Source organism: Dickeya dadantii NCPPB 898 (assembly GCF_000406145.1).
GTDB classification, from domain to species: domain Bacteria; phylum Pseudomonadota; class Gammaproteobacteria; order Enterobacterales; family Enterobacteriaceae; genus Dickeya; species Dickeya dadantii.
The window spans coordinates 2711337-2769007 of sequence record NZ_CM001976.1 but is presented as its reverse complement, the minus strand read 5'-3'; the positions used below and the strand labels follow the sequence as shown (position 1 = coordinate 2769007).

Sequence of the window (57671 nt, the reverse complement as noted above, 5' to 3'; positions counted from 1 at the left end):
CCGTTCGACCGCCGATCAATTAACGGATTTCCAGTACGTTCAGTCGCTCCAGCGGGCGAGCGTTGTCTTCTTCATCTTCATCCGGCTGCCAGCCTGCTGGCTGTAATGGCATCTCTTCGCGGTCGAACGCCAGATCGCCGCCGTCCACCACCTCGCTGCCCTGACGAATCGATTTGAAATCGAACAGATTGGTGTCGCACAGATGCGACGGCACCGCATTCTGCATGGCGCTGAACATGGTTTCGATGCGGCCGGGGTAGCGTTTGTCCCAGTCGCGCAGCATGTCCTTGATCACCTGACGTTGCAGGTTGGGCTGCGAACCGCACAGATTACACGGGATGATCGGGAACTGGCGCGCCTCGGCAAAACGTTCAATGTCTTTTTCACGGCAGTATGCCAGCGGGCGGATCACCACATGCTTGCCGTCGTCGCTCACCAGTTTCGGCGGCATGCCTTTCAGTTTGCCGCCGTAGAACATGTTCAGAAATAGCGTTTGCAGGATATCGTCACGGTGATGGCCGAGCGCAATTTTAGTCGCACCCAGCTCGGTGGCGGTACGGTACAGAATGCCGCGGCGCAGACGCGAGCACAGCGAGCAAGTAGTCTTACCTTCCGGAATCTTCTCTTTAACGATGCCGTAGGTATTCTCTTCCACAATCTTGTATTCAACGCCAATGCTGTCCAGATACTGCGGCAGCACATGTTCCGGGAACCCCGGCTGTTTTTGGTCAAGATTCACCGCCACCAGCGAGAAATTCACCGGCGCGCTTTGCTGCAGATTGCGCAGAATCTCCAGCATGGTGTAGCTGTCTTTGCCACCGGACAGACACACCATGATCCGATCGCCGTCTTCGATCATATTGAAATCGACGATCGCTTCGCCCACGTGTCGGCGCAGGCGTTTTTGAAGTTTGTTAAGGTTGTACTGCTCTTTGGGTGTAACAGATTGATTTTCTGACATTTAACGGTAACTCGTGTTCATGGGGCCGGTGGTCCAGCGTTGCTGGGGGCTAAGTGTACCATTAAGTGCGTGTCAGGGGAGTCTGGCGGCACATAAACACGAGGGTGACAAAAATGGCTTACGGCATTCCAGGCTCGCTGTTTAGCGTTTCTATCCGACGATAGTTTTCTGCCGCCTCACAGGTAGCCAGCCATTCATAGTATACTCTGCTTTCTGGAATGACATGTAGGCCACGAAAACGGCATCTACTGCCTGACACAAGAATGTTTCAGATATATATTGCGGAGAGTCTTGTTCTAAATTTGTCACCCGCAATTTGCAACGCTTATTACGGTGACGCTCCCATTGCAACTGATCTTCCTTGAAGTATTTTATCAACTCTTTATGTTCATCATCATCGCTTAACCTACTGAGTACCTGATTAATCTCGTTGGTACGTGTGGTGAGTTTTGCGTCGGCATCTTTTTTCATTAATGTCGCACACTGATAGATTCCCATCTCGCTGTCTTTGTTAGTAAGGTTGTTACAAATATTACCTGCCATTTTGGCATAATACTGCTGATAGATATCGGCGTGATTTGTATTAGTGGCGGATGTCATTTCCGTCAGTGGAAATAAAAGTAGTAATAGTGAAATTTTTTCTTCATAAAAAATCCTCGCCAAAACGAGGATGATTAACTGTTTTTAAAAAGGTGTAAATTTTATATTGATGGTGGTTTGCTTGTTAATTATATACTTCATATTTTAATTTTTAGATCTGTCGGTTTTCCTTGCGTACCCCGATTACTTACTTGAGTGAGCCCACGGGGATTAGCTATGTTATTGCCTTCTTGCAATCCAGATTATCTGGGTACATAGGCTGGAACAATAATTACCCCCTATTTCTTATATTCTGGTATTTCAAATTTTAATTTTGCGCCAGGGATTTTCTCTATTAATTCCCTTATCTTTCCAGCTTGTGATTTTGCCCATTTTATATCTGTTGCATATTGGTGAGTTGCTGGGTTGGAGGGGTTCCATCTCATTTTATATAGAGTGTTTTGTTCGCTTTTATTGTGAATGTAAGAGTTAGCAATCCATCTTGCACCACCATCAATTGCTTCATCTACTGAAAACCATCCTTGATCATAAGCACGTTTTATGCCATTCTCCGGTTTATTAGTATCAACATTTATTCCGAACATGTTGTAAATTTTTCTGCCATTGTATGAGTGAAGTCCTTTGGCAAAAGCTGAATTGCCATGTCCTGATTCTAATATTGCATGAGCGACAAGATATGCTTCATTTATTCCATATTTCTTGGCAGCTTTAATAAATATTGCTGCTTTTCCTGATAATACCCCTTGTCCCTCTAGGGTCTTCTCTATGGCACTTTCAGATAAACCCGCTGGTGCAGATAAATCCAGAAATTGATATATTTCATCATTACCCATGTTTTTTTGTGGGTTCATATAATCTCTTACCTCATCTCTAGTGGCAATTTTTTTATTCCCTATGGTAAGTTTAAATTTTTCTTCCTTGCTGACGGCTATTTGTTTTTCAAAAGCATCATCTAGTGTGTAATTGTATTTTTTTTGTTTAAACTCTTTTTGTGGAATGGTGTCTTTATTTGAAAGTGAGTTGATGTTATCTTTTTTTATTGGTGTTTCTGACTGGTAGCTCTCAATAAACACATTACCAGCTGCTAAATCATTCTTATACTTCAGTGCTGAAGTACCATTAGCATCTTTGGCTCCTTCGATACCCTTAGCTGCTTTTCTGGCTCCGCCAATTCCTCCAATATGCCGTGCTTTGAGAATGCCAGCGATTTCGTCCTGGCTCATATTCGGCTTAATAGTTCCTTCTTTAAGCAATTGTTTATATGCTTTGTCTGAGTTGGTCTTAAATGCGGTATCCTGTACTTCGGCACTGGATAGGTATTTGTCATAGTCCAGTCCATTCTTCCAGTTATTTTTATTCTTCAGAAAGCGAGTCATACCGCCGGATTTTCCCCATTTATACTCATTGGTGAATCCGTCCGCTTTCATGGCGGCGATAACGGCATTTGCACCGCCTGCAATCAACCCGGCGTCAGCTAGCCAACTCGCACCAGCCTGATAACGACCGAGATATCCGGCGGAGTTGCGTATATCTAATTTACCACCAGCACTTTCTGTGGCTGCGGTAGAGGCCACCAATGCTCGGGTGTGGGCATCGTCTAAACCGGCAATATCACCTTGTTTATACGCAGCACCTGTTGCGAGAGCTCGCTGAACTGTCCCTGTTTTACCTGCTGGAACCGGCACACTGATTTTCTGGGCGGGTGCGGTTGGTAACGATATAGGTTTTGCTGGGGTGGGCGTAGGTGTAACAGGTTTAGGTTCTGTTTTAGGCGCAACAGATTGGGCTGGATTCAGTAGTGCTTGATTTGTGGCATGAGCAAAACTCTGAAAGCTTCCCGCCAGCCGCGACAGCGGCGCCGCCATGCCGGACATCAGCTTGCTTAGCTGATTTCCAACTGCTGCATAGTCAGGTGCAAACGGCGGCGTGGCCGGTTCCTGGGTTGCCGGGGGTTCCGCTGCGGGAGCGGCGGCAACTGGTGCCGGTGCCGGAGACGGCAGGCTGGGTTGCGGCGCGCTGGATGTTGATGGTTGTGCCGGCGGCGCGGACGGCGGTGTGGTCGTTTCAGCGCGCGGCGGGTTAAATTTTGGCAGTGGCGGAACGGTTGTCACCGGCGGTGCGGCCGGTGGCGTCGGCTGGCTGGCGGCAGTCGCAGGCGCGCCGGACTGGCCGGGTTCCGGTGCGGAAAAACGGATATTATCCAACCCGGCTGACGACGGGGCGTTGGGGTAATTCGCTGCCGTGTTGTTGGCGGCTGTGGTATTTTGACGGGATTGGGTCGTTATTTCTGTTTTCTTCGCAAAAGAGCGTGTTTTTTTTATCACGACGACGAGTTGTTTCCGGGTGGTGTTATTTTTTTTCATAGGCGTTTAATAACAATATTAGTTGACGTCAATCATGAAAATTAACGCCAACGGGATGAATGGGAGGCCGCTTCAGCGTTATTACGAACTGAAGTCGGGTATATTTCAGCGTCATGCAGAAGAACGATGGCGTTATATTATCGTGCGTGGCTGATTAAACTATTCAGGCGTGTTGGGTGATGGCTCAGCAAACAGGCTGATGGATTTCAGGCACCGGCCGGTGGTGGTCGATGCGGATAAATATCCCTCCACTTGCCCCTTTTTCACTCCATCAACCCGCAGGATCACTGCTATTCTGTGGGCGCAATCCGTTGCCTGCGTGTGCGCTGTCCGGCAGGTCATGACAGGAAAACTGGCCCGGCCCCTGTTTGGGGTGAAACTGTTGGCAAAAAGAGAAAAATACCGATGAAGAAACTGTTCCTGGCCGTGGCGGCCACGGCGATGCTGTCAGGATGTTCTGTGTTCAGCACCAAAACAACGAGCCTGAACAGTACGTTTGTCTCGCCTTATTACTTTTCCTACACCACCGCCCATGTGCTGCAGAACAATACCAACTGGGTGGATTCCGTCTATCTGACGGGTAACCCGGCGCGCTGGGATGAGATTCGCGGCACCTATAAAGCGGCGCTGCCCAAGATCACCTTAAATTACCGGGTTGAGTCGTCCGGCAGTGATTATCAGATTACCTATAACGGCATGGTGAATTACCTGCTGTCGGCGCGGCACGGCGTTGCAAACGGCAAAGATATGATTGAGGGCGAGAGCGTGCGCCAGTTCATCATTCCGCAGCGTACTGCGGTGGTAGGCCCGGATAAGAAGGCGATGCTGACCCTGACGGATGATATTAAGGTTGAAGTGTCGCTGACGGAGAAAGTCGAGACGCATTCGATCGAGGATCGCTAACCGAACAATTGTGGCAACGTATAAAGACTGTAGCGATTGACGATGATTCCCATCATTAAACCGGCATCCTTGCCGGTTTTCTTTTAATCGCGGGTTATCAGAAACTTTCCCAATCCTGCTGGCTCTGGCGGTTTTTACCGTCGAGGGTTAGCCTGGCCTGGCTCAACGCGGGAACGGGGGGACGGTTGGCGGGCAGCGCCGCGTGCCGGGACAGCAACGGCTGATTATCCTGCGCCAGCCGGAAATGACTTACCAGCGTTTCCAGTTGTATCGATTGTTCTTCCAGCGAACTGGCGGACGAGGCGGATGCCGTCACCAGCGACGCGTTTTGCTGGGTGGTGGAATCCAGTTCGCCGACCGCGCTGGCGATCTGCTCGATGCCGCGACGCTGTTCATCGGACGCCGAGGCGATTTCACCGATGATGTCGTTGACGCGAGAAACCGAGAGCAGGATTTTCTGCATGGCGTCGCCGGCTTCCGCCGCCAGTACGGAGCCGGCATTAATGCGGGTAACGGACTCGGCGATCAGGCTGGCGATTTCACGGGCGGCCTGAGCGCTGCGCTGCGCCAGATTACGTACCTCTCCGGCCACCACCGCGAAACCACGCCCTTGTTCGCCGGCGCGTGCCGCTTCCACTGCGGCGTTAAGTGCCAGAATGTTGGTTTGAAAGGCGATGCTGTTGATCACGTCGGTGATATCGGAGATTTTTTTCGAACTGACGGCGATGTCATTCATGGTATTGACCACGTTTTGCACCACGCCGCCGCCCGTGTGTGCGTCTCTGGATGCCTCCGCCGCGATCTGACTGGCATGGCGGGCGTTGTCGGCGTTGTTTTTCACCGTTGAGGTCAGCTGTTCCATGCTGGCGGCGGTCTGAACGACGGCGGCGGACTGCTGCTCGGTGCGCGACGACAGTTCATGGTTGCCGTGGGCGATTTGCGCCGCGGATGCCGCCACGCTGCCAACGCTGTCGCGGATATTGCCGATCATCTGGCGTAACCGTTCATTCATGCCCGCCATGGCGGCGGTCAACTGGCCCAGTTCATCGTGACGGTTGGTTTCGATGCTGGCGGTCAGGTCACCGCTGGCGATACGTTCCGCCAGCGCCAGGTTGTGGGACACCGGGGTGGTAATCTGGCGGGTGATATAGCGTGATACCAGCAGGCCGAACACCAGCGCCAGCAAGGCGAACGCGGTGGCGCCGGTGATGGCGTTGTTGGTGAGCGTGGTGTTGATTTCGCTCAGACGACGGATGACCTCTTTGGCGATATCGCTGACGTTATCGCCGTCGGTTTTCACCGCCGCTTCTGCGCTCGATAACGCCTTGTAAGCGTTCAGGTAGCCTTCCGCGCCGGTTTTCAGGTTGACGATGCTTGCCCAGAATTCATCCAGTGCTGTTTTCTGATCGGCCGGGAGCAGGGCGGACAGGTCGCGGTAACTTCTCTCAATATCGCTGAAGCGGCTTTGCAGGGTGCTAAGTGCGGCGGGAGTGCGTTCAATCACCACGGCGTCGGCGGTCGCTTTGTAAGACGCCAGCGCCAGGGTTAACGCGGTCGCTTTTTCCCGGTCGCTGTCGGATGTAAACGCAGTGGCCGCCAGGCTGCTACGAAAGCGGGAGATAGCGCCGTCGACCGAAAGGCGGCTAAACCGGGCGCTGGCGTCGATAAACGCCTGCTTAGCACGAGCCATTTCGTTGATGGATTGCTGTAGTGCGGCCTGGTGCTTCTGCATGCGGGCCAGCGGATCCCTGAATTCGCTTTCGGTATAGAGCTGGCTGCCTTGTTCAAGATTTTTAGCCAGATCATTGTTGTAGCTGAGCATGGTGTCGTAAGGCTCATTGTCATTGCTGACCAAATATTTTGTTCTGGCGATTTTGACCTGAAAAATATCCATGATGACGGTGTGCATCAGGTCGGTTTTGCCGTAGTAGGTCTTGATGGTCGAAAAACGGTGGATACTCAGCGCTGAGGAAAGCACCACTAAAAACAAAATCATTGCAAAACCCAGGTACAGCTTGGTTGCGACATTCATGTCAAAAAAACGTTTTCTTGCAGGTGCCATTATCTACTCCCGTTGGCGATGGCGCTGATTGCTTATCAGCCTAACCATTAATCGACCAACGACCCACTGCCTTTAGTGGCTGAAAAATAAGGACATATAATTTATCTCCCTGACAACAATTGTATTTGTTACTTACCGTGCGTAAAAACATGAGAGGTGAAAACCGGTGGTGAGCCGTTGCTGCTCGCACCGCAAAAATGTGGTAAAGAAGTGGGGTAAAGAAGTAGGGTAAATAGGATTAGGCCGAGTTATGCCGCGTGGCGGCAAAATTGGCTGATGGTTTCTTATAATCACGACGCAGGAGTCGACAAGAACATGACTATGCCGCAATGGCTGGTGGTGGGCGCCACCCTGATGCTGGTGGCTTGCAGTGGCGGACAAACGGAGTCGGCGCAGGTTCAGGAATCGGTAGCGCCGCAGCGCGCGACGTGGCAAGGGCAGGGCACGCCGGCGGAGGTGAACTGTACGCTGGCGGGTGGGCGCATGGGGGTTTCGCGTCAACTGAGCGGGGCGAGCATCGGCACCTGTTTGCTGGCTAATGGCAAGCGTTGCTCCGAAGCGGCGCTGATGAGCGGCAGCTGCCCGGCGGGTTAAGCCGGGTTAGCTGGTAACCGGCGGCATGGCGCCACCGGCAGAACGATCAGGGATTGACCAGATTAGCGCAGGGCGTGCCTTCGCGAAGCTGTTTAATATTGTGCAGCGTGGTTTCGGAGATGCTGGTCAGCGCTTCTTCCGTCAAAAAGGCCTGATGGCCGGTAAACAGCACGTTATGACAGGCGGAAAGCCGGCGGAACACATCGTCCTGAATCACGTCGTTGGATTTGTCGCTAAAGAACAGATCGCGTTCGTTTTCATAAACATCCATGCCCAATGAACCGATTTTTTGCTGTTTCAGCGCGTCGATCGCCGCCTGAGAGTCAATCAGCCCTCCGCGGCTGGTATTGATGATCATCACCCCGTTTTTCATGCGCGAAAACGCGTCGCGGTCGAGCAGGTGGTGATTCTCCTGCGTCAGCGGGCAGTGCAGCGAAATCACGTCCGACCTGGCGTACAGGGTATCGAGATCGACATACTCCGCGCCCAGTTCCAGCGCCTGCGGATTCGGGTAAGGGTCGTGCGCCAACAGCGTCATGCCGAATCCTTTGAGGATGCGCAGGGTGGCGATACCGATTTTGCCGGTGCCTATCACCCCGGCGGTGCGCTGATACATGTTGAAGCCAATCAGTCCTTCCAGCGAGAAATTGGCGTCGCGGGTGCGTTGATAGGCGCGGTGAATGCGGCGGTTCAGGCTCATCATCATCCCTACCGCGTGTTCCGCCACCGCTTCCGGCGAGTAGGCCGGCACGCGCACCACCTGGATCCCCAGTTCGCGGGCGGCGTCCAGATCGACGTTGTTAAAACCGGCGCAGCGCAGTGCCAGTATGTTGATGCCGGTGTTCGCCAGCTCCGTCAGCACCTCGCGACCGGCTTCGTCGTTGACAAAGATGCAGACAGCATCGCAGCCGGCAGCCATTTTGACGGTGCGCGGGCTGAGCATGAAATCGAAAAACTCCAGCTCATACCCAAACTGCTGATTCACCTGCTCAAGGTATTTGCGGTCATACTGTTTGGTACTGTAAATCGCCAGCTTCATGATTGTTTCTCCACAGGGTATTGTCAGCCGCGCCGTCATACGTGGTGACGGAGGCAGCCAGAGTAAGCTAGCAGAAAACCATGAACAGACAAACTGTTGCCCTTGTTATGATAACAGCCTGAAAAGGTCTTGACGGTGAACCGGCGGGAGAGGTGATGCGGGAGAAATAAAGGAGGGGCGAGCCCCTCCTGAATCGATGGCGTCGCTTATTTTGACGCGCCGAATACGGACACCGCCTGCGCCATGCTGGCGATCTGCTGTTGCAGGTGGCCGGTAGCGGAGTTGGACTGGCTGGCCAGCGCCGTATTCTGATGGGTCAGTTCATCAATACGGTTGACCGCGTCGTTGATCTGCTGCAATCCCTGCGACTGCTCCTTGGTCGCCAGGCTGATATCGTTCATCAGATGGGTGACGTCCTGCACTTTGACCAGAATGTTGTTCATCGAGCGGTTGGTATGCGCAACCTGCTGGTCGCCGGCGCGGATGCTGGACAAGGTGTTGTCGATGAGCGCGGCGATGTCTTTGGCGGAAGCGGCGCTGCGCTGCGCCAGCGAGCGTACTTCGCTGGCCACCACCGCGAAGCTTTTGCCCTGTTCCCCGGCATGGGCGGCTTCCACTGCGGCGTTGACCGCCAGAATATTGGTCTGGAACGCCAGGTTATCCAGTACGCCGATGATGTCGGTGATACGTTCGCTGGCGCCGGTGATCGCTTCCATGGTATTGGCGACCTCCGAGACGGCCTGCTCGCCCACATTAACCACCTGATTGACGTCTTCCGCGTATTGCGATGCGCGCAGCGAGGCGTCGGCGTTACTCTTGATGGTGGCGGTCAGTTGTTCCACCGACGCGGCGGTTTGCTGCAGGCTCTCTTCGGTCTTCTCGCAACACTCCGCCAGAATGTGGTTGCCCTGCGCGATTTCACTACAGGCGGTTTTCAGCTCCTGTAGGTTGCTGTTGACGTCATCGACAAAGGTGCGGAAGTTCATGCCGGATTGATTGACGGCGCGCATCAGCATACCGATTTCGTCGGCGCGATTGAGTTGCGTCAGGCTATTGGCCTGACCGGCCGCCGATCGCATCGCCTGTTCGAGAATCTGTTCCACCGGCCTGGCGACGTGTTGCACCAGCAGTTCGCAAAACAGGCAGGCGAAGGCGATCAGTGCCGCAAACAGCCCCCAGACCAGCGCCGTTTTAGGCAACAAGGCGAACGCGACGGCCAGCGGCAGCAACCCCAGCAGCCCAAAGTAGCTGCGGATGCGCCAGCGCAGCGGCATGGTTTTGAACAGGCTCAGCCATTTCAGCGGGCCGGTGTAAACCAGCAGGCCGTGGTGGAAGGCGCGGTTTTTCAATATGCCCTGATTCACCTGGGCGTAGAGCGCTTCGGCCTGGCTGATCTCCTCCGCCGTCGCCGCGGTGCGTACCGACATGTAGCCCATCAGCTTGCCGTCCCGCTTCAGGGGGGTGGTGCTGGAGCGTACCCAGTAGTGATCGCCGTTCTTGCGGCGGTTCTTGACCACACCGGTCCAGATTTTTCCGGCTTTTAGGGTATTCCACATATCCGCGAAGGCGGAAGGTGGCATATCAGGATGGCGGATAATATTATGCGGCTGATTCATCAGTTCTTCCGGCTCGTAGCCGCTGACTTTGATGAAATCGGCGTTGGCGTAGGTAATGTGGCTATCAGGTGTGGTCACCGACATCAGTTTGATCCTGGCATCCAGCGGATACTGACGTTGACTGACTGGATAATTTTTACGCATGGAGCATCCCTTTTTGCGATATTGAAGGGTAGAGCAGGTCCGTATTGTTTGAATAAGCAACAATATTGATGAATGTATAATCCGGGCAGGATTGACGCTCGCGCCACGGCGTCAGCGAGCCTGTCACCGGCGCGTGGTGTAGTCAGATATTGCGCTTATGTAAAAATTTTATCACGATCAGGTAATTGGCATGTATGGATTTTGCGGGGGAATGTGAACTGAATGGTGACTTTTGGTTCATAAACCGTAACGATTCGCACTGAATGACAAATAATGACCACCGGAATAACCCTGAAACATAAACCATGCTGAAGTTAATGCGCTATGCAGGCTGGCTGGCAGCGCTGGTGTTCGTGCTGGCGCTGGGGGTGGCGACCGCCTGCTGGACCATGCCGCGCTGGCTGCCGGTGTTGCTGCGGCCCTATTTGCCCGTCGGGGTCAGCCTCGTGATGCAGGCATCGCCGGGCTGGCGGCAAGGCGGATTCTGGCTGCCGGATGTGCAACTGCGTCTGGCGCAGTGCCAGCCGGCCACGCTGTCGGGCCTGCTGGTTCGCTATCGGGAAGGACGCTGGCAACTGGAGGCGGAGTCGCTGACGCTGGATGCGGCTTGCCTGCGGCAGTGGCCGGTTTCTTCCAATATGACGGTGCCGTTGCTGGCGCAGTGGCAACAGTGGTTGCCGCAAGCCGAGCTGATGCTACATCGCGTTGCGATTACACCCTGGCTGACGCAGGTCGGCAGCCTGCAACTCTCTACCGACGCGTCGCGTCAGCAACTCCGAATTCAGAGCGATCAGCTACAGGTGCAGGCGGAACTGCACGGTGCCGCGCTGACGCTGCAACAAGGTCAGATGCGCGCCACGACGGCGCATCCGCCATTGCAGATCAACGGCGCGATGCAACTGGCGCCGGCGCTCAACCAACTGCCGGAGCAGGGCGAAGTGCAGGGGCAGCAGTTGCCGTTGTGGTTACCGGAGCCGGCCAGCGCCACACTGCGCTGGCATGGTAATCAGGGCGAACTGACGGTCGGCGTGGCGTCGATGGCGGAGCCTTTGCTGACGTTGCCGTGGCAGGTGAGCGACGGCAACCTGCGCATCTACGATGGCCGCTGGCGCTGGCCGTACGCCAGCCAGCCGCTGACAGGCGGCATAGCGTTGACGCTGTATGACGTGTTGAGTTTGCACGATCCGCTGCGACTGGAAGCGCGGCTTAATGTTCTGACGCAAGGGCATAACGGTCGCGCCAACGCGGTGTTGTCGTTGGGGCCTGGTCAGTTGGGGCTGACCGACAGCGATATCCGTTTTCAGCTTACCGGGCAGGCGAATCTTCCCGATCTGTCGATTTTCGCGTCGTTGCCGGGAACGGTGAAAGGCGCCGTGCTGGATCCCACCGTGGTGCTGTTGCCCGGCTCGCTATTACGGGCCTGGGGCGCGCCGCGCCCGACGGTGACGCTGGAAGAGGCGCGCTGGCCGCTGGCCGGCATCCAGGTCACCCGACGGGGCGTCAGTGGCCGGTTGCAGGCGATTGTGAAAGTGCGCGATAGCTATTGGGGGCGTTTCCGGCTGCATCTGGATGGCAAAGCGCAACAGTTCTGGCCCGATAGCGGCGACTGGCGCTGGCGTTACTGGGGGGAAGGGCATCTGCCGCCGTTGCAGGGGAGCTGGGATATCGCCGGGCATGGCCGCTGGCAGGATGACCTGATTGAGGTCGAGTCCTTATCCAGCGGCCTGAACCAGCTGCGTTACGGCGTGGTGACGGTTGATCAGCCGCGGCTGACGCTGACCGAACCGCTGCGCTGGCGACGTGACCCGGCGGCGGCTTCGCTACGCGGCGCATTAAGACTGGCGGCGAAACAGGTGAATTTGCAGGGTGCCGGCATGTTGCCCGCCACCGAACTGACGGTGGATATTCGTGGGCGCAATCCGCACGACTTCCTGTGGCGCGGGCAGTTGCAGGCGGATCCAGTCGGTCCGATCCAGCTCAACGGCCGTTGGGACGGGAAGCGCCTGCGCGGCAACGGCTGGTGGTCGCCTCAGCCATTACGGGTGTTCCAGTCGTTGCTGCCGCCAGCCTGGCAACTGGCGATTCGCACCGGTCAGTTTTACGCGCAAACCGCATTTTCCGCCGCTCGCGGCCAGGGATTCCGCGCCGGTGGCCATTGGGTGGTGAAAAACGGCGGCGCCTGGCTGGAGGATGGCGAGCTCAGCGGGGTCAATTTTGTGCTGCCGTACCGGTTTGAAAACCACCGCTGGCAACTGGGGATTTCCCAGCCGGTGACATTGCGCGTCAACCGGCTGGATAGCTTGTTCCCGATACGGAATATCGACGTGCAGGTGTATGGCGCCTATCCCTACAGCGAGCGTCACCCGTTGACGCTGGCGCAGTTGGATCTTGACGTGCTGGACGGCCACCTGTCGTTGTCGCCGTTGCGTCTACCCGCTCATGACGCTGCGGTATTACGGCTGCAGGGTATCGATCTCGGCGAGCTGGTCGCTGGCTTAAAGGCGAAAAAACTGGCGATGTCCGGCCGGGTTAGCGGGGTGTTGCCGCTGAATTTCAGTCATCCTTCGATGCTGGTGCAGGACGGCAAACTGACTAATGACACACCGCTGACCGTACAGCTGGACCCGCAACTGGCCGACCAACTGGCGCAGAACAGCGTCGCCAACGCCGCGGCGGTGGCCTGGCTGCGCTATATGGAGATTGGGCGATCCTGGGTCACGCTGAATCTCAGCCAGCGCGGCGAGTTGTCGCTGGTGTCGCGCATCACCGGTCACAGCGTGATGGATGACCAGTCACGGCGCGACATTGTGCTGAATTACCGCCAGCAGGAGAACATTTTCCAGCTGTGGCACAGCCTGCGCTTTGGCGATAACCTGAAGGCATCGCTGGAACAGCAGGCCGCGGAGTAACTCACTATGAAGAAAGAGGATGAGATGAAAACTGCCTGTGTCGCAATGGCTGCCGTGTTGCTGACCGGTTGCACCCCGCGCATTGAGGTGGCGGCACCGAAAGAACCGATCACCATCAACATGAATGTGCACATTGAGCACGACATCCACATCCGTACGGATAAAGAGACGGTGCAACTGCTGGAAAAGTCAGATAACCGCGTGGGCGATCAAATAAAGAAAAGCGCGCCGAGCGACACGCAAGAAAAAGACAGACCGCAAGGTAAAAAACAGGAAGACTAAAATCCGCCGTGTGCGGTGACAAGGTATCTGTTGGTCAGATCAACGTTGTTGTCAGATCAACGTCGTTATCAGAGCAACGTTGCTGTCAAGGCAACACGGCGGCGAGTATGAGGGGAGTTAAATCGTAGTCGTTACGCAGACGCCAACTGGGACAGCTCTTCTTTAGCACCCAGCAGTGCTTTCTGCGCCATATCCGGGCCGTAACCGAAACCTTCCGCAAACACGAATTCCACGTCGCTGATACCGATGAAACCCAGGAACAGACGCAGGTACGGTGTCAGCAGATCGCTCGGCGCGTCTTTGTGGATACCGCCACGGCTGGTCAGCACCAGTGCGCGTTTGCCTTTCACCAGACCTTCCGGACCCTGCTCGGTGTAGCGGAACGTCACGCCGGCGCGGGCGATGAAATCGAAATAGTTCTTCAGTTGGGTCGGGATGTTGAAGTTGTACATTGGGGCGGCCAGCACGATGACATCATGAGCCTGCAGTTCGGCAATCAGCTCGTCAGACAGGGCCAGCGCGTCCTGCTGACGCGGCGTCAACGGTTTGTCGGAAGGACGCAGCGCGCCAACCAGCTCGCCATCCAGCACCGGTACCGGCTTGGCCGCCAGGTCGCGCACGGTGATGGTGTCGGCCGGGTGGGCCGCCTGCCAGGAGGCGGTAAAGTGATCGGCCAACTGGTTAGACTGGGAAAAGTCAGCCAGAATACTTGATTTCAGGACGAGTACTTTGCTCATTACCAATTCCTTGTTAAGTGTGCCAAGGGCGGCAACCGCCGCCGGATGAATGCATCATAGGCGCGTTGTCGACAATGGGATAGCGTAATATTTCGAGATCTTTGTTCGATTTTATTGAATGAAGGCGTCAGACCACGGCGCGTGCGGCGGAATCCCGCCTGACGGCGTATAGCCTGCGCGGTCAATGTGATACCATGCCCGCCGCACTATTCATTTATGCCTGCAGTACCAATTATGTCTGCAGTACAATTTTATGCCTGCAGTACAATCAGGTTATGCCCACAGTACAAGCAGGGCGCCGGACCGTTGAACAATCTGGTTCAACCGTACCCGGAATCAGACAGTAAGGAATCGCACCGTGACATCACCCCTCCATGCGTTAGAACCTCAGCTCAATGTGCTAATGCTGCGCGACCGGCAACGCCTGCGCCGCCGTCTGCAAGGCGCGATGAAAGTGGGAAATCCACAGGCACAGGTTTCGATTGCGCAGGAAATCGGCCAGGAGATCGAGGCCGCGCGCCTGCGAGTGGAGCAGCGCAGGGCGTCGTTGCCGGCGATACGTTACCCGGAAGCATTGCCGGTCAGCCAGAAACGCGAGGCGATCCTCAGCGCCATTCGCGATCATCAGGTGGTGATCGTGGCCGGGGAAACCGGCTCGGGCAAAACCACCCAGTTGCCGAAGATGTGTCTGGAACTGGGGCGCGGCGTCACCGGGTTGATCGGCCATACTCAGCCGCGCCGGCTGGCGGCCCGCAGCGTGGCGGATCGCATCGCGGCGGAGCTGGAGACGCCGCTGGGTAGCACGGTGGGTTACAAGGTGCGATTTAACGATCAGGTCGGCGACAACACGCTGGTCAAACTGATGACGGACGGTATTCTGCTGGCGGAGATTCAGCAGGACAGGCTGTTGATGCAGTACGACACGCTGATCATCGACGAGGCGCACGAACGCAGTCTCAACATCGACTTTATTCTCGGCTACCTCAAACAGCTATTGCCCAAACGGCCGGACCTCAAGGTCATCATTACCTCGGCTACCATCGATCCGCAGCGTTTTTCACGGCACTTTAGCAACGCGCCGATCATCGAAGTCTCTGGGCGAACCTATCCGGTGGATGTTCGTTACCGGCCGGTGGTGGAAGACGCGCAGGACAGCGACCGCGACCAGTTGCAGGCGATTCTGGATGCGGTGGATGAACTCTGTCGCGAAGGGCCGGGCGATATTCTGGTGTTCATGAGCGGCGAGCGGGAAATACGCGATACCGCCGACGCGCTGAATAAACAGGATTTGCCGCATACCGAAATTTTGCCGCTGTACGCGCGGCTCTCCAATCAGGAACAGAACCGGGTGTTCCAGTCTCATCACGGGCGGCGCATCGTGCTGGCGACCAACGTAGCGGAAACCTCGCTGACGGTGCCGGGCATTCGTTACGTGATTGACCCCGGTACCGCGCGCATCAGCCGCTACAGCTACCGCACCAAGGTGCAGCGGCTGCCGATCGAGCCGGTGTCGCAGGCTTCCGCCAACCAGCGCAAAGGACGTTGCGGCCGTGTGGCGGCAGGCATCTGCATCCGGCTCTATTCCGAGCAGGATTTTCTCTCCCGACCGCCGTTTACCGACCCGGAGATTTTGCGCACCAACCTGGCGTCGGTCATTTTGCAGATGACGGCGTTGGGGCTGGGCGATATCGCGGCGTTTCCGTTTGTTGAAGCGCCGGACAAGCGCAACATTCAGGATGGGGTGCGGCTGCTGGAAGAGCTGAGCGCGCTCCAGAGCAGCGAGGACGGTCATTACCGGTTGACGCCGCAGGGGCGCCAACTGGCGCAGTTGCCTATCGACCCGCGGCTGGCGCGCATGGTGCTGGAAGCGCGCCAGACCAGCTGCGTGCGCGAGGTGATGGTCATCACCGCGGCGTTGTCGATTCAAGACCCACGCGAGCGCCCGGTAGAGAAAAAGCAGGCGGCGGAGGAGAAACACCGTCGTTTCGCCGATAAAGAGTCCGATTTCCTGGCCTTCGTCAACCTGTGGGATTACCTGCAAGAGCAGCAGAAAGCGCTGTCGTCCAGCCAGTTTCGTAAACTGTGCCGCAGCGATTACCTCAACTACCTGCGGGTGCGGGAATGGCAGGATATCTACACCCAACTGCGTCAGGTGGTAAAAGAACTGGGCTTCCCGGTCAATAGCGAACCGGCGGATTACCGTAGCCTGCACGGCGCGTTACTGACCGGGCTGCTGTCCCACATCGGGCAAAAAGATGTTGAGAAACAGGAATTCAGTGGAGCGCGCAACACCCGTTTCGCCATTTTCCCCGGCTCGGGGCTGTTCAAAAAGCCGCCGAAGTGGACCATCGTAGCGGAACTGGTGGAAACCAGCCGCCTGTGGGGGCGCATCGCCGCTCGCATCGAACCGGAATGGGTTGAACCGCTGGCGCAGCATCTGATCAAACGCAGCTACAGCGAGCCGCACTGGGAGAAAGCGCAGGGTGCGGTGATGGCGCAGGAAAAGGTCACGCTGTACGGTCTGCCGCTGGTGGCGGCCCGTAAGGTGAACTACGGCGCCATCGACCCGGTGGTGTCGCGCGAGCTGTTCATTCGCCATGCGCTGGTGGAAGGCGACTGGCAGACCCAGCACGCGTTTTTCCGCGCCAATCAGAAACTGCGATCGGAAGTGGAGGAACTGGAGAACAAGTCCCGTCGTCGCGACATTCTGGTGGATGACGAGACGCTGTTTGCGTTCTACGACCAGCGTCTTCCCCACGATGTGGTATCGAGCCGTCATTTCGACAACTGGTGGAAACAGGCGTCGAAAACCGACCCGGAGCAGCTGAATTTCGAGAAGGCAATGCTGATCAAAGACGGGGCGGAACGCGTCAGCGCGCTGGATTATCCGAACCATTGGCAGCAGGGCGAGCTGCGTTTGCGTCTCACCTATCAGTTCGAACCGGGGGCGGACGCCGACGGCGTCACCGTGCATATTCCGCTGCCGGTGTTGAATCAGGTAAAAGAGGACGGATTCGAATGGCAGATCCCAGGACTGCGCAGTGAGGTGGTGGTGGCGCTGATCAAATCGCTGCCCAAACCGATACGGCGCAACTTCGTGCCGGCGCCCAACTATGCCGAAGCGTTTCTGGCGCGGGTGACACCGCTGGAGAAAGGGCTGCTGGACGCGCTGGAGCGTGAACTGCGGCTGATGACCGGCGTGACGGTCGACCGTGAAGCCTGGCAGTGGGAACAGGTGCCCGATCACCTGAAAATGACCTTCCGGGTGGTGGACGAGAAAAGCCGTGCGCTACGGGAAGGCAAGAGTCTGCGGGCGTTGAAAGATCAGTTGCAGGAGAAGGTGCAGCAAACGCTGTCGGCGGTGGCGGATGACGGCATCGAACAGCGCGATCTGCATATCTGGAGTTTTGGCGATTTGCCGGAGCGTTACGAGCAGAAACGCGGCGGTTACGCGGTAAAAGCCTACCCGGCGCTGGTGGATGAGAAAGACAGCGTGGCGATACGTCTGTTCGATACACCGCACCAGCAGCAACAGATGATGTGGCGCGGTCAGCGCCGGCTGCTGTTGCTGAACATTCCGTCTCCCATCAAGTATCTGCACGAAAAGCTGCCTAACAAGGCCAAGCTGGGGCTGTATTTCAACCCCTACGGCAAGGTGCTGGAGCTGATCGACGATTGCATCGCCTGCGGCGTGGACCAGTTGATGACGGTAGCGGGCGGCCCGGTGTGGCAGGAAGACGCTTTCCGTCAGTTGCACGAGCGAGTACGGGCGGAACTGAACGATACGGTGGTGGATATCGCCCGGCAGGTGGAGCAGATTTTAACCACAGTATTCAATATCAACAAACGGCTCAAAGGTCGGGTGGATATGGCGCTGGCGTTGGCCTTGAGCGACATCAAAAGCCAGATGAGCGGGCTGGTGTTCCGCGGTTTCGTGACTGACAACGGCTGGAAACGGCTGCCGGATGTGCTGCGCTATCTGCAGGCCATCGAGCGTCGGCTGGATAAACTGGCGCAGGATGTCCATCGCGATCGCGCGCAAATGCTGAAAGTGGAGCAGGTGCAGCAAGCCTGGCAGCAGTGGCTGAACAAGCTGCCGCCGGAGCGACGGGAAGACGACGACGTAAAAGCGATCCGTTGGATGATCGAAGAACTGCGCGTCAGCTACTTCGCCCAGCAGCTCGGCACGCCTTATCCGGTTTCCGATAAACGCATTTTGCAGGCGATGGCGCAGATTGAGGGATAAACGGCTGGCGGCGTAGCGCTAAAACCGGGCAGGCCCACGCCGCTATTATGACCCCTTGTCCGACGCTAATTCGGCTTCGGCGCAAGGGGTATCCCTGTGGTTGTTAACAGTCTTCTATGATCAGATACGCTGCGTTCACTGGGCCGTGTACCCCTACCACCTTGATAAGCTCAATGTCGGCCGTGGAGCTAGGGCCGCCGATCAGATTGATACAGGAAGGCATTCGTGTGCCCTGCTGGGCTATCTGATGCAGTCGACGCGCCAGTTGTGCCACACGTGGTAAAATAGTACTTTTGCGCAGGACAAAAATCGATGATTCTGGCAGTAAACTGATCGCGCGGCCACGTTCCGGCGCAGAAAACAACACCACTCCTCCGGACTCGGTTAAGCCATATTCCGCGTATACCACGCCTACTTTGGCTTGCTCTGCCAGCCGGATATTCTCCTCGCCATGCGCTGAATCCCAGACGACCGCATCGCAGACTTCCTGTAGCCGGGCAGTGATACCCAATGCCGCCAGTCGATCATCGCCGCTGATCAGCACGGGTTCGCGTCCATAGCGTTCGCACAAACGCAATGTCGCCTCAGGCGCATCAACGTCGGTGGTCAATTCACAGTGCACCAGCATGACGTTGGTGGCAAATTCAATGAACGCGTCACAGCGTTGCTGTGCGTCGAGTTCAGTCAGACGAGAGTGGGCATAATCATTGACCGGAACCGGCGGCGGAGAGGGAATATGACGAACATCCCGGCCTAGTGCTTTGGCGATGTCAGCTAAAAATTCGTCTCTGTGATTCATCATTGATTTCCCTGCGCTTTGTGTTTTTTAAACCAGGAGCGGAAACTTTCACCATCGGCTTGCGGCAAATCACGCGCTTGCGTCCATTCGCCGATCGCCCCAATATTGAGTGGTATTTTGCCATCCTTGATGAACCACCTGGCGGCATGAGCGCCCGCTATCATGCCGACTTTCCATAACCTCGGATGGCTGTTGGCATAAGCGAACAGCTTAATCGCTCTCTGCTCGCCTTTCGGCGTGAGCCCCCCTTCCGCCATGACACGCCGGTGCTCCAGTATCAGTCTGGACAACGGAATTTTTACCGGACATACGCTGTCACAGGCAGTACACAGCGAACAGGCGTAAGGCAGATCTTTAAAATCATCATAACCGCCCAGCAGGGGGGAGATGACTGCGCCGATAGGGCCGGGGTAGATAGAACCGTATCCGTGACCACCGATATGGCGGTAGGCTGGGCAGGTATTCATACAGGCGCCACAACGAATACAGCGCAATATTTCCTGAAACTGGGAGCCCAGTACCGTAGAACGGCCGTTATCGACAATAACCAGGTGGAACTCCTCCGGACCATCTACATTACCCGTTTCGCGGGGGCCGGTGAGCCAGGTATTGTACCCCGTCAGGCGAGCACCGACTGCACTACGGGCCAGCATGGTGATGAGCACATCCACCTCTTCAAACGTGGGGGCGATACGCTCCATTCCCATCACCGCGATATGCGTTTTCGGTAGCGTGGTACACATACGGGCGTTGCCTTCATTGGTCACCAGACAAACCGAACCTGTTTCCGCCACGGCGAAGTTACAGCCGGTCACACCGACCTCGGCGCTCAGGAAATCCTGACGGATCTTTTGGCGGATGAACAAGGTCATGGCTTCCGGGGTTTCCGGTCCGTCATAGCCAAGTTTTTCGCGCAATACGCGCTGAATCTGATGGCGATCTTTATGAATGGCCGGCACGACGATATGTGAGGGCGGGTCACCGTCGAGTTGCAGAATGTACTCGCCAAGGTCGGTTTCAATCACCTGGATACCGGCTTCCTGCAGGACATGGTTCATCCCAATCTCTTCGGTTACCATCGATTTGGCTTTGACCACTTTTTTGGCCTGCTTCGACCGGGCGACTTGCAGGATATAATCGGTAGCGTCCTCTTTGGTTTTGGCGAAAAAAACGTGGCCACCGTTGGCGCTGACTCGTTCTGAGAGCTGGTAGAGATAGGCATCCAGATTTGCCAGTACATGTTCGCGGATTTGGCTTGCGCGTTCGCGCCAGTCTTCCCAGTGCCCCAGTTCATCGACCATTTTCTGGCGGTTGGCGCCAATGCGCTCCTGCGCGTTAGCGACCGCGTTACGCATAATGGGATCATCAATCTGTTGTTTGATGCGCTCTTTGAAAGCAGTGTTGCTGGTTTTTAAATACATTGCAGACCTCCTCAGCGGCTCATCAACACTTCGGCAATATGCATCACCTTGACGGGGTGTCCCTCGCGTTGCAGACGCCCGCCGATATTGAGCAGACAACTGACATCGGCACCGATGAGGTAATCCGGTCGGGCATCCATAATATGGCTGACTTTCTCTTTCACCATTTCACCGGAAATCTCCGCCATTTTTACCGAGAACGTGCCACCGAAACCGCAGCAGGTTTCTGGCGCCTGAAATGGCAGCAGCGTCAGATCATCAACTTGCTTCAGCAGTGCTAGCGGTTCTTCTTTCACTCCCATTTTGCGAAACAGGCTACAGGAAGGATGGTAAACTGCCTTACCGGGTAAACGGGCTCCCACGTCTACGACACCCAGCGTATTGACGATAAAAGAGGTCAGATCGTACATGCGTGCGGCGACGTTCCCGGCACGCTGAGCCCACTCCGGCTCGTCAGCAAGCCAGGTGGCGTAACTTTTGATGGCGTAGGTGCAAGAACCCGCAGGGGAGATGATCGGGTCGTCGTTTTCCTCCAGCGCCACAATCAGGTTTTTCATCCCGGGAATCGCATCATTAACATAACCGCTGTTGAGTGCTGGTTGACCACAACACCCTTGTTTTTCAGGAAAATTTACCTGACACCCTAAGTGCTCCAGCAGCAACACGGAATCACGTGCCATACGCGATTTAAGCGCATCGCCTATGCAGGTCACAAAAAAATTAACATTCACGACACCCCTCCAGTACAGTAGGCAAGATTGTTTTTATGATTAGACGTTATGGCATGGCGCTTTTGGTTAGAAAATAAACAGGTTCAGGACAGAAACAGGTTCAGGACAGAAACAGGTAGTAAATCAGTCCTACTTTTAACCCGAGAATGAATATGTAGGCGGTACAGTATTTCAGTGTACCTGCCATGATGGCACTGCCTTGTCCATCCATCCGGGTCGCGGATACCGCAATGGCGATACTCTGCGGGGAGATCATTTTTCCGCCGGTCGCTCCTGATGTGTTTGCGGCCGCCAGCCAGATGGGATCGATATGGAGTTTTTCTGCCGCCACCGTCTGCAACTTTCCGAAGAGTACGTTTGAGTTGGTATCACTTCCCGTTACGAAGGTGCCCAGTGCCCCGATGATGGGGGCGATAAAGACATAAGCACCGCCCGTTACATTCACCATGGTTTGCGCCAGAGTGGCGATTAATCCACTGACGTCCATAATGGTTGCCATTGCCACGATGGTGGTGATAGCGATAATGGAGTTTTTCAACTGCTTAATCGTGCTAGCCAGTACGTGCAACATCTTTCCCAACGATGCGCCCTGAATAAAGCCGCCAAGTAATGTGGCAATAATGATGAGAACGCCCGGTGTGGCAATCCAGTCGATTTTCAGCGATAGGGCTTTTCCCTCCGACAAGGGGAAATACAGCGTGGACGTAACATGCGCAACGATGTGCTTTATTCCTGGGAATAATGGGGAGCAGAGCAGAATGAACGTAAAAATAAGAATATAAATAGAGCTGGCTTTTAGTAAATCACGGCCTGAAGGCAGCGCGCCCGATGATTTGCTATTCCGAATAAGATAGTGTGGATCGGTTCTTCCCTTACGCGCTCGCCCCATCGCTGCTACCGCAATGAGACTGACAAGGCTGCCCGCAAACGCGGGAAGTTCCGCGCCAAGATGAACGGCGACGAAATACTGCGGAATCAGTGTGGTAATCCCACACACCAGTGTGATACCCACTACACCCCGGATAGCTTTCACACCGTCACCGATGATGGCGATAATGACGAAAGGCAGCAGTATATTGAACAGCGCCAGTTGCAGAATAATCGTGCCCCCGAGTGTCGTAACTGGCAGGTGTACCTGTTCAGCCAAAATTGAGACCGGAATACCGACAGCGCCAAATGCCGTAGGGACGGTGTTTGCCACCAGAGACGCGATGGCGGCTTTCAGCGGGTTGAAACCGAGGGCGATCAGAATACCGATGGGAATAGCAACGGCAGTACCATAGCCTGCAGCCGCCTCAAGAAAACCGCCAAAGCACCAGGAAATCAACAGTACCTGAATACGCCTGTCATCGCTGATACTGGCCAGGACGTCACGCAGTACATCCATGCTGCGTGTCTCCTGCATTAGGTTATAGCTGTAAATCGCGCCCAGGATCACAATAATGATGGGCCATAAGCCCTTTATCACCCCATACCCGATAGCCGAACTTAGCGTTTGCAGCGGCGTGTGCCAGACGGTGACGCTCAGTATGGCCGTGATAACCAGTGTGATCAGGACGGAATGGTGAATTGGCATTTTGATTTTCAAAATCAAAATGATCATTATCAGGAGTGGTAAAACACCGAGTGAGAATTGCACGTATTCGGACATGATGCTCCCTAAAAGAAAAATGTAACTTATTGATATCCTTCTTGGAGTATTCGTTTATAGAGAGATAAAGAGGGGTATTCAGGTGGCTGGATCGCTTCACTGAAAGATAAGTTTCAACTTATCAATGAAAAGTATAACTGTGTTACTCCAAGGTATTAGAGGTGGTAAAAAACATTAACAATCCGTTAATGGTCAAAGCGGGAAGGGATGAGGCACAGACAGTGCGGATGGGGTTGTGTTTGTGGGCGTTATGACCGTCTGACCGGCTATAGGTTTGCCGGTATTCCATCTAAAATACCGGCAGGCAGAATCAACGCTCCCCTTTAGACATCGCTTCCAGCTGTTGGCGGATAGCGGTGACCGCCACGGCGCGGTTGTCGGCGAGCTGACGGTTGCTGGCGTCCGGCGCGGAGCTTTGAATGCCCATCAACACCCAACTGCCGGCGGTTTTTAGCATCAACGGCGAGCCGCTGTCGCCCGGCAGGGTGTCGCAACGGTGCGCCATCACCGCTTTATGGACCCAACCGGTAATCAGGCAATCCTGATGACGGTACAGCGTCTCCTGATGGTCTTCCGGGTAACCGGCCTGGGTGACCTTTTGCTGCGCCGCTGCCAGCGCCGCCTTCAGTTCTTCCTGCGTTCCCTGCCAGATTGGCAACGGGCGGATATTCGGCGGCGTCTGCTTGAGGCGAATCAGCGCGAAATCCCACGGTGCGGCGGAAGGCGGGACGATCCAGCCGTCGCCGTCTGCTTTTAGCATTTTGGCCAGCTTTTTATTGGTCAGCGCTTCAATTTTATCGGTTTCGTAGCGCCAGCCGTTTTCCGTTGCCAGAAAACGCAACGCTACCGGTTTGTCCGGCACGCCGGGCGGCGCTACCACGCAGTGGCCTGCGGTCAACGCCAGATGCGGTGAGATCAGCGTCGCGGTGCAAAGGTTGCCGCTGGCGGTTTCCAACTGACCAATGGCCTGCCACGGCCATTGCGCGGTATCCGGCACTTTGTCGCGATCGTCATGATTAAAGAACAGAGTCTGCTTTTGTTGTTCCGTCGTGGCCGACGGATCGTTATCGGCCCACGCGGAAGAGGCGAGCACGCTTAATGAACATAACAACCAGGCTGATATGCGCATGTAATGAATGGCCTTTAAAGATGAAATTCAGCGTTAACCGTCATCAATCCACTATAAACGTAGCATGCCGGAATCAGGCAGGAAACGACGGATTGGTTGGTCAGGCGAATCGAATGACCCGGTTTGGGCGCGTAGGTGAGAGTGTCATCGGGTTATAAGAAAAATACCACGATGACCAACGCGCAAATAAGCAGGAAGGACAGCACGATTTCAAATGAGTAGCGTCGCAGCATTATCCGGTCCCCATGAAACAAACACCCGGCGAACCGGGTGTTTGATAACGCTATTGTCATGTCGGTAGTGGCTACCGGTGTTCATGACCATCAACTATCACTTTGGTGAATTAAGCTGCCGGGGTAGCGGCTGTCTTAGCTTTTTTCACTTTTTTGTGTTTTTTGGCAGCCTGAGCTTTCTGAGCCGGTTTTTTCTTGGCTTACTTTTTTGGCAGCCTGAGCTTTCTGAGCCGGTTTTTCTTGGCTACTTTTTGGCAGCCTGGGCTTTCTGAGCCGGTTTTTCTTGGCTACTTTTTGGTGGCCTGAGCTTTCTGAGCCGGTTTTTCTTAGCTACTTTTTTGGTGGCCTGAGCTTTCTGAGCCGGTTTTTTCTTGGCTACTTTTTTGGTGGCCTGAGCTTTCTGAGCCGGTTTTTTCTTGGCTACTTTTTTAGCAGCCTGAGCTTTCTGAGCGGCCGCTTTTTTCTTGGTTGCTTTTTTGTGCTTTTTAGCAGCCTGAGCTTTCTGCGTTGCCGCTTTTTTCTTCTCTACTTTTTTCTTCACCGGTTTTTTGGCGGTATCAGCAGCTTTAGCCGGAGCAGCATCTGCAGTGGTAGTTGCCGGAGCAGCTGCGGTTGCCGGAGCAGTGGTACCAGCCGCGAAAGCTACAGAGGACAGACCCAGAGCCGCACCTGCGATCATCACTAAAAATTTATTCATCGTAAATTCCTCATTATCCAGTTCACGTTTCGAACCCTAGGGTGGGCCGATGAGTGAAGCATAAGAGAACCTACGCTAGCGATCTGTGAGTGTTTGGTTTCCGCGTGTAACGGTTTGTACAAGGTTCGCAGACGAAGAATTTGACGGTGGTTTATGCTCGATAATCGGCCAGCGGAACAGGAAGCGGGCGCCGCCCAGCGGGCTGCTGTCCACCTCGATCGTGCCGTTGTAAGCGCGCACGATGGCGTGAACAATCGCCAGCCCCAGACCGCAGCCGCCGCTGCTATTTTCGATGCCGGCTTCCAACCGGATGAAGGGTTCGAAGATATGCGCGCGGTCTTCCGGCGCGATGCCTGGCCCGTCATCCTCCACCTGCAAGTAGGCGGTATGTTGGTCGAGCGTCAGCCCCACCCGCAGGCGGTGCCGACAAAAACGTAAACCGTTATTGACCAGATTGTTCAGCACCCGTTCCATCAGGCGCAGGTCCACATAGCCGAAGTCGTTATCGCCGGTGACGTCCAGCTCAATTTGCTTATCGTCGTGCACCAGTTGGAAATCCTCAATGCGCTTGTGCAACCATAGCGGCAGGTCGATCTGTTCCAGATGCAGTGTCACCTGCGGCCGGTCAAGGCGGGCGTAAGTTAGCAGTTCATCGATCAACGCCTCCAACTGGCCGACATCGCGACTGATGGCTTCCTGCTCTTCGTCGGTCAGGTTGTCGCTCATCGCCAGCCGGTAACGCAGCCGAACCAGCGGCGTGCGCAGCTCATGGGCGATATTGTCGATCAGCTGTTTTTTACTGGTAATCAACTGGTTAAGGTTGTCGGCCATGCGGTTGAACGCCACGCCGAGGCGGAACAGGCTGGAGGTGTTATCGAAATGGGTGCGCTCTTCCAGATGGCCGTCTCCCAGCCGTTGCGCAGCGCTTTCCAGTTGCAGCATCGCCTTCCAGTGCGGGCGCATCCACAGGAACACCGGCAGCGCCAGCGACAGGCCGATCAACGCCAGAAACAGCAGGTTGACCAGCCGGATTTCGTGCAGGAAGAACAAATAGGGAATCGGGCCGACCGCCAGCACATAGTGACTGCGCGGAATGCGCTGGATGAAGGTGTATTCGTCGTCCAGCGCGACGATTTCCCCCTGGATCAGCCGCTGTTGCGCCTGTGTGCTAAGCCGGTACTTGCTGATCGGCTCAATGTGTAACTTGAACGACAGGTTAAGGTCCATCTGGTTGATGGTCTTGTGCCACTCTCGTGGCGGAATGGAACGCAGCTCGTTGCGGATCAGATACAGCGAGCTTTTCATCAGGTCATCCATCGACTGGCGACCGGCCCGTTCCGCCGTGACTTTGTACACCAGCCCCACCAGAAGGGTCATCACCAGAAAGCTGGCGAACAGCAGCAGAAAGAACTGAATAAACAGTTTTTTCATGGCGCGATGGTCTCCCAGGCATTGGGAGCGAACAGGTAGCCTTTGTTGCGGATGGTTTTGATGCGCACCGGTTCCAGCGCGTTGTCGTATAGTTTTTTGCGCAGGCGGGAAATGGCGACGTCGATACTGCGATCCATCCCGTCGTAGCTGACGCCGCGCAGCGCTTTAAGCAGCGCTTCGCGATCCATGATCTGCCCGGCGTGGGTGGCCAGCAACCACAGCAGGTCGAAATCCGACGTGGAGAGGGCGATATTCTCGTTCGCCAGCGTGACGTCGCGGTTGACCGGGTCGATACACAACAGGCCGAAGTGCAGCGATTTATGCACCTGAACCTGCGTTTTCACCGGCGCGCTTTGCACGCTTTTTTCCACCGCCGGCGTGGGCGCGGCGGCGTACTGGCGGAAATGCAAGCGCAAGCGTGCCAGCAGCACCGCCGGCGGCGTGGTTTTCAGAATATAGTCGTCGGCCCCCATTTCGAGCGACAGGATGTGGTTCATGTCGCTGTCGAGCGAGGTGAGCAGTACGATGGGGCCGGTGAAGCGGGGGCGCAGTTCCCGACAGATCGTCATACCGTCTTTGCCGGGCAACATGATGTCCAGCAACACCAGGTCGGGCTGTTGTTCTTCGATGAATGCCAACGCGTTATCGCCGCGTGGCTCAATGCGCACATCAATATCATGTTTGCCCAGATAGGCTGCGATCAGTTTGCCGACTTCCGGATCATCTTCAACAAAAACAACTTTATACATGACATCCCACTCACAACAGAACGCGTATTATGGCCTATACCGACGCTGTCTGACGGCATGGGCGGCTACGACGCAAGCGTAGGGTGCGCTGGATCGCATTGCCAGCAGAAAAGTCCCTGCTTTTGCCTAATAGCTCTACAATTGTTAGAGATACTATACCCTATTAATCCTTTTTACGTTGTAATGGTTGAGTGAAATGGCGTGACGCCAACGGTCGGTTGACGGAAAGGAGAAAAAGGATGGAAGAGGCTCATTCCGGGCCTGCGGGCTCCTCTGAAAGTGAACGGATGTGCATTGATTATACCGCGTACCTTGGCGCGCTGTGCCGCAAGCGCTGGCGCTTTATCGACGCGCTGTACGGCGTGATGCCGATTTTCGGCATGGTGACCAAGTCACCCGTGGTTGCCGGGAGCGCCGGCAAGGATAAACTGCTGGAACTGGCGATGCAGGTGCTTTCCACCCAGGCCAGTGATGAAACCAATCTTTCCCGTCTGATTACACTGGCGCGCCAGCAAGGGGTAACGGAGCTGGACATCCGGCTGCCGTATGCGCTGTCCGGCGAGCAGTTGCAGGCGATAGGGCAGGCTTGCCGCGATCATGAACTGTCGCTGAGCCAGCATGCGGAGTGCCTGTCGGTGCGTGCCGCTACCTCGACCACATCGGCCGGGCTGTTCTGCTGAACTCTATGCGGCAGGGTGTCGCCGGCCCCCGCGCAATGCGGAAGCCGGCGAGAGGCCGGGATTAGACGGCGTCAGGGTGGGGCGTGGTTTCCGCCAGCGCCTGTTCCAGCGTCGCATAGAAAACCAACCGGTTGGCGATCGGCGTGACGTTAGCCCGGGCCAGTGTCTTGAGCGGCTGGAACGGTATATCGGTAATGATCAGCCGTTTTTCCGGCGGCAGCAATTCCACAAAATGGCGGAACGCGTTAAGGCCGCCGGCATCCAGCACCGACACGGCGTCCCACTGCAGAATAATCGTCGGGTAAGGCTGGGCGCGCTCCATCAGTTCATTGAACAGGCGTTCCGCCGCGGCGAAAAACAGCGGCCCGTTAATGCGCAGCACCAGCCGCTGACCCGCGATGGTGCCCGGCAGTTCGCTCAGCCGCGTCATGCGCGCCACATTGCCCATGAACAGCAACGACGCCAGCACAATTCCCACCGTAATGGCAATCACCATATCGAACAGCACGGTTAACGCCATGCACAGCACCAATACCAGAATATCGTCCCGCGGCGCCCGGCGCAGCAGATAGACCACCTTGTGCGCCTCGCTCATGTTCCACGCCACCAACAACAGCAGGGAAGCCATCGCCGACAGCGGCAGGTAAGAGAGCCAGGGCGCCAGCACCAGCAGGGACAACAGCACCAGACCCGCGTGGATCACCGCCGCGATAGGCGAGGTCGCGCCCGCTCGCACGTTGGCGGCGGATCGGGCGATGGCGGCGGTGGCGGTAATGCCGCCGAAGAACGGCGCCACCATGTTGCCGATGCCCTGGCCGATCAATTCGCTGCTAGGGTGGTGCTTGCGTCCGGTCATGCCGTCCAGCACCACCGCGCACAGCAGCGACTCGATGGCGCCGAGCATCGCCATGGAAAACGCCGCAGGCAGCAGGTCGGACAGGCTTTTCCAGCTCAGCGTCATGGTGTGGCCGTCCGGCGTGGGGATGTTCCACGGCAGTAAAAACTGCGGCAGGATCGCCGGGATGCCCTGACCGTGGCTGCCGTCGGCCAGCAGATAGCTGAAACGCGAGCCGATGGTCGCCACGTCGATGTGAAACAGCGACAGCACGCCCATCACGGCGGTGCCTGCCAGCAGCGCGGGGAGGTGACCCGGCAGGCGAATACCCAGCCTCGGCCAGACGATCAGCACCAGCAACGTCGTCGCGCCGACCAGCGTATCGCCGATGTTCAGCGTCGGCAGCGCCTGTACCAGCGCCGCCACTTTTTCAGCATAGTGCTCCGGTACTGTGGTCATGGTCAGGCCGAAAAAATCTTTTACCTGCATGGTGGCAATGGTGATGGCGATGCCGGAGGTAAACCCGAGCGTCACCGGCAGCGGAATGTATTCAATCAGTCGGCCCAGCCGACACAGGCCCATCAGCAGTAAAAATACGCCGGAGAGCAGGGTGGCGACCAGCAGGCCGGAGATGCCGAACTGCTGAGATACGGGATGAAGAATAACCACAAACGCGGCGGTGGGGCCGGAGACGCTGTAGCGGGAGCCGCCGCACAGCGCGATCACCAACCCGGCGATCGCCGACGTGTAAAGTCCATACTGCGGGGGCACGCCGCTGGCGATAGCCAGCGCCATCGCCAGCGGGATGGCGATGATCCCGACGGTAATCCCGGCAATAACATCATGAGTAAAACGCGACAGCGTGTACGTTTCTCGCCAGCAGGCTTCAATCAGCGCGCTGAACGGTCTGATACCGTTAATTCGGTGTGATTTCATGGAAAACAAGAACCAAACAATGAAAAACAGGCGGGTCGACAGCGGCCCGTCACGGCCAGGGCTTGTGCCGCCTGCGATGACTGCCGGAGAAGTGAAAACAAAAAGCGCGGCCGCCGCGGTAGGACACAGTCCAAAGCCGATACCATACGCCTGTTTTTTGACGCAGATCCAGCGGTAAATCAATGGAAAGGATTTTTTCGGGCAGGAAGAGAATATCGTTGTATAAATCCTGTACTGCCGGTATCGCAGAGCGGCGATACCGGCGGGGCGCTTACAGCATGATGGTCATCAGATAAGCGGCGAACAGCGCCAGGTGCGCGCTGCCGTTGAGGACGTTGGTGCGGCCGGTGGAAAAGGAAATGTGGCACAGCACCAGTACCGACAACATCACCACAATGTGCGGCAGATCGAGCGAAAACTGCAGGGTGCGGCCGGTAAGGGTGGAGATCAGCGTCACAGCGGGTACCGTCAGCGAAATGGTGGCCAGCACCGACCCGAAAAACAGGTTCATGGCGCGTTGTACCTGATTGCGCAGTACGGCGGTGATGGCGCCCAACCCTTCCGGCGACAGGATCAGCAGCGCCACCAGGAAACCGGTAAACTGGGCCGGCGCGTTCATCGCCTCCAGCAACCCTTCCAACTGCGGCGAATCCATCTTGGTGACGCCAATCACCGCCACCAGATGCACCAGCAACCAGATGGCGTGCCAGGCGGAGCTGTGCACCGACGGTTTACCGTGGTGCGGGTTGTCGTCATCGCTTTCATCTTCGTGCTCGTAGACAAACAGATTCTGATGCGTGCGGGTCTGGATCAGCAGGAATACGCCGTACATCATGGCGGAAATCAGCGCGATGATAATGGATTGCGTCACGGAGAAATTGCCTTCCGGCAACGCGGCGGGAAACACCAGCACCAGGATCGCCAGCGGGAAGATTGCCATCAGATACTGCTTGATACCGCCCAGATTGACGTACTGGGTAGCAAATTTGCGGCCGCCCAGCAGCAGCGCGAAGCCGACCAGACCGCCGCTGACGATCATGATGATGGAATAGAGGGTGTCGCGCATCAGCGTCGGACCGGCATCGCCGGTGGCCATCAGTGCCGAGATCAGGCTGACTTCCAGAATCACGACCGACAGGCTGAGGATCAGCGAGCCATAGGGTTCTCCCAGTCGATGCGCCAGCACGTCGGCGTGGCGCACCACGCTGAACGCGCTGGCGAGGATCCCCACCAGCGCCAGCAGGTTGATGCCAACCATAGCCGGCAGGCTGCGGGCATCGCCCCATAATGTCAGGGCCAGCAGCGCCAGCAGCGGAAAAATCAGGGTGTATTCGTGGTGACGGGTTTTCACCGCGTCGGAGGATGTTGGCATGGTCGGGTCTCCTTATACCGTCTAAAGATAATCGCTTTTTTATTGCTTCCGGGCGTTGATCGACGCCTTGGGGGACGCCGCTGGTTTTACCCGGATCATTTTCCCTGCCTCTCCGACCGCTTCGGAGCCAAAAGTATTGTTACTTAAAATCCGGTATAACCCGTATCAGCGGGTTTTACCGATTGTTTTCATTCTTTATGTTTTATCTGATTAATAATAAAAGATTTTGTACTTCTTGTTTACTATTTTTATCAAATAATAACGTATTTTATCTTTTTATAGGCTGTCATTTTCAGGTTAAACCAAGCATAAATAAGACAGGATTGTCATTTTCCCATGAATGTAAAAAAAGAGCGCGTCCTGACATCATTGCCAGACCGATTATGGATGTCTCTTTCACGATTGCATCGTGCGTTTAGCACAATTCTGGTAAAGGTTAACGATATTTTGCCGTAGAAATAAGCAGTACCTGCGTTGATTACAGGGTTGATGATCGGCCAAAATAGGCGAGGCGATGCCGCCGCGCAGTAAGAAACGTTTTAGTGAGGGCAGTGGGTAGTGTTGACGCGTGATTTTTTGCAGAAAGCAGATTGTAAAACCTCGTTTGGCAATATTGATGAATCTTTGTTGCTGACCCCGCAACAGCGCGCGGCGTCTCTGGACTGCATGCTGACATCCCGCCCTGACCAAAGCCCGGTCTGGGTGTTCGGTTACGGCTCCCTGATGTGGAATCCGGTCTTCGATGCCGAAGAGGTTTGTGTGGCTACGCTCAACGGCTGGCATCGCACCTTCTGCCTGCGCCTCACCGCCGGCCGCGGCACCCACAGCCAGCCTGGCCGCATGCTGGGGCTGAAACCCGGCGGTGAGACCACCGGACTGGCCTATCGGTTGCCTGAAGCCACCCTGCGAGAAGAACTGGAACTGTTGTGGAAGCGTGAAATGCTGACCGGCTGTTACCGGCCGTTATGGTGCGAACTGCGCAGTCAGGGCGGTGAGCCGATCACCGCGCTGGTGTTTGTCACCAACCCCGAACATCCGCTGCTGGAAGCCGATACCTGCATACAGAGTATCGCGCCGCTGATCGCCCACGCCAGCGGGCCGCTCGGCACCAACGCCCAGTATCTGTTCGCGCTGGAACAGGAACTGGAACATTACGGCATGGCGGACGAAAGCCTGAGCGCGCTGGCGCAGCGGGTGCGCGAATTGCAGCGGGGCCCATCCGCCAGTCAGGCGTAGCGTTAACCATGCGCGGCGTGTGCCTGACAAGGGCGTGAACTGAGACGGAGGTTGTCTATACCAGTCCGGCGGCAGTGATGATACCATGCTGGCAACGTGTCACGACCTGGGGTTGCCTTCCCAGCAACAAGGCCTCCGTCAATGAGTCCATTTTATCAACAGATATGGGGAACTGCGGCGCGTCCCGGTAAAGTGCTGGGTGGTTTCCTTTCATTGTGCCTGACGCTGTTGGGTCTGTTGTTTTTTACCTTCCTGTTAACCCATCTGGCCTCGATCGATCAGGCCCTGCCCGTGACGGGCGAACACGCCAGCGATGCCACCTACAGTCAGGTGCGTCGACAACTGGGGCTGGACCAGCCGGTATGGCTGCAATTCTGGCACTATCTCTCCGCGCTATTACAGGGCGACTTCGGCGTATCACGCACCACCGCGCAGCCGGTGCTGCAGGATTTGCTGCGCACCTTTCCGGCGACTTTTGAACTGGCGACCTGCGCGATTGTGATTGGGTTCGGCGGCGGCGTCATGCTGGCGCTGCTGTCGGCGCTGAAACCCGGCGGCGTGCTGGATTATCTGGTGCGCGGCATTACGCTGCTGGGCTATTCGGTGCCGGTGTTCTGGATCGGTCTGCTGAGTCTGTTGCTGTTTTATGCCGTCCTGCACTGGTCCGCGGGGCCGGGGCGGTTCGATGATATTTATCAGTACTCGGCGGAATTGCCGACCGGGTTTGTGCTGCTGGGCGGCTGGAACAGCGATCTGGCGATGTTTCGCAACGCGCTGGCGCATCTGTGGTTGCCTGCGTGCGTGCTGGGTTTTGTGTCGATGGCCAGCATCGCCCGCATGTTGCGCACCGCCATTCTGGAAGAGTGCGGTAAAGAGTACGTGACGCTGGCCCGCGCCATGGGCGCCGGCCCGCTGCGCATCCTGTTTTTTCATATCCTGCCGAATATTCAGACGGTGATGGTAACGGTACTGATGTTGTCTTACGCCAGCCTGCTGGAAGGGGCGATACTGGTGGAAACCGTATTCTCCTGGCCGGGCGTGGGGCGCTATCTGACCACCGCGCTGTTTGCCGCCGATATCCCGGCGGTGCTGGGGGCGACGCTGCTGATTGGCGTCTGTTTCATTGTGCTCAACGCGCTGGCGGATGCCTTGATCTTTTTGCTGGACCCCCGAACACGATGAGGCGGATACATTCATTCTATACCGACCGTCAGCCGCAGCAGCCGGCGCACCGCGCTTCGGTGCTGAACAGCCTCAATATCTGCATTGTGATGCTGAGCCTGCTGACGCTGCTCGCGTTGTTCGCCCCCTGGCTGGCGCCGTTCGACCCCTATAGTCAAAATGTAATGTATCGCCTGCAACCGCCCGGCCCGGACCACTGGCTGGGAACCGACGGTTTCGGCCGCGACCTGCTCTCAAGGGTGATTTATGGCACCCGTCCGGCGCTGATAATGGTGGCGCTGATTCTGGTGATCACCATTCCCATCGGGCTGCTGATAGGGGTGGGCGCCGGTTATCTCGGCGGCTGGGTCGATCGGCTGCTGATGCGGCTGACGGATATCATGCTGGCGCTGCCTGGACTGGTGATTGCCCTGGCGCTGTTGGCGGTATTGGGGACGGGGCTACTGCATGGCGCGCTGGCGCTGGCGTTGACCGCCTGGCCGCAGTTTGCCCGTCAGGCTCGGGCCGAAACCATGGCGCTGCGCAACAGCGAGTTTCTGGCTGCCGCCCGTATGCAGGGTATCGATGGATGGCGGCTGATGTACGGCCACGTGCTGCCGCTGTGCCTGCCCGGCGCGCTGACGCGGGCGGCCATGACGCCGGGCAACATGATCCTGGCGGCGGCCGGGCTTGGGTTTCTCGGCGTGGGTGCGCCGCCGCCGATGGCGGAGTGGGGCGCGATGGTGGCGGAAGGCAGCAGCGTGATGCTTGAGCAGTGGTGGGTCGCCACCATGCCGGGATTGGCTATTTTTCTCACCAGCCTGACCTTTAATATGCTGGGCAACGCGTTGCGCGACAGACTGGACCCCCGCTATGACAAACGTTGAATCCTGTCTGCTCGATGTCAAAAATCTGTCGATTCAACGCCATAACGGTAATCCGCAAATACTGGTGCAGCCGCTGTCATTCAGTATGCGGCGCGAGCGGGTAGCGCTGGTGGGCGAATCCGGCGCGGGCAAGTCGCTGCTGGCCTGGGCGTTGATGGGGTTGCTGCCGCCCGAATGCCGGATGCAGGCCGAACGACTCGAACTGGCCGGGCAGGATTTGCTGAGGCTCAGTCCACGTCAATGGCGGCAGTGGCGCGGTCGGCGTATGGCGATGGTGATGCAGGGGCCGAAACATGCGCTGAACCCGATGCGCACCATCGGCTGGCAGATGGCGGAGCCGCTGCGGCTGCATACGAGCCTGTCGCGTCGTGAACGGCGTGACCGGGTGCTGGAAAGCCTGAATGCGGTCGGTCTGGCGGAGCCCAGTGGAGTGCTGACGTGCTACCCCCACCAGATTTCCGGTGGCATGGCGCAGCGGGTGATGCTGGCGATGGCGATGATCACCCAGCCGGACCTGCTGATTATCGATGAACGCACGTTTGCGTTGGACCGGGAAACCCGCGTGCAGGTGCTGTCGCTACTCGATCACCTGCTGACCGAACACCACATGGGGCTTTTGTTGATTAGCCATGATTTGCCGCTGGTGGTGCACCATTGCGCTCGGATCCTGGTGATGCGCCAGGGGCGGCTGGTGGATGAACTGGCCGCCTCGCAACTGCCGGATGCGGCACATCCTTATACCCGAACCTTGTGGCATGCCCGACCGGGCAAACATACCCACGGGCAGGCGCTGCCGACCACGGCGGACAAGCCGGAGGCGACGCGTGATGCATGAGCCGATGGCGGTGATGTTGCAGCAGGTCAGCGTGATCCACTGGCAGGGTTACCAGCGCCATGAAGTTGTGCATGACGTTAGTTTCAACGTGGCGCAAGGGGCGTGTTTCGGGTTGGCCGGGCCGTCCGGCAGCGGGAAATCCTCACTGCTATGGACGCTGGCGGGGCTTAACCCGCACTGGTCAGGCGGCATGACGCTGCTCGACCAGCCGGTGCACCCTGGCCGGCCGTTCGATGCGGCGTTGCGGCGTCAGGTACAGATGGTGTTTCAGGATCCTTACGCGTCGTTGCATCCGCGCCATAGCCTGCGTAAAACCCTGAGCGACCCGCTGCGGTTGATGGGCGTGACGGATATCGACGAGCGGCTCGTGCAAGGTGCCGGGCAGGTCGGCCTGTCGTGCCATCTGCTGGATAACTACCCGCATCAACTGTCCGGCGGGCAGCGTCAACAAATGGCGTTGTTGCGTGCGCTGTTGCTGCGCCCGCAGTTGCTGTTGCTGGACGAAGCGACCTCGGCGCTGGATACGGTCGGGCAGGCGCGTATCCTCAATCTGCTCAATCGTTTTCGGGAGACGGAGGAGATGACTATTATTATGGTCAGTCATGATTGCAATGTGATGGATCATATGTGCGACTGTCTGGCGTGGATACAGGAAGGGCGGCTGCAACCCCGCTGAGCGGAATTTTTACGCGTCGCCGTCTGGCGGCGCAGCCGAATTTCTAGTAAACAGATCCGCGTGCTGATGCAGTGATACCGAGGAAGAAAACGATGAAGGCATGGTTTGCCATTCTGCTGACGCTGACCCTGATGGCCAGCCCGCCGGTAAAGGCATTGACGCCGGATAATACGCTGGTGGTGGCGATCTCGTTGAATGGCATTATCAGTTTTGATCCGGCGGAAAGTTTCGAAACCGTCAGCAACAGCTGTCTTGCCTCGCTTTATCAGGGACTGGTGGCGAGCGACCGTAATCAACCTACCCAACTGAACCCCGATCTGGCGCTGTCCTGGCGCGAAGGCCATGACGGGCGCAGCCTGATTTTTACCCTTGATCCCAACGCCGTATTCGCCTCCGGTAATCCGGTGCTGGCCGATGACGTGATCTATTCGCTGACCCGGGCGGTGAAACTCAACAAAACCCCGGTGTTCATTCTGAACCAACTGGGGTGGATGCCGGGAAATATCGACGGGCAGTTTCGGAAAATCGACGATCATCAGTTGGAGATCCGCTGGTCCAGCGATATCGGCAGCGAACTGGTATTGCGCCTGTTATCGGCCAGCGTGGCGCTGATTGTCGACAGCAAGCTGGTGGAGAAACACAGCGACAACGGTGATTTTGGCAACCAGTGGCTGAGAAGCCGCTCGGCGGGCAGCGGCAGCTATCAGATTCGTCATTATTTGCCGCAGCAGGCATTGCTGCTGGAGAGTAATCCGTATGCACGCCGTCGTCCCGCGCTGGCGCTGGTGATTCTGAAAGACGTGGCGGACCCGAGCATGCGTCGCTTGCTGCTGCTGCAGGGCGACGTCGACGTGGCTTACGATCTGGGCGCGGATCAATTTAGTGCGCTGGAGAATCAGCCGGGCATCAATGTGAATCTGGCGTCAGGGGCGAAAGTTTACTATCTGGGCTTCAACACCCGCAGCAGCGCGGCGCCGTTTCTGGGCCAGCCCGCTTTCTGGCAGGCGGCGCGCTGGCTGGTCGACTATCAGGGTATCGCCACCCGGTTGCTGAAAAGGCAGTTCCGGGTGCACCAGAATTTCCTGCCGCAGGGGTTTGACGGCGCGGCGATGGAGAAACCATTCCGGCTTGATGTGGAGAAAGCCCGAAGCATTCTGCACGACGCCGGGATTGCGCCGGGCAGCCGGTTTGCGCTGCTGGTCGCCAACCAGCCGCCCTATGTTGAGGTAGCGCAGGCGCTGCAGGACAGTTTCGCCCGCGCCGATATCCGTATTGATGTGCAGACGGTGGTGGAGAGCGAACTCTGGACGCGCATGCGTCGCGGGCGTTTTCAGGCGATATTCACCTACTGGGGGCCGGACTATATTGACCCCAGCAGCAATGCCAGCGCGTTCGCCCTCAATCAGCCCGATACCCCGGGAACGCTGGCAGCGCGTTTGGGGTGGGTAATCCCGGAGTTAAGCCGATTGACCAACGCCGCCGCCGCCCAGCGCGATCCGCAAATGCGGCGCAACATCTACCTGCAATTACAGCAGACGGTCAGGGAAAACTCGCCGTTCGTGGTCATGTTGCAGGGCAACCGGCTGGTGGCGGTGCGTAATACGGTATTGAATGTCCGGCAGAGCATCGCCAATTCGATGCTCTACTTTGATGAAGTCATCAAGGTGAAGGCTGAGGCACCCGTAGCGCCATGAGACGAGTAACCCGTCGCCCACGGAGACAAGGAAAGCGGATGATGGCCGTCAGGACGGCGAGGTCATTTTTTCAATCAACATGCTGGTGCTGATCGCGCCGGCGATGCACAGCGCCATCGGTACGAAGAAGTCGTTGTTGATACGAGTAAATTCCATGATCAACACCAGACTGGTGACCGGCATTCTCATCGAGGTCGCCAGAAAGGCGGCCGCGCCAATCACCGCGTAGGCCCCTGGCTGATTGTGCGGGAAGAACCATGACCAGACGCCGCCCAACGCCACCGCCAGCAGCGCGCCGTTGGCCAGACCGGGCGTCAGCAGGCCGCCCTGTGCGCCCGCACGCAAACTGCTCCATTGCACCAGCACCTTGCAGCCCAGCAGCAGTAATGCCAGCAACACCGGCAACTGACTGGTGAAACTCAGTTCTGCCGGGCCTTTGCCGTTGCCCGCCAACTGCGGCAGGATGATCACCAGCAATCCCAGCAGGGTGAAGTTGAGCAGGTTGGTGATGATAAGGCGGGCGTTCTGCGGCGAATGTTGCCGCGCGTGTCGGGTGAGGCGAACGAACAGCCAGGCGGCCACCCCGAATATCGGCCCGGTGAGCAGCGCCCAGAGGGTTAAATCGCCGGATACGCTGAGCGGCAGATTGAGATGATACTGGTATTCGTCGCCCAGGCCGGCGCGCGCTACCAGCGCCGCCAGCGAGCAAGTCAACAGCGCCGCCAGACTGGTTTTTACCTGAACGCGCGCCAGCAAGACCTCGACCACAAACAGCGCGCCGCCCAGCGGCACGTTATATACCGCCGCCAGGCCGCCGCCGGCGCCGCAGGCGATCAGTAAACGGGTATCCTCCGGGGTCATGCGCAGCGCGCGACTGAGGTGATTAGCGGCCAGCGCCCCCAGTTCCCGCGGCGCCACTTCCCGCCCCAGCGGCGAACCCAGCGCTACGGTAATAATTTGCAGCAGCGCGTGAATAATGGTTTCTTTTACCGGCATATCGTTTACCGGTGAAGCCGGTTTTTCCGCCTGCAACGCCGAGGAGATACTCACCAGTCGGCGACCGTAGCGGTATAGCGCGTACCAGCCCAGACCAGCCACTACACCGCTGATTAGCAACGCCATAAAGCGCCGGGCAGGTTCCGCCGCCGAAACGCCCTGCAAAAAACTTTCTTCGCTGATGATATGGTCCAGACTGTAACCATAGGCCAGATGCTGAATGGCATGAAGCAACAGCGCCAGCAGCATACCGCCGATGCCGGCCAGCAAGCCGGTTAACGCTAGCGCGATGACAAAACGAATACGTTGGGAAATGATTTCGGACATACATGCTCACATCTGGTCTGGAAAATGGCGTTACCGCACATTTATTTATTAGCAGATTTATTGTCGCATATTGTACCGACTGTACCTCAACGGTGAGTCTCCGGGCGACAATGCGGCGGCAGAGGGCAGCATCATGACGAGCGAGCGACAACCGTCAGCCTATCAACGCATTACCGGCGCCGACTGGCATCATATCTTTGTAGTGGGCGATATACACGGTTGTTACCGGCAACTGATGACGGCGTTGGATCACGTCGGGTTTGATACCGGGTGCGACCTGCTGGTGTCGGTGGGCGACCTGATCGATCGCGGGCCGCAGAATCTCGCCTGCCTTGATTTGCTGCAACAGCGCTGGTTTCGCTCGGTACGCGGCAATCACGAGCAGATGGCGCTGGACGCGCTGAACGATAGCGAGCGGATTCCTCTGTGGCGAGCCAACGGCGGCGACTGGTTCTTCCAACTGGATGACGAGCGTCAGGCGCTGGCCCGTCGGCTACTGGCGCTGGCGGCGCAGTTGCCGTATGTCATCGAGATTGAGACTGCCGGTCGGCGCACGGTGGTGGCACATGCGGATTATCCGGCGGATTGCTATCAGTTTGACCAGCCGCTGCCCTGGACGCAGGTGCTATGGAACCGGCAGCGGGTCAGCCAGGCGATGGCAGGCGTCGGCGGGCCGATTGCCGGCGCAGACCGTTTTCTGTTCGGGCATACGCCGTTACGACAGGCTCTGACCTGCTGGAATCTGCAGTATATCGATACCGGCGCCGTGTTCGGCGGCGAACTGACGTTACGCTGTATTCAGGGCGGCGGTAGTGAATAACCGCGAAGAATAAAATGGAGGAAAAGTGACGACGGAGGAAGAGTAAAGACGGATGTCAGGAAAAATAAACCAACCGGACACTTTATCCCCGGCGTATTAAATAAATCGGTCTATTATTACTACTTCGAATTTTCAATTCGAATCGATACAAACGTAATAGATAAAAACGTAATAGACAAAAACCGTTGTATACCCGTCATACTTCACGTTGCTGGTGCGCCGGCCCAGTCGCGGGCCTTGTCCCTGAAGGGCCGGCGCGTGGTGCTGTTCAAAATGCGAGCGTTTTATCCTGCAACCTGAATGAGTGGGGGGATCGACATTTTTCCGGGCGAGGATAAGCGAGGATAGCATCGTGAAAAAATATCTTTTCCAATTATTCTGCATGTCATGTGTTTTATTCGCCGCTACGGCGGACGCGAAAAATACCCGTTTGAGCGATAATCAGATCAGGCAACTCATTATTGAAGAATCCATTGCCGGCTATTCGGGGAATTGCGCCTGTCCGTACAGCTCGGCCAGAAACGGTAGCCGTTGCGGCGGACGCAGCGCCTGGAGCCGTAAAGGGGGCGCGGCGCCAGTCTGTTATAAAGAAGAGGTCACCAAAGAGAGGGTGGCGCGCTGGCGTGAAGCAAACGGCGAGCGCGCGCAGTAACGTATGGCAGTGCAATCGCGTCGCGCCCCGAGGTCGTCATCAGGGCGCGTTATTGGTTGGAGCGGGGTTATCGGAATACGTGCAAGGCCTGTTCCAGCCGATGCGCCTGCTGTTTTAGCTGGTCTGATGCCTGCGCGCAGGCGTTCACCTGCGAGGCATTTTTCTGGGTAATTTGTTCCAACTCTTCCACCGCCCGGCCGATTTCAGACAGCCCGACCGTTTGCTCCTTGGTTGAATCGGCGATATGTGAAATCAACTGGCTGACGCTGTTTACCCTTGTCACGATGTTCTGTGTACTGTCGCCGGCGTCTCTGACGTGGGTGGAGCCGTAACGAACCTGCTCCACGCTGGACTCGATCAGCTGTTTGATCTCATTGGCGGCGCTGGCGCTGCGTTGCGCCAGATTACGCACTTCACCGGCCACGACGGCAAACCCTTTACCTTGTTCACCGGCACGCGCCGCTTCCACCGCCGCGTTCAGGGCCAGGATGTTGGTCTGAAACGCGATGTTATCGATGATGGAGGTGATACCGGCGATTTTTTCCGAACTGGCGACAATGCTGTCCATGGTTTTTTCCATTTCACCGATCACCCGACCGCCGCTGATGGCGGCATCGCAGGCGGTCGCGGCCTGCTGACTGGCTTCGCTGGTGGTGGTGGTGTTGGTCTGCACGGTGGTGTTGATCTCGTTCATGGCGGCGGCGGTCTGCTGCACATTGGCGGCGGTACGTTCGGCGTGATCGCTCATGTCTTCACTGCCGTGGGCCAGCTCGTCGCTGGCGGAGCGGATGTTCAACACCTGCGTGCTGATGTCGTCCACCAGCCAGCGAAACATCAGACCCAGTTGCCCGATGGCGCGTTGAATTGTGCCGATCTCATCGGCGCGATTTTCATAATCAATGGTGTTGGCGTTGCCGGTAGCGATATTCAGCGCCTGTTGTTTAACCATTTCGATCGGTTTGATCAACTGCCATTCAAGTAAGCCATCCAGCAGCAGCATCATGCCGGTTATAAATGCGCTGGAAATATAAAAGTCAGAGTCAAAATCGCCATGAATCGTCCAGAACACGACGTAACTGATCAGCGCCGCCAGCATGATCAGCCCGCGTAGCCGCCAGCGCATGGAGATCAATTTCAGGCGCGAAAACAGCCCGGTCAGGCCGGCGCGAAACAGCACCCCTCTGTGCAGCTTCAGGTTGTTACCTTCGTTGCGCATCGTCTGATACAACTTTTCCGCCGCGTCCACCTCCTGACGTGAAGGTTGGGTGCGCACGGACATATAACCGGTTGTGCGGCCCTGACGCACAATCGGCACCGCATTGGCCCGCACCCAGTAGTGATCGCCGTTCTTACGCCGGTTCTTGACTAACGCGGTCCAGGGTTCCTGATGTTTCAGTGTTTGCCACATGTCGCGGAAAGCCTCGACCGGCATATCCGGGTGGCGTACAAAATTATGTGGTTGACCGTCGATTTCGTCAGGTTCGAAACCACTCACCTGAATAAAGGCATCGTTAGCATAAACAATATGGCTGTTCACGTCGGTAACCGACATGAGTGTGGCATCCCTATCGAAAACGTATTCCCGCTGTGTGACTGGCTGATTGTTGCGCATTTCAGGTCCTCTTGAGGATTATTTTTACTCTGGACTTCAAGGTATGTCGCATTGAAAAGGCATAACGGATTATTGGCTGATAACTATTTTCTCGATAAAGACGTGAGCGAAAAGACAACGTGTGTTTTTAATGAAAACCGTTTTTTTTACATGGCAGTTACCTCCCTGTTGTTTAAAAATAACCTCACATAACAATGTATTATGTTTTGTTTCTCAATATGTCGGCAACTTTACGTTAAAAGACTGGCGATATATACCCGCTATCCCGTGGTGAAAAATCAGCGGTCACGGTAGTTAACGTTCCTGCAACTTGATGATAACGGAGATATCCGGGCTATCTGATCCGATATCATTTTAAATTTAGCATTTGTCTGGGGAATTTCATTTACCGCAGAAAATAATGATGTGTTATCGCAATACGGCGATGAAAAATAAAATGGGGTAACGGCTATCGGCGGCATTTTGATAGCAAAGAAAGGAAAAACACCATCATTTCGGTCCGGCCTATGGCTTATTTAAGATAGGAAATAGGCGCCAGCGCCTGTGGTGCAATGGTATGACCGCCTACTGCGTCGTCATGAATAATTATGTGTCGTCATGAGTAATTAAAGGATATCGCGCCGGACGTGGCTCGCTGCGCCCTATATGGGAACGGCTTATAACCACTATGTGGTGTTGAAAAAATGTGGTGTTGAAAAAATATAGTGTTGAAAAAATGTGGTACTGAAAGACCGTGGTACTGAAAAACTGGATGCGTCTTACACCAAAACCTTTGCCGAGAAAGCACGTGTTGAAGGCAGCGGCGGTAACGACGGCCTGAACCGTGGGGGATATGATCATCTGGGCTACGGCACGTTGAGGTTTACACTGGTGCGGGAGATCGTCGTAAGCACGGCCCGTGCCACCGGTAAGATAACCGGCAGACGCGGGCCGTTTTTTATTCACATCCGTAGCCGTCAACAGGGAGCGGTCCATCCGAGGTCCACCATCCGCGGCGCATAACGATGGCGGTCAGAACGTTTCCCAATGGCTGGCGGCGTTGTAGGCGCCGGCGGTCGCCACGCTGCGGCTGGCGAGCAACGGCGGTGTTGCCGGCGTGATGGCGGCCGGTGTGGCTCTGCTGGTTGAAGGCGAGGCGGCGGTGTCCAGCCGGAACAGCGACACCGCGCGGTTTAAGTGATCGCTCTGTTCTTCCAGCGACGTCGCCGCGTTGGCGGATTGCTCCACCAGCACCGCGTTCTGCTGCGTCACCCGATCCATCTCGCTGACGGCCTGACTGACCTGATCGATGCCACGGCTCTGTTCTTCCGACGCGGAGGAAATTTCTCCCATGATGTCGGTGACGCGCGTAACGGCTTTCACCAAATCGCCCATGGTTTCCCCGGCGGACCCGACCAGGACCGACCCTTCGTGCACCCGGCTGACCGAGTCCTCGATCAATTCCTTGATTTCGCGGGCGGCGTCGGCGCTGCGCTGGGCCAGATTGCGAACCTCGCCGGCCACCACCGCAAAGCCGCGGCCCTGTTCGCCGGCGCGCGCCGCTTCCACCGCCGCGTTCAGCGCCAGGATATTGGTCTGGAAGGCGATGCTGTCGATAAGCCCGGTAATGTCGCTGATTTTCTGCGAACTGCCGCTGATTTGCCCCATAGTGCTGACCACGTTATCGACCACCTGCAACCCCTTGTGGGCAGTATCCGACGCGTCGCGTGCCAGTTGGGAGGCGTGACGGGCGTTGTCGGCGTTCTGTTTTACGGTGGCGGTCAGCTGTTCCATGCTGGCGGCGGTTTGCACCAGTGAGGCTGACTGTTGCTCGGTGCGGGAGGAGAGGTCGCTGTTGCCACCGGCGATTTCGCTGGCGCTGCGATAAATTTCATGCGCGCTTACCCGCACTTTATCCACGGTATCGGTCAGCGAGTGCTGCATGTGGCGAACGCTGTCCGCCAGCTGGCCGATTTCGTTTTTCGCCTGAATATGCAGGGATTGCGTCAGGTCGCCGGTGGAAATATGGTGCAAATGGGTAATGACACGATTTAACGGTTGCAACAGAACCCGACGAATATATACCCAGGCGCTGGTGGTGGCGAAAAACAGGATCAATACGCACACGGCGATCACGATAATACTGTAATGGTAATTCTGACCGCTGTCGCTGACCGCGCTGTCATTCAGCGCATCAGTCTGACGGAAATAGGCGTCGAAGGATTGCTGGAATGCGTCCTGCATTTTCTGGGTCGGCAGGGCCTGAATCGTTTTGACATCCTGCGTTTTTATCAGCTCGACGATGCGTTGCAGCACGCTGCGTAATGCCTGGTAATTGTCGTTAATATTTTTTGCCAGCGCGGCGTCCTGTACCGGCAGGGGCGGAATCTGGCTGTACGCGGCGAAATGTTTATCCGCTTCCGTCAGCGACTGGTTGGCGACGTCAATCAGATCGGCGGATTTTCCGGCGCTGGGAATATTATTGGTTTCCATGATCATCCGAGCGATGGCGCGGTTCATGGTATTGCGCGTCTGGATCAGCGCAATCCAGGACGCGTTCAGTTCCCCGCTTTGCTTGCGTAGCGTTTGCGCGACCACAAAGTTATTTCTGTCACTTTTCATGACGTCGAAGAAAAAACCATAACTGACCAGTTGTAGCACGCTTAAGGCCAGCAGTAATGAAAATAGCCCGGTGACAATTTTTATATTTTTGAACATGGCTTGCCCTCGATAAATGAATAATGACGTCGGTAAAAAAGCCATCGGCAATAAAAAGCGGGAACTTTAAGAAAAACGTGATTTTCATCACAGGAAATACTTATAGGATAATCGTCAGGCGGATTAACTTTTTGGTGGAAATAAACCGAATGATTCACCGGCAGAGATTATTTTTATAGTTTTTCGTTATTCTCATTCCGGCAAATCGGGTTGCTGTTTATGGCAACGTAAAAATAATGCTCCGGTCGGCTCAGGATGGGGAGGTATGGCGACGTTTGGCCTGATACATGGCGGTGTCCGCCTGGCGGATCAACTCGTTGGCGTTAAGCGGCGCGCCCTGAGGCAGAATCGCGCGTCCCACGCTGGCGGATAGCGTGATGGTCTGCTGGCGAATGGTGATCGGTTTTTCGAACTTCGCTTTCAATTTTTGGGTAATAGCGCGGATTTCATTAGCCAGATTGCGCTGCTCATGAATCACCATCAGGAATTCGTCGCCTGCCAGACGGCCGATAAAGTCGTAGGAGCGGGTATTCTGGCGCAGCAAACGGGCGAAGGTTTTGATGACCCGATCGCCAAAATCGTGCCCGAACTGGTCGTTATAGTGCTTGAAGTTGTTGATATCAAAAAACAGTAGCGCCAGCGCGCCGCGCCGCTTTTTCCCTGCCAGCCGATTCAGGTAGCTGATGACCGCCCGTCGGTTAGGCAGGCCGGTCAGATGATCGTGATTGGCCTCGAACGTTAACTGGTCGCGCAATACCGTGAGGTGGGTGATATCGGTGGAGAGAATATAGGTGCCCAGTTCCGGCGAGTCGGCGGGCACCAGTTCGGTATGAAAGGTGGTGAGCTGACCGTCGGGCATATCCAGCACGTGTTCAAACGATGCGGGGTGCCGTTTCTGGCGTGATTCTTCCAGCCGCGGCAGAAACAGCGCCAGCTCCTGCGGGCGTAAAATTTCGTGAATATCGCGCTGGTATAAGCTGTCATGCTCGAAGCCTATTAATTTTCGCAGGTGGCGATTGGCGAAAACCAGCACGTTGTTCGGATTGATGCAGGAGATCATCGCTGGAATATGGTCGGTGATGTCCTGAATAAACTGGTGACTCTGGCGCAGTTCGGCGGTGCGTTGTTCCACCCGGTGTTCCAGTTCCTGGCTCAGGTCGCGCAATGCCTGCTCGGACGCTTTCTGATCGCTGAGGTCGGTCAACGCCAGCAACAGGCCGAATTTGGCGCCATCCGGATTGTAGAGCACCGAAATGGAGACCTGCGCCCATAATTCGCTGCCGTCGGCGCGGATATAGCGGCGTTGCTGGGTGCTCTCCAGCAGATTATTGTCCATCAGCAGGTTGTGATCGCTGATGAGCTGGGGCATATCTTCCGGATGCACCACTTTGTCCACCGGCAGCGTCAGCAGCGTTTCCTCGTCGTAGCCGAGCATGTCGCAGAACGCGTGGTTGAATTTTAGCGGCCGTTTGTCCGGGGCTATCAGCGCCAGGCCGATGGCGGCGCGGGAGAAAATCTGCTGACTGATGTAATCCGAGTGATACAGCCTTTCCTGGGCGATGGCTTCGCGTGCCTGCATCTCTACTTTATGCAGTACGGTTTGTACGATAAACGCCAGATCGCTGAGTTGCTGCATGTCCTCATCGCTGAAGGCGCGCGGCTGATCGTGATACAGACACAGCGCGCCGAGCGGCGTGCCGAGCGAGGAACGCAACGGGTAGCCGGCGTGAAAACGAATCGGCTCATCGCCGGTGACCAGCGGATTTGTCGCGAAACGCGGGTCCTGCAGGGTATCAGGGATGACCAGCGGCGCGTTGACGCTGACCGTATGCACGCAGAAGGAAAACTCGATGGCCGGTTCCTGAAAGGGAAAGTTAGCTTTAGACAAAAACCATTGTCGTTCATTGTTCACCAGTGAGATCACCACGCTCTTTACCTGAAAAAAGGTGCGGGTGATGCGCGTCAGACGAGGGAGCTCTTCGGCGGGCTGCGTGTCAAAGATATTCAGCATGCGCGCGAGGATGTCTTGCTGTTCTTCGCTACAACGATGGCATGGGGAAGTCATGACGAAACCTTATGGTACCTGGTGATGATTGCCGCAAGCTCTGCAAGGGGCAGAGCTCAGCTGATGTCGCCATCCCGCCGTTGGCCTGAGCGCTTGTCCGATATTATTCAAGAACAGTTATCGGTAAGCGACATAGCACGGCGCGATTTTTTTGGGTGAAATGTGCTATGGATCACTTTCTGATGAAAATCCGGGGCGTTTTATCCTCGCCAGGGCTGACCTGAATGCAACGGCGTGCGTCCCGTAGCGGGCTCGTCAGCGGCCATGCGCGGCGATATAGCCTTACCGCGGTTGTGGGGCGAGGAAATCCTCTCATCGGCATTCTGGCGTTTGACGGGTATAAACGCATTCGCCATGAACATAAGTAGCGATAATGTTTCTATCGTCGCTTTGCATCATCAGGGCGAACAGCCGTTGGTCCAGCGAGGTGGATTGTTGCTGGCGCAATTGTTGCAGCGGGGTGGCGGCCCAGTCCAGCACCACGAAATCGGCTTCTTTGCCCGGCAGAAAATTACCCAGCCGGTCATCCAGCGATAGCGCGGCGGCGCTGCCCAGCGTGGCCTGATACAGCCCTTCGCGCGCCGAGAGTTTTTCCCCCTGCAACTGTTGCACTTTGTAGCCGTCGCTGAGGGTTTGCAGCAGCGACAGGCTGGTGCCGGCGCCGATGTCGGTGCCCATTCCGATGCGAATTCCCGCCGCTTTTAGCGGATGCAGCCGGAACAGGCCGCTGCCCAGAAACAGGTTGGAGCAGGGGCAAAACGCCACGGCGGACTGGCTTTGCGCCAGTGTGCGGACTTCGCCGGGCTGCAGGTGGATGGCATGGGCAAACACCGAACGGCGTCCGGTCAGGCCGTAGTGATGGTAAACATCAAGGTAATGCTGATGTTCAGGAAACAGCGATTTGACCCAGGCGATTTCGTCCGGGTTTTCGCAGAGATGGGTATGCAGATACACATCCGGATATTCCCGCAACAGTCGTCCCGCCAGCGCCAACTGCTCGGGGGTGGAGGTGGGTACAAAACGCGGCGTGACCGCATAGCGCAGCCGTCCGCGCCGGTGCCATTTTTCAATCAGCGCTTTGCTCTCGTCATAGCTTTGCTGCGCGGTGTCGCACAGATAGTCCGGCGCGTGGCGGTCCATCATCACCTTGCCGGCGATGAGGCACATATTTTTGGCTTCGGCGGCGCTGAACAGTGCGTCGACCGACTGCGGGTGCACGGTGGCGAACACCAGCGCGCTGGTGGTGCCGTGACGCAGCAGTTCCTGAATGAAAAACGCGGCCCGTTCACGGGCGTACTCCTCGTCGGCGAACTTGCGCTCGGTGGGAAAGGTGTAGGTATTCAGCCAGGACAGCAACTGCTCGCCGTAACTGGCAATCATTTCCGTCTGCGGAAAATGGGTGTGGGTGTCGATAAATCCCGGCATCAGCAACCGGCCACGATAGTCGATCACCTTCATGGCACGGCGTTCGGCCTCGGAGAGGCTGTCATACGGCACGGCATCCTGAATGCGTCCATCGCGCACCCGCAGCAGGCCGTCCTCAATAAAGCGAGTGGCCTGTGGGTCATGCAACGGGTCGGCGACAAAGTGCAACAGACTGGCGCGGTAAGCGCGGATGGTTTCCATCATCGGTGTTCTCCCTGCGGAGGAACAGGAAAACAGGGGTATTGCCCATTACTCGTTTCCTGAACCCGTGTTAATCAAAGCGGTATCAACGTCTGATTTTTGATGGTGAAGGGGGGAAGGGCACCATCGTCACGGCAGGATTCATCCCTTGCGGCGTTAACAACTCGTCAGATCGTCAGGCGGGTGTCGTCGCGGCAAGTGACTGAAAATCAGCAAAAGCTGTTCGATACTAAAAGCCGACGGCGGTCAGCGTCAATAATACGTTTTCCCGATGCACGGTTCACGAGAACGGTGAGAACACGTATTGTGTATTGCTGGCGGGGCATAAAAAACCCCGCCGGGCGGCGGGGAAAGACGGTCAGAAAAGTAAGGAAACACGGAGGGAGAGAGGAGTAGCGAATTACTTGCGTTCGCCGTCAACCGGCTCGGTTTTGCCCGGCACCATGATGGAGCGGGTGATGGCTTCCATGGTGACGAAGGTGTGACCGCAGTTCACGTTGGTGCACTGGTGGTAACGCTCCTTGGTGTTTTCAGACAGGTAGCGGCTGGAACGGGCATGAGCGGAATGACGGCACAGAGGACAATGCATCATGTTGAAATCACCTTATGTGTACGGGTTAGTGAAACATCTTACACATATGGTACTGCAATAAATTCGAATTTGCAAATTAATAGTTCGAAAAATGATTTATTGTGTGGCGGTTGCGCTGTCGATAACGCTGTAGCTGGTGTCGTAGTCGACATCCAACATCGACACTTCCAGTTCGATAGCGGTGATAAAACCGCTGCCCGCAATGGTGTGGGTCAGCCGCTTGATGGTCCACTGGCGTTCATCCATTACCTGCTTGAAGCCTTTAAGCCGCACCAGCGCGCCGGGCTTCAGGTTTTCCATGCCTTTTGCCAGCGTGAGTGAGAACGTCACCGTGCCGCGCTGGGTTTCACGCCATTTGCTCAACGCCGCCTGGGTCGCGTCGTCCCGGGTGGAATAGGTGGTTTGTAGCGTTTGCTGGCTTTCTTCTTCCCCAGCCAGATAGTTGTCCGTCGGCGGTGCGGATGACTGGGCGGGCGATTTGGCGTTGGGGTGCGTTGCTACGGTATTCGGTTGGCTCTGACGTTTGCGGCTGATCTTCACAGTATGTGTTTTTGCATCGCTGCTGTCATGCCAGTTGGCGGTGACGGACGTATTGGCGATGCGGTCGGCAATGGTAAAACTGTGCGAGTCGCCGTCGCTGCGCTCGATCAGGTAGGTCGAGACGTTTTTGCCGTCCGCGGCGGTGCCGGTACCGGCGACGAAAAGCCGCAGCGTATCGCTTTTGATCGCCACCGTACCGCTGTATCGTCTGGCCAGGCGGCAAAGAAACGACAAGTCGGATTCTTTAGACTGGTTTTCATGAACAATCGCGGTGTTGGCCAGCGAGTTCTCGATCGACGCCAGCAGGCTGTAGCGTTCCGCAATCGTCCGGGCGATGTCGCCCAGCGTGGTGGCATCGTATGAGCCATCACGCGGCGTGTTTAAATCGCCGCGAAAGTTCACGCTACGTGCGCTGAGGGTTATCCTGTCCGGCGCGCCGGAATGGCTGACCTGATCGACGATAAAGGTGCCTTTGTCGACCAGCGCCTTGCCTTTCCAGCCGATCCTGACGCTAATTTTTTCACCGCGCCTGGGCATCAGCACCTTGCCGTCGCTGTCATCGATATCCAGCGATAGCTGGTCGGATTCGAAGCCCATCACATCGTGTAGCGACAGTGAAATAAGCCGCTGGCTGAGATTGCGGGTCGTTTTGGCGTCGCCTGACGCCTCCGACAGCGTTACCTGATAATCCGGGGCGAGTTGATCGGCAATGCCGATGCGGTTATTCACTATCACGAGAATACTCCCCCGATGGCGGTTCTGGCGGATGAGATGGCCGGCGCGATCTGCTGGTTATACAGATCGGACGCCTGCTGGCTGAGGTCGCCGAACATTGCAATCAGCGATTCGTCAACGCGCGTCAGGTTCACCGAGAACTCAATGCGTTTGGCGCTGCCGTCGGAAAAGAATTCGGTGTTGGTATGTTGCAAACTTTCAATAACGTACATGCCGTAGATAGTGCCGCTGCCTTCGATCAGCGGCCAGGCACGCCCCATTCCCGCCATGAGCTCCAGCGCCGACAGCGAGAGTTTACTGAACTTACCGTTGACTTCCGGACACAGCACGCCATTAAGGCTGATGGATTCATTTCCCTGACCCAAAAACTGTTGTGCCGGGCGAAGACCAATACGGCCGTTGTTGGCCCAGCGGTAATTGACATTCCGACTGAGCGTACTGTAGGGCAGCGTTTGCAATTGAAAGACAAATAAACCAAGCGCAAGCATCATAATGGTTATCCTCACGAAATGAGATTAGAGGTCATGGAGTTGTAGGAGTACGTGCTGCTATTCGGGGTGTATTTTCGAAGTGCCTCGTCGATGTATTGTTTAATCACGTCGAGGTTGCTGTTCTCCGGCACGTTGATGGTGATGTTATTCACCACGCGCTGGTCAACATAACTTTGCTGTGATGTCGGTGCGAGGGCGTTGTAATGGCCGTTCATCATGTCAGACAGCGGATTTGACGGGTTTTCTGCACTGTTTTGACCGGTCAACGCTGACTGGCCGAGCAGTTGCATAGCCGGGCCTGAAATGGCTTGTAGCGCGTCAATTCCCCCGGTTGCGCCGTTGCCGTCGCCGCCGTCATCCAGGTCCGCATTACTTAATGCGGACAGCATCAAGCTGGTTTCTTCCACGCCGACGAACGATTCCTGCGCCGTTCCGGCCAGCGAGTTCAGTCCCTCCGCGCCCATTTGCGACGCGACGTCAGAACCTACGTTCGGCAGCAGGTTCGTCGGCAGGTTGAGGCGCTGTTGCGCCTGTAGCAACGATGCCACGTTGCCCGGCAGCGACGGTGCGGTGATCCCGGAAGCCCATTGCGCCGAAGGAACCAGCCCGGCGATACGCTGTTGCGCCTGCATGGCCGCCGTCGCGGACAGATAGATGCTGTTGACGCCGTCGCTTGCCTGAGCGATGAATGATTGCGTTGCGCCGGCGTCTGGGGACTGCCCGTTACGGGAGAGCGCTGCATTGTCCGCGGGTGAACGGTCATGCGCGGTTTTCAGGGCGGAAGAGGCCGGCGCCAGGATGGCGGTCAATGCGTCGAACCGTCTGGCGAGATTCCCCAGCGTTCCCAACTGCGCCGCGGCAGATTGTCTACCGCCTTTTTTTCCGCCGGTCGCGCTTTTTTTCGGTGAGCCGGCGGCGTTGAAAGCCGTCGCACCGTGAGCGATTTGACCGGCCTTACTCAAAAAATCCTGCAGTACACTGCTGATTTTATTCAGATAAACATTGTCCCCGAGCGGCGAGAAGATGCTGTTATCCCTGGCGTTTCCGCTTCGCCTGCCGGCGCCTGTCGTCGTCGCCCCATCCGGGGTGGTTGGTTGCTTAGGCACAGTTTTTTGCTTAGGCATAGTCTTGTCCACTTCGTTGTAGCGCCTTGGCGCGCCAGTTAATCAACTCGGCCAGGCTCATGGGGAAAAGTGCGGATGGCGGCCAGTGGAACACCACGGCGATATCCGCCATCAGGTCGTCAACCGTGAGGCTCGGCGGCAGCGTCAGCGTACCGAGCCCGGCGATAAAAAACCGATCACCTTGCCGGCGAATTCAAGCAGGTCAGGCAGTTCCAGTCCCGTGACGTCCGCTTCGGTCAGGGCAGGGTAGGTGATGCGCGGCAGCAATTTGATCAGCGCTTCCACATCGGCGCTCGCCAGCGCCGCCAGGCCGATGCCGCGCAGCGTGCCCGCAGTCGGCGTGAGCAGCGTGATGGTGTCAATCAGGGTTTCGCCGCGTTTGATCGGGGCATTCAGGATGATGACGTTGGGTTGTGTGGTTGTTTCAACCGTCATGATAAAAACTCCGGTGCTATCAATAAGAATGGCCAGCCGTAGCTGGCCATGAAGCGGTCGTTACAGACCGATATTGCGGCGGTGTTGTTCCAGACGGTCAACGCCGTTCACTTTCTCGATCATGTTGATGGTGTCGATTTCGATCATGTCGACGCCGTCAATGATCAGTTTGTAGTAAGTGCACTGGGTGGAGACACGCACGTCAGTCTCTTCGCCCTGCTTGGATTCGCCGCTGTCAATCGACTTGTGGCGGCCGCGCAGTACGATTTCGACGGCGGTGATGTCGCCGGTGTCGTCACGCTGGTAAGAGCCGGCGAAACGCAGCGGAACCGCATCGGCACCCGGCAGCGCGTACTGGCTCCAGAAGGCGCTGTCCGGCAGGCCGCCCATGTTCCATTCCATCACCAGCGCGTCGTTGTCCAGCCCGAAATCCACCGGCGCGGAGCCTTGCATGCCGCCGCCGCGGTAGTTTTCCAGTTTGCGGGTCAGTTTCGGCAGGGTGACGGAGTGCACCTGGCCCATGTAGCTCATACCGTCGTTGAACAGGTTGAGATATTTAAGTTTACGTGGCAGTGCCATGAGTCTGTCGCTCCTTAGCTGTTAACGGATGCGGCCAGGTTCACCAGATACTTGTCGGTGATACGCTGACGCAGCGTGAGGTTTTCCAGTGGCGGCACCGGGGTGTACTCGTAGTCGATGTACAGCTTGCCGGCCTTCAGCGTTTCCTTATCGTTGGCGCTTTCATCGAACCAGCAGTCGGCGTCGATGATGTAGCCGTTGGATTTCAGCTCGCGGAATTTGGCCTTGATACCCTCGATAATGTCGCGGATCAGGGTGGCGGTAACCGGTTTGTCGACGGCCCACATGTGCGCTTCAGCCATGGTATCGGCCAACACTTGCGCGGTGCGGGTGTAGTTTTCAAACAGGAACAGCGGATCGTCGGAACAGGTGCGGTTACCCCAGAAGCGGAAACCGTCCTTACGCACCAGCGTAGTCACGCCGGCTTCGTTCAGCAGGTCGGCGTCGCTGCCGATGGTCTGCAGGTCCCAGTACACGCTGGCGGAGATGCCGGTCACGCCGTTGACGCCGACGTTGGACAGGGTTTTGTGCCAGCCGGTTTCTTGGTCGATCTTGGCGCGCAGGCCCAGCGCACGCGCGGTGGCGTAGGCGGTGGCGCTGGCGTTGGTGGCGGTGTGCCAGGCGATAAAGTCCGGCCAGATCACCATCAGTTCGCGCTGGCTGAAGTTGCCGCGGTATTTGATGGCGTCGGACAGAGTCTTACAGCCATAAGCGCTCACGTAACCGAAGGCGCGCAGCGACTGACAGATGGCGGCCAGCGCGGTGGCGACAGGCTGGGAATCCAGCCCCGGAACGCCGAGGATACGCGGCTTCACGCCAGTAACGGCCTGGGCGTCCAGCAGGGCTTTCATACCGGTGTATTTGCCGTTGGCATCGGCACCGCCGATGATGTTGGACACCGTTTCAGCCTCGTTGGCGCCTTCGGCTACACGAACGACTACCGTTACCGGTTTGGTTTGGTCGCCGATGGCCTGCAACGCGGCAGCCAGGGTACCGGTTTTACCGGCTTTGCCTGCGGCGGTCAGTACATCGGTAATCAGTACCGGTGTATTCAGCGGGAAAGTGGCGGCGTCAGCGTCCGGTCCGGTACAGACCATACCGACGATCGCGGTTGATACAGTTGAAATGACGCGGGTACCGTCGTTGATTTCGACGACCTGCGTACCGTGATGAAAATCACTCATCAAGAATGTCTCCTGTTGTGGGGTGCGAGTAATAGTGCCTTGTCGGAAAACAGAAGGCATCCGAATGGAGTTGGGTATGGGATGGCACAACAGGAGAACGCGGATAGTGTTTTTATAATGATTAAAAACAATTAGTTAATTGAAATAAAAAACAGATGCCGTTGGGTGGCAACGGCATCTGTAGAGGTTTGGCGCATCAGTTCACGCCACCGGGAACGGCGAATCAGGCAGGCATGGTCGGCCAGTCGATAGCGGGCGCAGACGACACGTCCAACCGGCTTAACTGCACCATATAGGTTTTCCAGTTCTTCAGCGCCTGGGTTTCCTGCTCAGTCGCCATCTCCAGTTCCACCGCGTATTGCAGCACGGCAAGGCGCTTTTCCGCCTGGGCGAGATAGCTGGCCATCTGCTGTTGCGCCGCGCTGACCTGTGCGGCCTGCTGCGTTTTGGCATCCGTCACCCAGCCGTCGTTTTGCCAGACATCGTAGGCGGTAGCCGGCGGCAACAGCGTCAGGGTTTCGGGCAGATCGCCGGGCTGGGTAATGATGCTGGCCTGCCGGGTCTGCTTATCATAGGTGGTTTGGCCGCGATAATCGGCAACGCTGTCCCAGCCGGACGCATCGCTACGTCGCAGAATAGCCTGCTGCGGCTGCGTTTGCGGCGGGGCATCGAGAAAGCTGTGTGCCGGAATGCCGATGCCTTCCATCAGATATTCCCGGGTACTACCGATATATTCCCGTGACTGGGGGTCGATATGGTAAACCGTAATGTAGCCGGCGCTCAGGCTCAGCCCCTGTGCATTAAACTGAATATCAGTCTCGTTTTGCATTGCCATCATTAGCCTGCCTTGACGATATAGTTGAAGGCGACGTTGCGCGGGCGAACACTGATCCAGTTCGGTTTATTGCTGTTAAAGATAATATAGTTGGAGGTGGCGTAAACACCGTTATCGACGGCATTATTCTTGCCAATATCGGTGCCATTGGGCGCATAGGCTATTTCGTTAGGGGAAAACGTTGCCTTAACGCTGTCTGCATCGGAATATGCCATGCCAATATATACTTTGGTTTCATTGAGGTCGGAACCATTGTAATCGAGCATCGCCGTACGCAGATTGGTGGCGTGTTGTTTTGATAATAACTCGCGTCCGGTATCAATATTACCTTCATCATCCCAGCCACGAATAAACTCGCCGCGCAAATCCGGCAGCGTGCCGGCCGGGTATAATTTTGCCAGCTGCGGATATTTGGTGGCGTCAAACGCCTGCCCGTTGCATTTCAGCCAGCCTTCCGGCGCTTCCGCCAGTGGCCAGGGCTGCGGAATACCCACCAGATCTTTCAGGCTGCCGGCAGACGATGTGCCGGTAGATGCGGTGCCGTCAGTAGGGGAGGTTGATGTATTTTGCTGTTCGCCGCAGGCTTTATGGCAGCATTCGAGAGAAATGTTTTCAATATAAACATTATTATTTTTGTACAGGTTTTCTTTGCCAAAACCCAGTTCGAAAGCGTGAGGAATACCATGTTTTTTCATCTGTTTTTCTCAGCGTGAATGAAATAAGGATGCGTCATAACTTCTACGCGCCGATAGTATCGCCGGGAATGGCAGGCTATTCATTGTGAGGCGGTTGTATCATCAATGGCTGAGCAGTTATTTTTTAAAAATTGAAATGGAATAATGCAATGTGATGTATTTTTCCGCTTGTTATTCTATTTGTAGTTTCGGCAATGTTGCCGGGAAATATTTATAGATGGTTTTTTCCGATACGCCAATAATATTGGCGATTTGCCAGCGAGTCGCGCCATTGGTCAGCAGCGTTCTGGCGTGTTCGATGGCGTCTGGCGTCATGATGCGCCGACGACCGCCGATGCGGCCCGCTGCCCGGGCGGCCGCCAGCCCGGCGCGGGTGCGTTCGACGATCAGTTCTCGCTCCATCTCGGCCAATGCGCTCATCACATGGAAAAAGAAGCGGCCGGCCGGCGTTGAGGTATCAATCGCATCGGTCAGGCTGCGAAAGTGGATGCCACGCCCCTGCAGGTCCGACACCATGGTAATCAGGTCCCGCACGCTGCGGCCCAGCCGGTCCAGCTTCCATACGATCAAGGTGTCGCCGCGTTTGAGCTTGCGTAATGCCCGTTTCAGCCCCGGCCGTCTGGCGTTTTTACCGCTGGCCTGATCTTCAAAAATCAGTTCACAATTTGCGCCAACCAGCGCGTTTTTCTGCAATTCGGTATTTTGATCGCTGGTGGATACCCGGGCATAGCCAATAAGCATAACCTAACCTCCTGAAAAGGCTGATTGTATGTATCCTCAGGTCTTCTCGCAAACCTGGGTTTAAGCGACGTACTGAAAAGCGCCGACCTGGCCGGCATCCCGCTGCCCTGGCCGCAGGCGACGCCGCCGGCCGGCTGACTGAAATGCAACGGTCAGGCGTTCGACAAAAACGCCTTCCCCAAACTGGCGCTGGCGTACCCCGGCGGCGTCCTGCCGGATCTGCGCGGCGAATTTATTCGTGGCTGGGATGATGGGCGCGGGGCGGATGCGGGGCGAGCCTTAGGTTCAGTGCAAGCGGATGAACTCCGATCTCACAAACACCGTTTCATTAATGAATATGGCACACCGACAGAAGGGATCATTGCATTTAGCGATGAGAATAATGAAAAGATTGAGGTCACGCTCTCATCGGGAGCACGTGCGCATACATACATTTTTATGGAGAAAACGGGGGGAGTTGAAACCCGCCCGCGCAATATCGCCTTTAGCCATATCGTAATGGCTGCCTGAGGACGGGAGAACCTATCTGAAGTTGAGCCTGATGGGGCGCCAGATACCGGCGGCTTCCCGGATAAATCCGGAATATAACCGGTAAACTACCGCGCGGTGAGGAGACTCACCGCGTTTTTACACTGTGACCGGCAAGGTGATATTTCACCGTACTCCCGTTATAGTAGGCGGGTGGTTTGGATAAACGCGAGTGACATGATGAATCCTGATGAAAAAATGCTGTTTCTGGATGCCATGGACGATGTCAAACCGCTGAAGCCGTCCACTACCGTCGTTCATCTTAAGCCCGTCTCGGCGAAAACCGTCCTTCCCCACATCGATGAAACAGAGCCGGATAATTTTCTTATCACCGGTTTTCTCGATCTGTTTTCATGCGAAATTCCGCTGGAGTTCAGGCGGGAAGGTATTCAGCAAGGCGTGGTGGATAAACTGCGGCAGGGAAAGTATCCGCTGGATGCCAGCCTCAACCTACTCCGTCAGCCGGTTGATACCTGTCGGCAGCATTTGTTTGCGTTCATGTTGCAGGCTCAGAAGGATAACTTGCGTAATCTACTGATTATTCATGGCAAAAGTCGTCATGAAAAATCACACGCCAATGTCGTGCGCAATTACCTGTTCCGTTGGTTGCAGCAGTTTGACGCCGTGCAAGCCTTTTGTACCGCGCAACCGTTTCATGGCGGCGCCGGTGCCTGTTATGTGTCGCTTAAAAAATCCGACCAGGCTCGTCAGGATAATCGCGAGAGACACGCTAAACGCAGCCGTTGATCTTTCGCTCGCCAAAAGAAAACGCCCGGATAACCGGGCGT

The 57671-nt window shown here is 56.5% G+C and carries 51 protein-coding genes and 1 pseudogene; 18 read left to right on the top strand and 34 right to left on the bottom strand.

Translation table 11 applies throughout. From position 1 onward, the window contains the following. Positions 1 to 19: 19 nt before the first annotated feature. From ttcA to DDA898_RS22825, 3 genes are all read right to left on the bottom strand, one after another. Positions 20 to 961 carry a tRNA 2-thiocytidine(32) synthetase TtcA gene (ttcA, locus tag DDA898_RS12635; protein ID WP_038911355.1) on the bottom strand — a complete coding sequence of 314 codons (942 nt, stop codon included), beginning with the start codon at positions 959 to 961 and terminating at the stop codon, positions 20 to 22. A 150-nt stretch (positions 962 to 1111) separates the two neighbouring features. Further along, a complete protein-coding gene (locus DDA898_RS12630; RefSeq protein WP_038911354.1) occupies positions 1112 to 1561 on the bottom strand; it encodes a lysozyme inhibitor LprI family protein in 450 nt (149 codons plus the stop codon). Positions 1562 to 1839: 278 nt separating this feature from the next. Continuing rightward, positions 1840 to 3924 carry an N-acetylglucosaminidase gene (locus DDA898_RS22825; RefSeq protein WP_152490686.1) on the bottom strand — a complete coding sequence of 695 codons (2085 nt, stop codon included), beginning with the start codon at positions 3922 to 3924 and terminating at the stop codon, positions 1840 to 1842. Positions 3925 to 4329: 405 nt separating this feature from the next. Between DDA898_RS22825 and DDA898_RS12610 the strand changes: the two genes are divergently transcribed. After that, a complete protein-coding gene (locus DDA898_RS12610) occupies positions 4330 to 4827 on the top strand; it encodes a hypothetical protein (RefSeq protein ID WP_013318265.1) in 498 nt (165 codons plus the stop codon). Positions 4828 to 4924: 97 nt separating this feature from the next. Here DDA898_RS12610 and DDA898_RS12605 read toward each other — a convergent pair whose 3' ends face one another. Then, the gene (locus tag DDA898_RS12605) at positions 4925 to 6889 is read right to left on the bottom strand and encodes a methyl-accepting chemotaxis protein (protein ID WP_038911352.1); all 1965 of its coding nucleotides are present in this window, start codon (positions 6887 to 6889) and stop codon (positions 4925 to 4927) included. 315 nt (positions 6890 to 7204) lie between these two features. Here DDA898_RS12605 and DDA898_RS12600 point away from each other — a divergent pair, with 315 nt between their 5' ends. Beyond that, positions 7205 to 7483, top strand: coding sequence for a putative hemolysin (locus tag DDA898_RS12600; protein ID WP_038911351.1), 279 nt, complete (start codon positions 7205 to 7207; stop codon positions 7481 to 7483). 46 nt (positions 7484 to 7529) lie between these two features. Here DDA898_RS12600 and DDA898_RS12595 read toward each other — a convergent pair whose 3' ends face one another. Both DDA898_RS12595 and DDA898_RS12590 read right to left on the bottom strand, forming a co-directional pair. Then, entirely contained in the window at positions 7530 to 8522 is a 993-nt protein-coding gene (locus DDA898_RS12595; RefSeq protein ID WP_038911350.1) for a 2-hydroxyacid dehydrogenase, read from the bottom strand. A 206-nt stretch (positions 8523 to 8728) separates the two neighbouring features. Then, positions 8729 to 10282 carry a methyl-accepting chemotaxis protein gene (locus DDA898_RS12590; protein ID WP_038911349.1) on the bottom strand — a complete coding sequence of 518 codons (1554 nt, stop codon included), beginning with the start codon at positions 10280 to 10282 and terminating at the stop codon, positions 8729 to 8731. Between the two features lie 305 nt (positions 10283 to 10587). Between DDA898_RS12590 and DDA898_RS12585 the strand changes: the two genes are divergently transcribed. Continuing rightward, the gene (locus tag DDA898_RS12585; protein WP_038911348.1) at positions 10588 to 13191 is read left to right on the top strand and encodes a YdbH family protein; all 2604 of its coding nucleotides are present in this window, start codon (positions 10588 to 10590) and stop codon (positions 13189 to 13191) included. 24 nt (positions 13192 to 13215) lie between these two features. Continuing rightward, positions 13216 to 13473 (top strand): YnbE family lipoprotein, encoded by a 258-nt coding sequence (locus tag DDA898_RS12580; RefSeq protein ID WP_107768467.1) that lies wholly within the window; start codon positions 13216 to 13218, stop codon positions 13471 to 13473. A gap of 131 nt (positions 13474 to 13604) precedes the next feature. Here DDA898_RS12580 and DDA898_RS12575 read toward each other — a convergent pair whose 3' ends face one another. Next, positions 13605 to 14210, bottom strand: coding sequence for an FMN-dependent NADH-azoreductase (locus DDA898_RS12575; RefSeq protein WP_038901409.1), 606 nt, complete (start codon positions 14208 to 14210; stop codon positions 13605 to 13607). A gap of 358 nt (positions 14211 to 14568) precedes the next feature. Between DDA898_RS12575 and hrpA the strand changes: the two genes are divergently transcribed. Further along, a complete protein-coding gene (gene hrpA / locus DDA898_RS12570; RefSeq protein WP_071604538.1) occupies positions 14569 to 18456 on the top strand; it encodes an ATP-dependent RNA helicase HrpA in 3888 nt (1295 codons plus the stop codon). Positions 18457 to 18559: 103 nt separating this feature from the next. Here the strand turns inward: hrpA and DDA898_RS12565 are convergent, their stop codons facing one another. The 9 genes from DDA898_RS12565 to rstA form a co-directional block, all read right to left on the bottom strand. Continuing rightward, positions 18560 to 19255, bottom strand: coding sequence for a LutC/YkgG family protein (locus DDA898_RS12565; RefSeq protein WP_038912563.1), 696 nt, complete (start codon positions 19253 to 19255; stop codon positions 18560 to 18562). Next, positions 19255 to 20676 (bottom strand): LutB/LldF family L-lactate oxidation iron-sulfur protein, encoded by a 1422-nt coding sequence (locus tag DDA898_RS12560; RefSeq protein ID WP_022633871.1) that lies wholly within the window; start codon positions 20674 to 20676, stop codon positions 19255 to 19257. Before DDA898_RS12560 ends, DDA898_RS12565 begins: the two co-directional genes overlap by 1 nt. 11 nt (positions 20677 to 20687) lie before the next feature. Further along, positions 20688 to 21407 (bottom strand): (Fe-S)-binding protein, encoded by a 720-nt coding sequence (locus DDA898_RS12555; RefSeq protein ID WP_013318254.1) that lies wholly within the window; start codon positions 21405 to 21407, stop codon positions 20688 to 20690. A 100-nt stretch (positions 21408 to 21507) separates the two neighbouring features. Beyond that, positions 21508 to 23058, bottom strand: coding sequence for an L-lactate permease (locus tag DDA898_RS12550; protein ID WP_038911346.1), 1551 nt, complete (start codon positions 23056 to 23058; stop codon positions 21508 to 21510). A 310-nt stretch (positions 23059 to 23368) separates the two neighbouring features. Beyond that, a complete protein-coding gene (locus DDA898_RS12545; RefSeq protein WP_013318252.1) occupies positions 23369 to 24187 on the bottom strand; it encodes a trypsin-like serine peptidase in 819 nt (272 codons plus the stop codon). Between the two features lie 152 nt (positions 24188 to 24339). After that, on the bottom strand, positions 24340 to 24420 hold the full coding sequence (gene ydgU / locus DDA898_RS24020; RefSeq protein ID WP_488153861.1) for a small membrane protein YdgU: 81 nt from the start codon (positions 24418 to 24420) through the stop codon (positions 24340 to 24342). Positions 24421 to 24664: 244 nt separating this feature from the next. Continuing rightward, positions 24665 to 25117, bottom strand: coding sequence for an acid resistance repetitive basic protein Asr (gene asr / locus DDA898_RS12540; protein ID WP_050570263.1), 453 nt, complete (start codon positions 25115 to 25117; stop codon positions 24665 to 24667). 75 nt (positions 25118 to 25192) lie between these two features. Beyond that, complete coding sequence (gene rstB, locus DDA898_RS12535; protein ID WP_013318250.1) at positions 25193 to 26548, bottom strand: two-component system sensor histidine kinase RstB; 1356 nt, start codon at positions 26546 to 26548, stop codon at positions 25193 to 25195. Continuing rightward, on the bottom strand, positions 26545 to 27297 hold the full coding sequence (gene rstA, locus DDA898_RS12530; RefSeq protein WP_013318249.1) for a two-component system response regulator RstA: 753 nt from the start codon (positions 27295 to 27297) through the stop codon (positions 26545 to 26547). The genes rstB and rstA overlap by 4 nt, the downstream gene beginning before the upstream one ends. Positions 27298 to 27536: 239 nt before the next feature. Between rstA and DDA898_RS12525 the strand changes: the two genes are divergently transcribed. Next, positions 27537 to 27977 (top strand): hypothetical protein, encoded by a 441-nt coding sequence (locus DDA898_RS12525; RefSeq protein WP_033111907.1) that lies wholly within the window; start codon positions 27537 to 27539, stop codon positions 27975 to 27977. A gap of 61 nt (positions 27978 to 28038) precedes the next feature. On the opposite strand, the gene dauA is transcribed toward DDA898_RS12525, so the two are convergent. Both dauA and chaA read right to left on the bottom strand, forming a co-directional pair. Further along, positions 28039 to 29748, bottom strand: a complete 1710-nt coding sequence (gene dauA, locus DDA898_RS12520) for a C4-dicarboxylic acid transporter DauA (protein WP_038912562.1) — start codon at positions 29746 to 29748, stop codon at positions 28039 to 28041. A gap of 271 nt (positions 29749 to 30019) precedes the next feature. Further along, positions 30020 to 31120: a sodium-potassium/proton antiporter ChaA gene (gene chaA / locus DDA898_RS12515; protein WP_013318246.1), complete on the bottom strand. Its 1101-nt coding sequence runs from the start codon at positions 31118 to 31120 to the stop codon at positions 30020 to 30022. Positions 31121 to 31678: 558 nt separating this feature from the next. Between chaA and DDA898_RS12510 the strand changes: the two genes are divergently transcribed. The 6 genes from DDA898_RS12510 to DDA898_RS12485 all read left to right on the top strand — a co-directional run bounded on the left by DDA898_RS12510 (position 31679) and on the right by DDA898_RS12485 (position 37609). Next, on the top strand, positions 31679 to 32356 hold the full coding sequence (locus DDA898_RS12510) for a gamma-glutamylcyclotransferase (protein ID WP_013318244.1): 678 nt from the start codon (positions 31679 to 31681) through the stop codon (positions 32354 to 32356). Positions 32357 to 32497: 141 nt separating this feature from the next. Beyond that, positions 32498 to 33538 carry an ABC transporter permease gene (locus DDA898_RS12505; RefSeq protein WP_050570262.1) on the top strand — a complete coding sequence of 347 codons (1041 nt, stop codon included), beginning with the start codon at positions 32498 to 32500 and terminating at the stop codon, positions 33536 to 33538. Beyond that, the gene (locus tag DDA898_RS12500) at positions 33535 to 34404 is read left to right on the top strand and encodes an ABC transporter permease (RefSeq protein WP_038911345.1); all 870 of its coding nucleotides are present in this window, start codon (positions 33535 to 33537) and stop codon (positions 34402 to 34404) included. Before DDA898_RS12505 ends, DDA898_RS12500 begins: the two co-directional genes overlap by 4 nt. Beyond that, positions 34391 to 35239: an ATP-binding cassette domain-containing protein gene (locus DDA898_RS12495; RefSeq protein WP_038911344.1), complete on the top strand. Its 849-nt coding sequence runs from the start codon at positions 34391 to 34393 to the stop codon at positions 35237 to 35239. Before DDA898_RS12500 ends, DDA898_RS12495 begins: the two co-directional genes overlap by 14 nt. Next, positions 35232 to 35915 carry an ABC transporter ATP-binding protein gene (locus DDA898_RS12490; RefSeq protein ID WP_038911342.1) on the top strand — a complete coding sequence of 228 codons (684 nt, stop codon included), beginning with the start codon at positions 35232 to 35234 and terminating at the stop codon, positions 35913 to 35915. The genes DDA898_RS12495 and DDA898_RS12490 overlap by 8 nt, the downstream gene beginning before the upstream one ends. A gap of 92 nt (positions 35916 to 36007) precedes the next feature. Beyond that, positions 36008 to 37609 (top strand): ABC transporter substrate-binding protein, encoded by a 1602-nt coding sequence (locus DDA898_RS12485; protein ID WP_038911341.1) that lies wholly within the window; start codon positions 36008 to 36010, stop codon positions 37607 to 37609. 48 nt (positions 37610 to 37657) lie between these two features. Here the strand turns inward: DDA898_RS12485 and DDA898_RS12480 are convergent, their stop codons facing one another. Continuing rightward, positions 37658 to 38932 carry a chloride channel protein gene (locus DDA898_RS12480; protein ID WP_038911340.1) on the bottom strand — a complete coding sequence of 425 codons (1275 nt, stop codon included), beginning with the start codon at positions 38930 to 38932 and terminating at the stop codon, positions 37658 to 37660. 133 nt (positions 38933 to 39065) lie between these two features. Between DDA898_RS12480 and DDA898_RS12475 the strand changes: the two genes are divergently transcribed. Together DDA898_RS12475 and DDA898_RS12470 are read left to right on the top strand one after the other, a co-directional pair. After that, positions 39066 to 39752: a metallophosphoesterase gene (locus tag DDA898_RS12475; RefSeq protein ID WP_038911339.1), complete on the top strand. Its 687-nt coding sequence runs from the start codon at positions 39066 to 39068 to the stop codon at positions 39750 to 39752. 382 nt (positions 39753 to 40134) lie between these two features. After that, positions 40135 to 40404 (top strand): hypothetical protein, encoded by a 270-nt coding sequence (locus DDA898_RS12470; protein WP_050570327.1) that lies wholly within the window; start codon positions 40135 to 40137, stop codon positions 40402 to 40404. A 67-nt stretch (positions 40405 to 40471) separates the two neighbouring features. On the opposite strand, the gene DDA898_RS12465 is transcribed toward DDA898_RS12470, so the two are convergent. Next, positions 40472 to 42016 carry a methyl-accepting chemotaxis protein gene (locus DDA898_RS12465; protein WP_038911338.1) on the bottom strand — a complete coding sequence of 515 codons (1545 nt, stop codon included), beginning with the start codon at positions 42014 to 42016 and terminating at the stop codon, positions 40472 to 40474. A 717-nt stretch (positions 42017 to 42733) separates the two neighbouring features. On the opposite strand from DDA898_RS12465, the gene DDA898_RS23695 reads away from it, so the two are divergent. Further along, entirely contained in the window at positions 42734 to 43018 is a 285-nt protein-coding gene (locus DDA898_RS23695; protein ID WP_038911337.1) for a hypothetical protein, read from the top strand. A 9-nt stretch (positions 43019 to 43027) separates the two neighbouring features. Here DDA898_RS23695 and DDA898_RS12455 read toward each other — a convergent pair whose 3' ends face one another. The 14 genes from DDA898_RS12455 to DDA898_RS12395 form a co-directional block, all read right to left on the bottom strand. After that, entirely contained in the window at positions 43028 to 44713 is a 1686-nt protein-coding gene (locus DDA898_RS12455) for a methyl-accepting chemotaxis protein (RefSeq protein WP_038911336.1), read from the bottom strand. A gap of 250 nt (positions 44714 to 44963) precedes the next feature. After that, positions 44964 to 46778 (bottom strand): diguanylate cyclase domain-containing protein, encoded by a 1815-nt coding sequence (locus DDA898_RS12450; RefSeq protein WP_038901395.1) that lies wholly within the window; start codon positions 46776 to 46778, stop codon positions 44964 to 44966. Between the two features lie 312 nt (positions 46779 to 47090). Continuing rightward, positions 47091 to 48407: a guanine deaminase gene (gene guaD, locus DDA898_RS12445; protein WP_038911335.1), complete on the bottom strand. Its 1317-nt coding sequence runs from the start codon at positions 48405 to 48407 to the stop codon at positions 47091 to 47093. Between the two features lie 397 nt (positions 48408 to 48804). Further along, positions 48805 to 48996, bottom strand: a complete 192-nt coding sequence (locus tag DDA898_RS12440; protein ID WP_012769529.1) for an ogr/Delta-like zinc finger family protein — start codon at positions 48994 to 48996, stop codon at positions 48805 to 48807. A gap of 96 nt (positions 48997 to 49092) precedes the next feature. Continuing rightward, positions 49093 to 50271 (bottom strand): contractile injection system protein, VgrG/Pvc8 family, encoded by a 1179-nt coding sequence (locus DDA898_RS12435; protein WP_038911334.1) that lies wholly within the window; start codon positions 50269 to 50271, stop codon positions 49093 to 49095. Then, complete coding sequence (locus tag DDA898_RS12430) at positions 50268 to 50762, bottom strand: phage tail protein (RefSeq protein ID WP_013318228.1); 495 nt, start codon at positions 50760 to 50762, stop codon at positions 50268 to 50270. The genes DDA898_RS12435 and DDA898_RS12430 overlap by 4 nt, the downstream gene beginning before the upstream one ends. A gap of 11 nt (positions 50763 to 50773) precedes the next feature. Next, on the bottom strand, positions 50774 to 51868 hold the full coding sequence (locus tag DDA898_RS12425) for a hypothetical protein (RefSeq protein WP_236616660.1): 1095 nt from the start codon (positions 51866 to 51868) through the stop codon (positions 50774 to 50776). Between the two features lie 10 nt (positions 51869 to 51878). Next, positions 51879 to 51998, bottom strand: a complete 120-nt coding sequence (locus tag DDA898_RS22365) for a GpE family phage tail protein (protein ID WP_013318226.1) — start codon at positions 51996 to 51998, stop codon at positions 51879 to 51881. A gap of 32 nt (positions 51999 to 52030) precedes the next feature. Then, positions 52031 to 52321 carry a phage tail assembly protein gene (locus DDA898_RS12420; RefSeq protein ID WP_038901392.1) on the bottom strand — a complete coding sequence of 97 codons (291 nt, stop codon included), beginning with the start codon at positions 52319 to 52321 and terminating at the stop codon, positions 52031 to 52033. 60 nt (positions 52322 to 52381) lie between these two features. Next, entirely contained in the window at positions 52382 to 52900 is a 519-nt protein-coding gene (locus DDA898_RS12415; RefSeq protein ID WP_013318224.1) for a phage major tail tube protein, read from the bottom strand. A gap of 14 nt (positions 52901 to 52914) precedes the next feature. Further along, complete coding sequence (locus DDA898_RS12410; protein ID WP_038911332.1) at positions 52915 to 54084, bottom strand: phage tail sheath protein; 1170 nt, start codon at positions 54082 to 54084, stop codon at positions 52915 to 52917. A 223-nt stretch (positions 54085 to 54307) separates the two neighbouring features. Then, the gene (locus DDA898_RS12405; protein ID WP_038912561.1) at positions 54308 to 54919 is read right to left on the bottom strand and encodes a tail fiber assembly protein; all 612 of its coding nucleotides are present in this window, start codon (positions 54917 to 54919) and stop codon (positions 54308 to 54310) included. A gap of 2 nt (positions 54920 to 54921) precedes the next feature. Continuing rightward, positions 54922 to 55614: a phage tail protein gene (locus DDA898_RS12400; RefSeq protein WP_038911331.1), complete on the bottom strand. Its 693-nt coding sequence runs from the start codon at positions 55612 to 55614 to the stop codon at positions 54922 to 54924. A gap of 171 nt (positions 55615 to 55785) precedes the next feature. Further along, positions 55786 to 56355 carry a recombinase family protein gene (locus DDA898_RS12395; RefSeq protein WP_013318220.1) on the bottom strand — a complete coding sequence of 190 codons (570 nt, stop codon included), beginning with the start codon at positions 56353 to 56355 and terminating at the stop codon, positions 55786 to 55788. A gap of 36 nt (positions 56356 to 56391) precedes the next feature. Here DDA898_RS12395 and DDA898_RS23995 point away from each other — a divergent pair. The 3 genes and pseudogenes from DDA898_RS23995 to smrA all read left to right on the top strand — a co-directional run. Beyond that, a pseudogene (locus tag DDA898_RS23995) lies at positions 56392 to 56650 on the top strand (phage tail protein); the annotation flags it as partial. Next, the gene (locus DDA898_RS23840) at positions 56644 to 56865 is read left to right on the top strand and encodes a hypothetical protein (RefSeq protein ID WP_321163814.1); all 222 of its coding nucleotides are present in this window, start codon (positions 56644 to 56646) and stop codon (positions 56863 to 56865) included. The pseudogene DDA898_RS23995 and the gene DDA898_RS23840, both read left to right, overlap by 7 nt. 198 nt (positions 56866 to 57063) lie before the next feature. Then, on the top strand, positions 57064 to 57630 hold the full coding sequence (gene smrA, locus DDA898_RS12390) for a DNA endonuclease SmrA (protein ID WP_038912560.1): 567 nt from the start codon (positions 57064 to 57066) through the stop codon (positions 57628 to 57630). Positions 57631 to 57671 lie beyond the last annotated feature (41 nt).

Coding starts and splice junctions, on each gene's coding strand:
- rstB (WP_013318250.1), bottom strand. CDS start 26,548: ATGAAAAAACTGTTTATTCAGTTCTTTCTGCTGCTGTTCGCCAGCTTT.
- DDA898_RS12595 (WP_038911350.1), bottom strand. CDS start 8,522: ATGAAGCTGGCGATTTACAGTACCAAACAGTATGACCGCAAATACCTT.
- DDA898_RS12480 (WP_038911340.1), bottom strand. CDS start 38,932: ATGTCCGAAATCATTTCCCAACGTATTCGTTTTGTCATCGCGCTAGCG.
- DDA898_RS12475 (WP_038911339.1), top strand. CDS start 39,066: ATGACGAGCGAGCGACAACCGTCAGCCTATCAACGCATTACCGGCGCC.
- DDA898_RS12630 (WP_038911354.1), bottom strand. CDS start 1,561: ATGACATCCGCCACTAATACAAATCACGCCGATATCTATCAGCAGTAT.
- DDA898_RS12405 (WP_038912561.1), bottom strand. CDS start 54,919: ATGGCAATGCAAAACGAGACTGATATTCAGTTTAATGCACAGGGGCTG.
- DDA898_RS12490 (WP_038911342.1), top strand. CDS start 35,232: ATGCATGAGCCGATGGCGGTGATGTTGCAGCAGGTCAGCGTGATCCAC.
- DDA898_RS12410 (WP_038911332.1), bottom strand. CDS start 54,084: ATGAGTGATTTTCATCACGGTACGCAGGTCGTCGAAATCAACGACGGT.
- DDA898_RS12600 (WP_038911351.1), top strand. CDS start 7,205: ATGACTATGCCGCAATGGCTGGTGGTGGGCGCCACCCTGATGCTGGTG.
- DDA898_RS12450 (WP_038901395.1), bottom strand. CDS start 46,778: ATGACTTCCCCATGCCATCGTTGTAGCGAAGAACAGCAAGACATCCTC.
- DDA898_RS12575 (WP_038901409.1), bottom strand. CDS start 14,210: ATGAGCAAAGTACTCGTCCTGAAATCAAGTATTCTGGCTGACTTTTCC.
- DDA898_RS12560 (WP_022633871.1), bottom strand. CDS start 20,676: ATGTATTTAAAAACCAGCAACACTGCTTTCAAAGAGCGCATCAAACAA.
- DDA898_RS12455 (WP_038911336.1), bottom strand. CDS start 44,713: ATGTTCAAAAATATAAAAATTGTCACCGGGCTATTTTCATTACTGCTG.
- ydgU (WP_488153861.1), bottom strand. CDS start 24,420: ATGCTGCGACGCTACTCATTTGAAATCGTGCTGTCCTTCCTGCTTATT.
- DDA898_RS12545 (WP_013318252.1), bottom strand. CDS start 24,187: ATGCGCATATCAGCCTGGTTGTTATGTTCATTAAGCGTGCTCGCCTCT.
- guaD (WP_038911335.1), bottom strand. CDS start 48,407: ATGATGGAAACCATCCGCGCTTACCGCGCCAGTCTGTTGCACTTTGTC.
- DDA898_RS12550 (WP_038911346.1), bottom strand. CDS start 23,058: ATGTCCGAATACGTGCAATTCTCACTCGGTGTTTTACCACTCCTGATA.
- DDA898_RS12495 (WP_038911344.1), top strand. CDS start 34,391: ATGACAAACGTTGAATCCTGTCTGCTCGATGTCAAAAATCTGTCGATT.
- DDA898_RS12395 (WP_013318220.1), bottom strand. CDS start 56,355: ATGCTTATTGGCTATGCCCGGGTATCCACCAGCGATCAAAATACCGAA.
- DDA898_RS12565 (WP_038912563.1), bottom strand. CDS start 19,255: ATGAATCACAGAGACGAATTTTTAGCTGACATCGCCAAAGCACTAGGC.
- DDA898_RS22825 (WP_152490686.1), bottom strand. CDS start 3,924: ATGAAAAAAAATAACACCACCCGGAAACAACTCGTCGTCGTGATAAAA.
- smrA (WP_038912560.1), top strand. CDS start 57,064: ATGAATCCTGATGAAAAAATGCTGTTTCTGGATGCCATGGACGATGTC.
- asr (WP_050570263.1), bottom strand. CDS start 25,117: ATGAATAAATTTTTAGTGATGATCGCAGGTGCGGCTCTGGGTCTGTCC.
- DDA898_RS12525 (WP_033111907.1), top strand. CDS start 27,537: ATGGAAGAGGCTCATTCCGGGCCTGCGGGCTCCTCTGAAAGTGAACGG.
- DDA898_RS12580 (WP_107768467.1), top strand. CDS start 13,216: ATGAAAACTGCCTGTGTCGCAATGGCTGCCGTGTTGCTGACCGGTTGC.
- DDA898_RS12415 (WP_013318224.1), bottom strand. CDS start 52,900: ATGGCACTGCCACGTAAACTTAAATATCTCAACCTGTTCAACGACGGT.
- ttcA (WP_038911355.1), bottom strand. CDS start 961: ATGTCAGAAAATCAATCTGTTACACCCAAAGAGCAGTACAACCTTAAC.
- DDA898_RS12465 (WP_038911338.1), bottom strand. CDS start 42,016: ATGCGCAACAATCAGCCAGTCACACAGCGGGAATACGTTTTCGATAGG.
- DDA898_RS12400 (WP_038911331.1), bottom strand. CDS start 55,614: ATGAAAAAACATGGTATTCCTCACGCTTTCGAACTGGGTTTTGGCAAA.
- DDA898_RS12430 (WP_013318228.1), bottom strand. CDS start 50,762: ATGATGCTTGCGCTTGGTTTATTTGTCTTTCAATTGCAAACGCTGCCC.
- DDA898_RS22365 (WP_013318226.1), bottom strand. CDS start 51,998: ATGGCGGATATCGCCGTGGTGTTCCACTGGCCGCCATCCGCACTTTTC.
- DDA898_RS12610 (WP_013318265.1), top strand. CDS start 4,330: ATGAAGAAACTGTTCCTGGCCGTGGCGGCCACGGCGATGCTGTCAGGA.
- DDA898_RS12485 (WP_038911341.1), top strand. CDS start 36,008: ATGAAGGCATGGTTTGCCATTCTGCTGACGCTGACCCTGATGGCCAGC.
- DDA898_RS12500 (WP_038911345.1), top strand. CDS start 33,535: ATGAGGCGGATACATTCATTCTATACCGACCGTCAGCCGCAGCAGCCG.
- DDA898_RS12440 (WP_012769529.1), bottom strand. CDS start 48,996: ATGATGCATTGTCCTCTGTGCCGTCATTCCGCTCATGCCCGTTCCAGC.
- rstA (WP_013318249.1), bottom strand. CDS start 27,297: ATGTATAAAGTTGTTTTTGTTGAAGATGATCCGGAAGTCGGCAAACTG.
- dauA (WP_038912562.1), bottom strand. CDS start 29,748: ATGAAATCACACCGAATTAACGGTATCAGACCGTTCAGCGCGCTGATT.
- DDA898_RS12470 (WP_050570327.1), top strand. CDS start 40,135: ATGTCATGTGTTTTATTCGCCGCTACGGCGGACGCGAAAAATACCCGT.
- DDA898_RS12605 (WP_038911352.1), bottom strand. CDS start 6,889: ATGGCACCTGCAAGAAAACGTTTTTTTGACATGAATGTCGCAACCAAG.
- chaA (WP_013318246.1), bottom strand. CDS start 31,120: ATGCCAACATCCTCCGACGCGGTGAAAACCCGTCACCACGAATACACC.
- DDA898_RS12420 (WP_038901392.1), bottom strand. CDS start 52,321: ATGACGGTTGAAACAACCACACAACCCAACGTCATCATCCTGAATGCC.
- DDA898_RS12585 (WP_038911348.1), top strand. CDS start 10,588: ATGCTGAAGTTAATGCGCTATGCAGGCTGGCTGGCAGCGCTGGTGTTC.
- DDA898_RS12590 (WP_038911349.1), bottom strand. CDS start 10,282: ATGCGTAAAAATTATCCAGTCAGTCAACGTCAGTATCCGCTGGATGCC.
- DDA898_RS12505 (WP_050570262.1), top strand. CDS start 32,498: ATGAGTCCATTTTATCAACAGATATGGGGAACTGCGGCGCGTCCCGGT.